At 51.6% G+C, this 57,671-nt stretch carries 45 protein-coding genes (2 of these 45 running past the window's edge); 14 read left to right on the top strand and 31 right to left on the bottom strand.

What is annotated here, in order from left to right; genetic code table 11:
- From BLX24_RS10405 to BLX24_RS10370, 8 genes are all read right to left on the bottom strand, one after another.
- Nucleotides 1–880, bottom strand: partial view of an alpha-amylase family glycosyl hydrolase gene (locus tag BLX24_RS10405; RefSeq protein ID WP_083421901.1) — the 5' portion only. 668 nt of this gene lie to the left of the window's left edge; the window shows 880 of its 1,548 coding nt (coding positions 1–880); the start codon lies at nt 878–880; its stop codon lies beyond the left edge, outside the window.
- A gap of 48 nt (nt 881–928) precedes the next feature.
- Nucleotides 929–5,185 carry a hypothetical protein gene (locus BLX24_RS10400; protein ID WP_143092640.1) on the bottom strand — a complete coding sequence of 1,419 codons (4,257 nt, stop codon included), beginning with the start codon at nt 5,183–5,185 and terminating at the stop codon, nt 929–931.
- A 178-nt stretch (nt 5,186–5,363) separates the two neighbouring features.
- Nucleotides 5,364–6,671, bottom strand: coding sequence for a SusE domain-containing protein (locus BLX24_RS10395; protein WP_071503056.1), 1,308 nt, complete (start codon nt 6,669–6,671; stop codon nt 5,364–5,366).
- A gap of 64 nt (nt 6,672–6,735) precedes the next feature.
- Nucleotides 6,736–8,328, bottom strand: coding sequence for a RagB/SusD family nutrient uptake outer membrane protein (locus BLX24_RS10390; RefSeq protein WP_071503055.1), 1,593 nt, complete (start codon nt 8,326–8,328; stop codon nt 6,736–6,738).
- A 130-nt stretch (nt 8,329–8,458) separates the two neighbouring features.
- Nucleotides 8,459–11,449, bottom strand: coding sequence for a SusC/RagA family TonB-linked outer membrane protein (locus BLX24_RS10385; protein WP_143092639.1), 2,991 nt, complete (start codon nt 11,447–11,449; stop codon nt 8,459–8,461).
- Between the two features lie 364 nt (nt 11,450–11,813).
- Entirely contained in the window at nt 11,814–14,642 is a 2,829-nt protein-coding gene (locus BLX24_RS10380) for an alpha-amylase family glycosyl hydrolase (RefSeq protein ID WP_071503054.1), read from the bottom strand.
- Nucleotides 14,643–14,944: 302 nt separating this feature from the next.
- Nucleotides 14,945–15,136 (bottom strand): cold-shock protein, encoded by a 192-nt coding sequence (locus BLX24_RS10375; protein WP_071503053.1) that lies wholly within the window; start codon nt 15,134–15,136, stop codon nt 14,945–14,947.
- 136 nt (nt 15,137–15,272) lie between these two features.
- A complete protein-coding gene (locus BLX24_RS10370; RefSeq protein WP_071503052.1) occupies nt 15,273–15,848 on the bottom strand; it encodes a Maf family protein in 576 nt (191 codons plus the stop codon).
- A gap of 240 nt (nt 15,849–16,088) precedes the next feature.
- Here BLX24_RS10370 and BLX24_RS10365 point away from each other — a divergent pair, with 240 nt between their 5' ends.
- Complete coding sequence (locus BLX24_RS10365; RefSeq protein ID WP_071503051.1) at nt 16,089–18,005, top strand: BamA/TamA family outer membrane protein; 1,917 nt, start codon at nt 16,089–16,091, stop codon at nt 18,003–18,005.
- A gap of 55 nt (nt 18,006–18,060) precedes the next feature.
- Here the strand turns inward: BLX24_RS10365 and BLX24_RS10360 are convergent, their stop codons facing one another.
- Nucleotides 18,061–19,272, bottom strand: a complete 1,212-nt coding sequence (locus BLX24_RS10360) for a hypothetical protein (RefSeq protein ID WP_143092638.1) — start codon at nt 19,270–19,272, stop codon at nt 18,061–18,063.
- 967 nt (nt 19,273–20,239) lie between these two features.
- Between BLX24_RS10360 and BLX24_RS10355 the strand changes: the two genes are divergently transcribed.
- Both BLX24_RS10355 and BLX24_RS10350 read left to right on the top strand, forming a co-directional pair.
- Nucleotides 20,240–20,704 carry a MarR family winged helix-turn-helix transcriptional regulator gene (locus tag BLX24_RS10355; protein WP_071503049.1) on the top strand — a complete coding sequence of 155 codons (465 nt, stop codon included), beginning with the start codon at nt 20,240–20,242 and terminating at the stop codon, nt 20,702–20,704.
- A 42-nt stretch (nt 20,705–20,746) separates the two neighbouring features.
- Nucleotides 20,747–21,364 carry a YceI family protein gene (locus tag BLX24_RS10350; protein WP_071503048.1) on the top strand — a complete coding sequence of 206 codons (618 nt, stop codon included), beginning with the start codon at nt 20,747–20,749 and terminating at the stop codon, nt 21,362–21,364.
- A 67-nt stretch (nt 21,365–21,431) separates the two neighbouring features.
- Here the strand turns inward: BLX24_RS10350 and BLX24_RS10345 are convergent, their stop codons facing one another.
- A complete protein-coding gene (locus BLX24_RS10345; protein WP_071503047.1) occupies nt 21,432–21,878 on the bottom strand; it encodes a type I restriction enzyme HsdR N-terminal domain-containing protein in 447 nt (148 codons plus the stop codon).
- A gap of 61 nt (nt 21,879–21,939) precedes the next feature.
- On the opposite strand from BLX24_RS10345, the gene BLX24_RS10340 reads away from it, so the two are divergent.
- Nucleotides 21,940–22,710: an AMP nucleosidase gene (locus BLX24_RS10340; protein ID WP_071503046.1), complete on the top strand. Its 771-nt coding sequence runs from the start codon at nt 21,940–21,942 to the stop codon at nt 22,708–22,710.
- A 48-nt stretch (nt 22,711–22,758) separates the two neighbouring features.
- On the opposite strand, the gene BLX24_RS10335 is transcribed toward BLX24_RS10340, so the two are convergent.
- On the bottom strand, nt 22,759–24,126 hold the full coding sequence (locus tag BLX24_RS10335; RefSeq protein ID WP_071503045.1) for a tetratricopeptide repeat protein: 1,368 nt from the start codon (nt 24,124–24,126) through the stop codon (nt 22,759–22,761).
- Nucleotides 24,127–24,501: 375 nt separating this feature from the next.
- Here BLX24_RS10335 and BLX24_RS10330 point away from each other — a divergent pair, with 375 nt between their 5' ends.
- Nucleotides 24,502–24,960 carry an Hsp20/alpha crystallin family protein gene (locus BLX24_RS10330; protein ID WP_071503044.1) on the top strand — a complete coding sequence of 153 codons (459 nt, stop codon included), beginning with the start codon at nt 24,502–24,504 and terminating at the stop codon, nt 24,958–24,960.
- 70 nt (nt 24,961–25,030) lie between these two features.
- Here BLX24_RS10330 and BLX24_RS10325 read toward each other — a convergent pair whose 3' ends face one another.
- The 9 genes from BLX24_RS10325 to BLX24_RS10285 form a co-directional block, all read right to left on the bottom strand.
- Complete coding sequence (locus BLX24_RS10325) at nt 25,031–25,747, bottom strand: SDR family oxidoreductase (protein ID WP_071503043.1); 717 nt, start codon at nt 25,745–25,747, stop codon at nt 25,031–25,033.
- A gap of 89 nt (nt 25,748–25,836) precedes the next feature.
- Entirely contained in the window at nt 25,837–26,349 is a 513-nt protein-coding gene (locus tag BLX24_RS10320; RefSeq protein ID WP_071503042.1) for a YdeI/OmpD-associated family protein, read from the bottom strand.
- Between the two features lie 215 nt (nt 26,350–26,564).
- Nucleotides 26,565–27,464, bottom strand: coding sequence for an EamA family transporter (locus tag BLX24_RS10315; protein WP_071503041.1), 900 nt, complete (start codon nt 27,462–27,464; stop codon nt 26,565–26,567).
- Nucleotides 27,465–27,704: 240 nt separating this feature from the next.
- Nucleotides 27,705–28,943, bottom strand: a complete 1,239-nt coding sequence (locus tag BLX24_RS10310) for a threonine synthase (RefSeq protein WP_229201754.1) — start codon at nt 28,941–28,943, stop codon at nt 27,705–27,707.
- A gap of 26 nt (nt 28,944–28,969) precedes the next feature.
- Nucleotides 28,970–29,875, bottom strand: a complete 906-nt coding sequence (locus BLX24_RS10305) for a LysR family transcriptional regulator (protein WP_071503040.1) — start codon at nt 29,873–29,875, stop codon at nt 28,970–28,972.
- Between the two features lie 91 nt (nt 29,876–29,966).
- The gene (gene dnaK / locus BLX24_RS10300) at nt 29,967–31,880 is read right to left on the bottom strand and encodes a molecular chaperone DnaK (RefSeq protein ID WP_071503039.1); all 1,914 of its coding nucleotides are present in this window, start codon (nt 31,878–31,880) and stop codon (nt 29,967–29,969) included.
- Nucleotides 31,881–32,094: 214 nt separating this feature from the next.
- Entirely contained in the window at nt 32,095–32,376 is a 282-nt protein-coding gene (locus BLX24_RS10295) for a hypothetical protein (protein ID WP_071503038.1), read from the bottom strand.
- Between the two features lie 25 nt (nt 32,377–32,401).
- Nucleotides 32,402–32,599 carry a cyclic nucleotide-binding domain-containing protein gene (locus tag BLX24_RS10290; protein WP_071503037.1) on the bottom strand — a complete coding sequence of 66 codons (198 nt, stop codon included), beginning with the start codon at nt 32,597–32,599 and terminating at the stop codon, nt 32,402–32,404.
- Nucleotides 32,600–32,678: 79 nt separating this feature from the next.
- Nucleotides 32,679–33,260 (bottom strand): hypothetical protein, encoded by a 582-nt coding sequence (locus BLX24_RS10285; RefSeq protein WP_071503036.1) that lies wholly within the window; start codon nt 33,258–33,260, stop codon nt 32,679–32,681.
- 124 nt (nt 33,261–33,384) lie between these two features.
- Between BLX24_RS10285 and BLX24_RS10280 the strand changes: the two genes are divergently transcribed.
- A complete protein-coding gene (locus BLX24_RS10280; RefSeq protein WP_071503035.1) occupies nt 33,385–33,825 on the top strand; it encodes a nuclease A inhibitor family protein in 441 nt (146 codons plus the stop codon).
- 424 nt (nt 33,826–34,249) lie between these two features.
- Here the strand turns inward: BLX24_RS10280 and rplT are convergent, their stop codons facing one another.
- The 8 genes from rplT to BLX24_RS10240 form a co-directional block, all read right to left on the bottom strand.
- On the bottom strand, nt 34,250–34,594 hold the full coding sequence (gene rplT / locus BLX24_RS10275; RefSeq protein ID WP_071503034.1) for a 50S ribosomal protein L20: 345 nt from the start codon (nt 34,592–34,594) through the stop codon (nt 34,250–34,252).
- Between the two features lie 151 nt (nt 34,595–34,745).
- Nucleotides 34,746–34,940 carry a 50S ribosomal protein L35 gene (gene rpmI / locus BLX24_RS10270; RefSeq protein ID WP_071503033.1) on the bottom strand — a complete coding sequence of 65 codons (195 nt, stop codon included), beginning with the start codon at nt 34,938–34,940 and terminating at the stop codon, nt 34,746–34,748.
- A gap of 141 nt (nt 34,941–35,081) precedes the next feature.
- Nucleotides 35,082–35,636, bottom strand: a complete 555-nt coding sequence (infC, locus tag BLX24_RS10265; protein WP_071503032.1) for a translation initiation factor IF-3 — start codon at nt 35,634–35,636, stop codon at nt 35,082–35,084.
- Between the two features lie 167 nt (nt 35,637–35,803).
- Entirely contained in the window at nt 35,804–37,747 is a 1,944-nt protein-coding gene (thrS, locus tag BLX24_RS10260) for a threonine--tRNA ligase (RefSeq protein ID WP_071503031.1), read from the bottom strand.
- Nucleotides 37,748–37,809: 62 nt separating this feature from the next.
- Entirely contained in the window at nt 37,810–39,021 is a 1,212-nt protein-coding gene (locus BLX24_RS10255) for a tetratricopeptide repeat protein (RefSeq protein WP_071503214.1), read from the bottom strand.
- A 128-nt stretch (nt 39,022–39,149) separates the two neighbouring features.
- Complete coding sequence (locus BLX24_RS10250; RefSeq protein WP_071503030.1) at nt 39,150–40,040, bottom strand: RsmD family RNA methyltransferase; 891 nt, start codon at nt 40,038–40,040, stop codon at nt 39,150–39,152.
- Nucleotides 40,041–40,055: 15 nt separating this feature from the next.
- A complete protein-coding gene (locus BLX24_RS10245) occupies nt 40,056–40,481 on the bottom strand; it encodes an EVE domain-containing protein (protein WP_071503213.1) in 426 nt (141 codons plus the stop codon).
- 59 nt (nt 40,482–40,540) lie between these two features.
- Nucleotides 40,541–41,107 carry a DinB family protein gene (locus BLX24_RS10240; protein WP_071503029.1) on the bottom strand — a complete coding sequence of 189 codons (567 nt, stop codon included), beginning with the start codon at nt 41,105–41,107 and terminating at the stop codon, nt 40,541–40,543.
- A gap of 228 nt (nt 41,108–41,335) precedes the next feature.
- Between BLX24_RS10240 and BLX24_RS33610 the strand changes: the two genes are divergently transcribed.
- The 5 genes from BLX24_RS33610 to BLX24_RS10215 all read left to right on the top strand — a co-directional run bounded on the left by BLX24_RS33610 (nt 41,336) and on the right by BLX24_RS10215 (nt 49,452).
- Nucleotides 41,336–42,760 carry a DUF6600 domain-containing protein gene (locus BLX24_RS33610; RefSeq protein WP_071503028.1) on the top strand — a complete coding sequence of 475 codons (1,425 nt, stop codon included), beginning with the start codon at nt 41,336–41,338 and terminating at the stop codon, nt 42,758–42,760.
- A gap of 225 nt (nt 42,761–42,985) precedes the next feature.
- A complete protein-coding gene (locus BLX24_RS10230) occupies nt 42,986–43,198 on the top strand; it encodes a hypothetical protein (RefSeq protein WP_071503027.1) in 213 nt (70 codons plus the stop codon).
- A 248-nt stretch (nt 43,199–43,446) separates the two neighbouring features.
- Nucleotides 43,447–43,980, top strand: a complete 534-nt coding sequence (locus BLX24_RS10225; protein ID WP_071503026.1) for a hypothetical protein — start codon at nt 43,447–43,449, stop codon at nt 43,978–43,980.
- A 528-nt stretch (nt 43,981–44,508) separates the two neighbouring features.
- Nucleotides 44,509–47,751: a SusC/RagA family TonB-linked outer membrane protein gene (locus BLX24_RS10220; RefSeq protein ID WP_071503025.1), complete on the top strand. Its 3,243-nt coding sequence runs from the start codon at nt 44,509–44,511 to the stop codon at nt 47,749–47,751.
- A gap of 18 nt (nt 47,752–47,769) precedes the next feature.
- Entirely contained in the window at nt 47,770–49,452 is a 1,683-nt protein-coding gene (locus tag BLX24_RS10215; RefSeq protein ID WP_071503024.1) for a RagB/SusD family nutrient uptake outer membrane protein, read from the top strand.
- An 85-nt stretch (nt 49,453–49,537) separates the two neighbouring features.
- Here the strand turns inward: BLX24_RS10215 and BLX24_RS10210 are convergent, their stop codons facing one another.
- A complete protein-coding gene (locus tag BLX24_RS10210) occupies nt 49,538–50,971 on the bottom strand; it encodes a CCA tRNA nucleotidyltransferase (RefSeq protein ID WP_071503023.1) in 1,434 nt (477 codons plus the stop codon).
- Nucleotides 50,972–51,044: 73 nt separating this feature from the next.
- The gene (locus BLX24_RS10205; protein ID WP_071503022.1) at nt 51,045–51,566 is read right to left on the bottom strand and encodes an L-threonylcarbamoyladenylate synthase; all 522 of its coding nucleotides are present in this window, start codon (nt 51,564–51,566) and stop codon (nt 51,045–51,047) included.
- Nucleotides 51,567–51,960: 394 nt separating this feature from the next.
- Between BLX24_RS10205 and BLX24_RS10200 the strand changes: the two genes are divergently transcribed.
- The 3 genes from BLX24_RS10200 (at nt 51,961) to BLX24_RS10190 (ending at nt 56,659) form a co-directional block, all read left to right on the top strand.
- Nucleotides 51,961–53,892 (top strand): tetratricopeptide repeat-containing sensor histidine kinase, encoded by a 1,932-nt coding sequence (locus BLX24_RS10200; RefSeq protein WP_071503021.1) that lies wholly within the window; start codon nt 51,961–51,963, stop codon nt 53,890–53,892.
- An 18-nt stretch (nt 53,893–53,910) separates the two neighbouring features.
- Nucleotides 53,911–55,953, top strand: coding sequence for an ATP-binding protein (locus BLX24_RS33605; RefSeq protein WP_071503020.1), 2,043 nt, complete (start codon nt 53,911–53,913; stop codon nt 55,951–55,953).
- 79 nt (nt 55,954–56,032) lie between these two features.
- Complete coding sequence (locus tag BLX24_RS10190) at nt 56,033–56,659, top strand: response regulator transcription factor (protein ID WP_071503019.1); 627 nt, start codon at nt 56,033–56,035, stop codon at nt 56,657–56,659.
- Between the two features lie 247 nt (nt 56,660–56,906).
- Here the strand turns inward: BLX24_RS10190 and BLX24_RS10185 are convergent, their stop codons facing one another.
- On the bottom strand, nt 56,907–57,671 hold the 3' end of the coding sequence (locus BLX24_RS10185) for a YCF48-related protein (protein WP_071503018.1). It continues 873 nt past the right edge of the window; 765 of the gene's 1,638 nt are visible here — the last part of the coding sequence; its start codon lies beyond the right edge, outside the window; it ends in the stop codon at nt 56,907–56,909.

The raw sequence follows: 57,671 nt of genomic DNA, 5'->3' as shown, positions 1-57,671 counted from the left end.
CGGTTTTCAGGATGTCGTGCAGTTTCAGGTGCGCGTCAATATTAAAATTGGCCGGTAATCCTTTGAAGTAAGGGGCTACTTTGTCGGGTGTTGTCCAGACCTCACCGATCAGGTACACTTCCGGTTTTACACTGGCCATTTCCTTGTAAAACTCCTGCCAGAACGCATGTGATTTCGGGGCCTCCCAATCCGGGTAAATATGCTTGGCCGCATCGAGCCGGAAGCCGTCGACGCCGATGTCGCGCAGCCACCACTTACCGATTTCGTAGATTTCTTTCCGGAGTTGCGGGTTGTCGTAATTCAGATCAGGCATCATTCCTGTGAAGAGGCCGTAATATTTTTCGTCGTCACCCTTGTTGGCAAAATGCCATGGGGTAAGCTCCCATGAACCACCGGCAGCTTCGCGCGTAGCGATCCCCAGCGAGTCAATGGTTTTAGGCGGCAGCCAGTTGTAGTAGTTGCGGTACGGACTTGTTTTTGCGCTTTTGGCCGACACAAACCACGGATGCTCACTGCTCGAATGGTTAATGACAAAGTCTTTGAATACCAGAATACCCCGTTTGTGGGCCTCCTGAATCAGCCGCTTGTAATCCTCCAGGGTACCATATTCCGGATCAATGGATTTGTAATCAACGACATCGTACTTGTGATACGAAGGCGATTTACTGATCGGAGTCAGCCAGAGGGCATCCACTCCCAGGTTTTTCAGATAATCCAGTTTGGCAGTGATGCCGTTAAGATCGCCCAGACCGTCACCGTTGGAGTCGGCAAAGGAGCGGACGAAAATCTCGTAGCAAACCTTAGGCGTTTTAGGTTGTGCGTAAGCCGCCTGACCAATGGCCAGGGCGCTGGTAAAGAGAGAGAGAATGAATCGTTTCATACAAAGTAAAAAAAAGCAGCCCGGTTAGGGAGCCGGACTGCCGGTTCGTTATGGACAAGCGGTTCCGGTAACCACAATGGAATTGGTAACCGAACAGCCGCCGAGGTAGGTGGTAAGCCAGTATGTGCCCGGCTTACGAACATTCAGTGCAAACGCTGTTGTGCTTACCGGCACGCGGTAAACATTGCTGAATACATAGTCATTCGGGCCCCTGAAAACGAAGTTGGTCCCGGTGGCTAAACCTGTGATTTTGACGGCGCAGGTATTACTGGTCAACGGACTGCTCAGCGTCAGGCTGGATACTACCGGAGACTGTGTTGTTGGTGCAACGGTGATGGTGCTGGTTTCCAGACAGCCGCCATTCAACGTCGCAATGGTATAGGTACCGGCCTGACTTACGGTAGCGATTCCGCCCGGCATCGGCTGCGTTCCGCCCGGGCCGGTCAGCGTGTAGCTTCCGGGTCCGGTAGCCGACAGTGAAACCAGTCCGCTGCCGTTACACATCCAGCCGCTTTGGCTTACCTGTAATGCGGCTGCCCGGTTGCAGGGCGGTGTGCCGGTATAGGAGACAGTAGCGGTAGCCGTGGCCGAACAACCGGACGATGTGCCTGTTACCGAATAGGTTGCTGAGCCGGCCGTGGCTGATGATACCGAAATCTGTGGTGTCATTGCCTGGGTTGACCACAGATAGCTGTTGGCAGTGGCGGCCGACAGGGTTACATTTTGTCCAGCGGCAACGGTTATAGTGGCCGGTGTAATGCTGACAACCGGCGGTGCCGTAACGCTGACGCTTTGGTTTGCTGTGGCTGTACATCCGTTTGTGCCGGTTAGCGTAACACTGTAAGTGGTGCCTGCCGATGGCGAAACCGTACGTGTCGGACTGGTAGAGTTGTCCTCCCAGCGGTACGTGCCGGAGCCGGTAGCGGTTAAGGTTATCGACTGACCGGTGCAGAGTGATGTACTGCCGGAAATACCTGCGACAGGAGGCGTTTTATCTTCAGCGACCTGAATGCTGGCGGTGTTGGTGCATCCGTTGGCGGCGGTCAGCGTAACCGAGTAGGTGCCCGACGTGCTGACGGTGCGGGTGATGTCCGTAGTGGCGTTGTCCCACCGAATGTTGCCCGTTCCGTTGACCGACAGCGAGGCCGTCGGGCTGGCGCAGGTCAGGGTGAGGGCAGACGGGCTGATGCTGACCGTTGGGGCGCCCTGATCGGCGGAAACCGTCAGGCTGGCGGTGTTGGTGCATCCATTAGCGGCGGTCAGCGTAACCGAGTAGGTGCCCGACGTGCTGACGGTGCGGGTGATGTCCGTAGAGGCGTTGTCCCACCGAATGTTGCCCGTTCCGTTGACCGACAGCGAGGCCGTCGGGCTGGCGCAGGTCAGGGTGAGGGCAGACGGGCTGATGCTGACCGTTGGGGCGCCCTGATCGGCGGAAACCGTCAGCGTTGCGCTGGTTAGGCAAGCTGCGGTATTCTGACCCGTCAACGTGTAAACGCCTGCCGAAGTAACAATGAAGTCCGTTGTGTTTTGCGCCAGACTGTAATTATCAGGGCCTGCAAGTGTATAACTGCTGGCTCCGGAAGCAACCAGGGTCGCCGGACCGGCACAGGTTATCAGGCCACTGCCAACGGCGCTCAGCGAGGTAACCGGAAGGGCGTTGACCGTGACAGAAGATGCATTACTGATGGCCGTACAACCATTGGCGTCCGTTGCTGTGACGGTATAGGCGTAAGTGCCTGCTGTCAGAGTCAGGGAAAGAACAGGGCTACTGTCACTGGTCGTCATGCTGTTACCGGAAAACGTGTAGCTGCTGAATCCGGTAGTGGCCGACAGGCTCACCGGTGTACCCGCACAGATTGGGGTGTTGTTGCTTACGACCAGAGACGATACGCTATATTGAGCAATAACCACCGAAGCAATGGTTGTTAAGCCGAGGGCATCCGTGACCGTAACGGAGTAGGTTCCGCTTGCCGTAGCCGATACCACACTGCTGCTGCCCGTGGCCGTAGCGTTCGATGAGAACGAGTAGCTGTAAGGAGCCGTTCCGCCAACGGCGTTAATGGTCAATGTAGCAGACTGGCCAGGGCAGATCGTACCGTTGGCCGGAGCGGATGCCAGCGTTGCTGATAGGGGAGTCGCATCCCTTACCCAAACCGAATAGCTTTTCGCCGGCAGTTCGATATACATCCGGTTTTGGCCGTCGACCACGCCAAACGGAAAGGCCGAGCGACCCAGCACATCCAGAAAACGGGTACCGTTCCCGATGCCGTTTTGTGTGGCAATGGCATGATCAACCTTTAACGGGTTCGAATCGAAGTTGATGGCCACAATAACGTCTTTACCACCGGCGGCGCCGGTTCCGTTCAGCTGATAAATCAGACACCGGTTGTAATCGCCGCTGATGAAGTTGGTTGGTGAAGCGGGTGCGTTGCCGGTTCCGCCATAGTGGTTGAGGTAACTTACACCCTGTGCGCCGGTGATGTATTTTTTTAACACCAGCATTAACTGATCAATCTCCTTCTTCATCGGACTTAACCCGGCCGGATGATAATCGAATGGATAGGTGTCGGAGCCAAAGGTTGTATTCCGGGCCGGATACCCGTAGTAATCAGGGTAGAAGACCGAAGGAACCCCAAGCTGGTTATTTGTCAGCAGGTAAGCATACCCGAGTATGGGGTTAGTGTGTACCAGGGCATCGCCGTAAGACTGGTTCGATGACCGGAAATCGTGGTTATTGAGGAAAGTTACGATGTTGAAACCCGACATGCCTTTACCATCCCGCAAGCCGGAGAAATAGACCTGCCGCGCATTGGCCCCGTTGTCAATCGCATCTTTCAGGGCGCGGCGCAGCGAAAAGTCAAACACCTTAACCGGAATAGCACTGGCCGCCGACGGGTTGAGCAGGTTCAGGTGGGTGGAGACGTTGTTGACCCAGCCTTGCAGTTCGTTCAGGTTTTCGCCGTACCATTCGCCAACAACCAGGTTGGGGACGCGGCCGCTGTTGTACATGCTGCTGAGCATATCGGCAACGAACTTAGGGTCAAAGTGCTTAACGGCATCCATCCGCAACCCTTTAGATCCCAGCTGATCGTAGGCCCACTTTGTCCAGGCAATCAAGGTATCGCGCCCGCTCGACTGCGAGTGATCGTAGTCGTTAAAATAGTCCATACTTTGCTGACTCCAGGCCGGGCCGAGACAGGTGCCGGTAGCGCCGCCAAAGCCATACCCGCCCTTGCTGGTGTCGTGGTAGCCGCTGCCGTTGGTAGCGGCTATGTTCTGGGCGTTCCAGTTGGGGCGGAACGCGTTCCAGTTGAGACCACCTCGTTTGCTGGGTAAGCCGGTAAAATCGGTATAGGTCTGGAACAGAAGTTTATAGTTGGTGCCGTTCTGAGCCCCCTGATCCGCAATGTCGTAGTTGCCGGCGCCATACCATATTTTCCAGATGCGGTGGTCGGTGTAGTTGCCGCACAGGTTGACTGCCTGGATAAACAAACTGTCGCCGTCGGCATTAAAATCAGCGGCTTGCAGGTTCAGATCAAACTCAGTTTTGTTGTTGTTCATTTCCACCCAGTAGCCCTGCCGCAGACTGGCTGGATAGGTGCCATTAGGGGCGTTGACAGACGTTGCAGAGGAAGAGGCGCTACAGCCATTGGCAAAATCCCAGGCCGAGCCGCCGCCTGCTTTGTTGGTCGTGATGTACAACAGATACCGCTGTCCTACATAACCGCCTGACCGTGAGTTGATGTTGATGTAATAGTGCCCTGCCCCAAGGCCGGTTGATCCGCCAACGGGCACAACCATTCTGACACGGTCGGAGGGAAACGGCTGCTTGTAGGTGGTTGTTTGCGTGGTGTTATTATCACCATAATTGCAGCTGCCATTATTGGCACCGGCGTAGTTCAGCATATACTCCTTAACGGCAGGGTTATTTTCGGGCCGTCCGCCGTCACGGTGGTTATATACCATGTCGGCCACGGGCGTAATGCCGTTGGTAGTAAACGAGTTAACCATTGCCGTAATTTGTGGAAGTGTGCCCAGTGAGGTCTGCGAGTTACCGATAAACAGATCTTTCGGATCGTATCCACCGCTTTTGTTGCCATTTCCGGCAAACGGTGGATACCATACGTGGGTAAAGCCAGCCTGTCCTAGTTTCTGCGCTTTCAGGCGCAAGGTATCTGACCAATTGAAGCCCTGACCTGTTTTAGGGTAATCCCAGTAAAACCCCTGTAGCATAACCTGTTGTGCATGAGCAGTCAGGCTGAGGGCGCATAGTAAGCAGCAAATCCAGAAATAAACCTTACGCATAATGAAATAAAGTTAGGGTACCATTCTGTTGCGGTGGATGCTCAAAAGGGTGTAGACGCCTGTCCGGAGCCCGTGCGGGCCGGCAGGTTTAAGCGGGCGAGAAGGTGAGAGAGAAGAAAAAGGAAAATAATAAAAACGAGTGGAGACCCGAAAGCCCCCACTCGCCCCGGGAAGCAGATTACTTCCTGGTTAGTTTATAGGTAGGTTTGCTTGCAATGGAAAAGTCGAGGGTGATGTCATACGTGCCGGCTTTTACCACAATGTTGTCACCACCGGCGTCCAGGATACCGTCTGCTTTGGTATCGCCGTAGTTTACATCCCATGCATCATTCTGACGGAATTTAATTTCGCCGTCAATCAGTTTGATGCCTGTCAGCGTCCAGATACCATCGTTGGCAAAATCCGGTTTAAATTTGGCATCAGGCCCGTTCCAGCCGGCCGGTGTTGCACTGCCGACCACACCCCACACTTTGTAGGCTTCGATGGTGTATTTCAGTGTTTTAAAATCAACCGTAATCAGGTACGTACCGGCTTTTACAACCATGTTGTCGCCACCGGCATCCAGCACGCCGTCAGCTTTTGTGTCGCCATAGTTAACGGCCCAGTCTTCGTTCTGACGGAACTTGATCTCGCCGTCTTTCAGCGTGGCAATCGCCCGCCACTGATCCGAGGATGGGTCGTAGAAGAACGGTACATCCGGCGCTGCCCAGCCGCTTGGTGTAGCACTGCCGACAATACCCCACGAATACTTCTCAATGGTGTATTTCAGCGCACCCTGATCGAACGTGATCTTGTAGTTACCGGCAGTTTTTACCGCGATGTTGGCGCCACCGGCCTCAAGTGTTCCGTTTGCTCCGTCGTCGCCGTAGTTAACGTCCCATTTGTTATCCTGCCGGATTTTGATTTCACCGACGGCCAGGTTTACATAGGCAACATATACGTTTGCCTTATCGGATTTGTAGAAAGGCATATCCGGCCCGTTCCAGCCGTTGGTAGTGGCACTGCCGACTACTCCCCAGTTCGAGCTTAGGTCCAGTTTGTCGAGGTAAGGCGTCGCTTTAATCGAGCTGACGGCCGACGAGAGCGTCGTTTTCGGCCCCAGCACCGATTGCACCCGGATGTCGATATCACCGGCGGTGGCGGCTTTCAGCCCCAGTTTCAGCAGGGCCGGGTTCAGTTCGGAGGCTTTGAAGACTTTCTGCAGGTTGCTGCCTACGGCAAAACTAACCGCATTGGCGAAGTCGCCGCCTTTTTTGTCGACTAATACGGTGTAGGCCGATGCTGCCTGGAAACCGTAATCGGGCTGGCTCCATTTTACCGTCAGTACATCCTGAGCGGCATTATCTTTCGTCAGAACGACGCTTTGCGACGATACTGAAATCACCGGCACAACGCCCGGGTTCAGCGTGGCTTTGATTTCGTCTTTTTCGCACGACCACAACACGGGCAATGCGGCCACCAATAAGAGTAATTTTTTGAACTTCATGGCGATCTATATTGGGTTGGGCTCTGCCTGCGGGGATTCAGGCCGTCAGGCAGAGCACGATGTCTTAATAACCGGGGTTTTGCTTCAGGTTTGGATTGGCGACGATGTCGGTTGCCGGAATCGGGAACAGATTCAGGTTGTCGGCGACTCCTTTCCCGTCTTTTACATTGCCTTTCCACGGCCATACGTAGCTGGCATCGGTAAACTTACCGAACCGGATAAGATCGGTACGGCGGTGGCCTTCCCAGTACAGTTCACGGGCACGTTCCTGCAGGATAAAGTCCAGTGTCAGGGCCGTTACGTTGCCGGTCGTGTTGCCATAGGCCCGCTGACGCAGTGCGTTCACGTACTGCAACGCCTGTGCGGTTGTACCACCTGAACCGCCGCGAACAACGGCTTCGGCATACATCAGGTACACATCGGCCAGCCGGAACAGCGGGAAGTCAGTGTCCACAAAGTCGCCGGTCAGGTCAGAGCCTTTAGCACCACCCGAGGTGATGTTTTTGTACTTCGTAATGGCGTAACCATCCGTAAAGGTTGAGATATCGGCGATTTCGAGGTTCTGGCCTGTTGTGTAGAACATAGCCCGCTTGTCGATTCTACCCGTCGGATCGCTGAACAAATTCACAATGTTTTTGGTCGTGCGGACACCACCCCAGCCGCCGTTGATACCGAAATCAGCCGGGTTCATCGACCCGCCAACCGGTGCATGTACCAGGAAGGTCATGCCCCCGTAGGTTTTCGTATTCTGGCCGTCGAACGTAACCGGGAAAATCATTTCCGGCGATTTGTTGTTGTCGGCCAGGAACAGCTTACGGTATTCCGGATCCAGAGTATAACCGGCCCCGATTACCTTGGCGGCATATGTGATCGCCTCCGTATATTTTGCCTGTCCGATATACACCTGCGCATTTAGATAGAGCTTCGTCAGCAATGTCCAGGCCGCCGCTTTATCGGCGCGGCCATATTCATTCTGACGGGCCGCTACCAGGTCGTTTTCGATGGCTTTCAGTTCTGACTCAACGTAGTTGAACAGTTCGGCGCGGGTTGTCTGCTTAGGCAGGAATGAACCAACGGCGTCGTTTTCGGTCACGAACGGTACATTGCCGAACATGTCGAGTGCGTGGTAGTAGCTCAGGGCGCGCAGGAAACGAACTTCGGCGCGGTACGCTTTGGCCTCGGTCGCGGTCGTTCCGGTAATGCCTCGGCTGCTGAGTTTATCGTCGGTTGTTTCGCGGATGAACTCGTTGCAGAGCGCAATCTGGTAGTACAGCCGGTTGTACATCGCCGCGATAAATTCGTTGCTCGATGTCCAGGTCATGCGGTGGTAGTCTGGTAAGCTACCGTCGTTCCAGCCGATAACGGCTTCGTCGGTTGGTAGTTCCTGCGCTTTCCAGTACTGGCGCAGGTAGGTCGAGAACCCTTCGTCGATACCGCTGATATCCGGCTGACCGGCAGGCCCCTGCTGACCGCTTACGGCCAGACCGGCATAGACTTTCGCCAGAATTTTCTTGTAATTGGCCGGGTCATTATAAACCGTTGCCGACGTAATGTCGTAGAACGGTTGCCGGTCAAGGTCTTGTACACAGGACGAAACGGTCAGCATTGCCGTCATAATGCCCAGTGCAGAAATATGTTTTAGTCCGAATACTTTCATCGTTTTCTAAAAAACAAAGTCAGAAGAGTTTGAGTCGTTTGCCGGAGCATACCCAATAAAAGTTGTTGCCTATTCACCTCTTGTTGCGCTTTCGGCAAACGTCAAACTCTTCCGGCAGATTAGTTTATGTCTAGAAGCTTACGTTTAACCCAAGCGTTAGTGTCCGTGGGCGCGGATAGAAGTTATTATCAATACCGCCAGGGATTTCAGGATCCAGACCTGAGTACTTCGTCAATACAAACAGGTTCTGCGCTGCTGCCGTAAGGCGTGCATTGGCCCGCTTTGACTGATAGACGTTGTAGCCGACGGTCAGGTTTTCCATGCGGAGAAACGACGCGTTTTCCAGATAGTAATCGCTGAAGTACTGGTTCGTCTGGAAGTTGGTCGACAACACACTTGACGATACATTCGACAGGTAGTTGTTGGTATTGAACACGTTCTGCAACGCACCGGCACCTGAGTTGATGTTGTTATACACGTAGTTGCCGATGTTGCCGCGCAGCGTGAACGCTACCGTAAACTTATCCATTGTAAAGTTCGAGCTGAAGCCCAGATACACCTTCGGGTTCGGTGATTTGTAGCGGTAGCGGTCGGCCAGGTTCAGGATGCCATTGGCGTCCTGATCTACGTACAGACCTTCGATTGGCTTGCCGTTGGCGTCATATACCTGCTTGTAGAGGTAATAGGCAAATGTCGGATAACCAACGGTGTGAATCTGTACGGTATTACCCACACCGCCAGAGATACCCCCAACCAGTACGCCCGGATCATTCGGCGTCGGTACTTTCGTCAGGTTCGTGATTTTGTTTTCGTTGTAGGTAATATTAAAGTTAGCATCCCACGTAAACTTGTCGGTCGAAACCGGCGTCGCGTTCAGCCCCAGCTCAATACCACGGTTTTCGAGGTTACCTACATTGGTCAGGATACGGTTGGTCAGGTTAGAACCGGCAGGTACCGGAATCACGCTCAACAGATCCTTTGTCTTTTTCTGGTACACGTCAATGGTACCGCTGAGTTTGCCTTTGAACAGGGAGAAATCAAGACCGGCGTTGTAGGTCGTCGTTGATTCCCAGCGCAGGTTGGCGTCGTAGCCTTCCGGACGTAATGTCTGGATAAAGCCATTGCCTAACTGGTACTGAGCGGTGCTCTGCCCGTATGTATAGCGGGCCAGATACGGGTAATCGCTACCCACGTCCTGCTGACCGGTAACCCCGTAGCCTAAGCGCAGTTTGAGGTCCTGAATAACGGTGGAATTGCGCAGGAAAGACTCTTCCTTAATTTTCCAGGCAAAAGCCGCCGATGGGAACAGCCCCCAGCGGGTGCTCGGGCTGAAGCGCGATGAACCGTCATCCCGCAGTGTGAATGTTACCAGATACCGGTCTTTCAGTGTGTAGTTGGCACGGCCGTAGAAAGACACCAGCGTATTCTGAGTCTTGAACGGAATACCGGCAGGGCTGATCACCACGTTTTCGGCGTTCACGTCCGGATAAGCCGGGCTTTCGCGGATAAAGTCCTGGTACGAATAACCACCCAGTACCTCGATCCGGCTGGCAATGCTGCGCAGATCTTTGGTGTAGTTCAGGTAGAATTCTAACAGTTTGTTGGTCTTCGTCTGCGAATACTGGTTGTTTGTGCCTTTACGCGCATACTGAAGCCCGGCAAACGTAGGAATATAGATCGTGCCTTCACTTGATGAAACGTCGTAACCGAGGTTCAGGTTAGCACGCAACTCCGGCAGGAAGTGGAATTTATAGTCAAACTGAGCATTACCGATGCTGCGTTTTACCGTGCTTTTGTCCTGTTTCAGGTCCAGTATCGCTACCGGGTTTTTGGTAGCCAGTGTATTCGGCAGTTTGGTTGACGGATCCAGCCATTCGAAATAACCGCCGAAATTATTGTTTCCGCTGTAGATTGGCTGTGTCGGGTCGAAGAAGGCGGCTGCACCGATTGCGCCCTGATCGGCGAAACGGCTATTGGCGATGGTACCTTTCAGGTTTACATCAATGCGCAGGTGGTTGTTGAACAACATCGGCGAGATACCCAGAGAGCCCGACGTACGGCCCAGATCCGAGGTTTTCAGAATGCCTTTCTGGCCCAGATACCCTACTGATGCCCGGAACGGCATGCCGGCCAGTGAACCGGTAGCACTCAGGTTGTTGTCGTGGGTGAAACCAGTCTGGAAAATAGCGTCCTGCCAGTTGGTGCTTTCCTTGCCCATCAGCGCCTTTTGAGCGGCCGTACCTTTGCTGTTGACCAGCGCGCGGAAATCGTCGGCCGACAGAACATTCAACTGCTTGTAGTTTTTCGACAGCGACTCCTGTGAGCTGAAGTTGAACCGGATACGGTCGCCTTTTACGCCTTTTTTCGTTGTGATCAGGATAACCCCGTTAGACGCCCGCGAACCGTAGATGGCCGTGGCCGACGCATCTTTCAGTACGGTCATCGTCTCAATGTCGTTCGGGTTGATCATACCCAACGGGTTTGGCGAGCCTGAGATACCGTTGTTATCCACCGGTACTCCGTCGATGACGATCAGGGGATCGTTGTTCGCGTTCAGCGATGAACCGCCACGGATACGGATCTGGCTGCCCGAGCCCGGTGCTCCACCGTTTGAGGTGATTTGCACACCGGCTACCTTACCGGCAACCAGTTGCTCCGGGTTAGTGATCTGTCCCTGTACGAAATCCTTTGATGAGATCGCGGCTACCGAACCGGTCAGGTCTTTTTTGCGCTGCGTACCGTAACCAATCACGACTACTTCGGTAAGCGACTTGGCATCGTCTTCCAGTGTTACATCAATCGACGTACGGTTACCGACCACCACTTCCTGTGGATTCTTGCCAACGAAGCTATAAATAAGCGTGGAGTTAGCCGGAGCGATGAGTTTGTACGTGCCGTTAACGTCTGATTGTGTACCGCGGGTAGTGCCTTTAACGACGATATTAGCACCCGGTAAAAGTGCGCCGTCTTTTTCGCGGATGATACCGGTGATGGTAACATCCTGCGCCATTGCTGCCATGCTGAGCAGTCCGAAAACAAACAGCATCATCAATGACGACAACCGCCGGAAACGACGGTTAACATCCACTTGCCGGAAAGGCTTGTAATGTTGTTTCATCATGAGTAGAGTGTACGAAACTAGTATGTTAAGAAAATGAGCCGAGGGTTCTTTTGTTCAAAAAAGGATGACAAAAGTCCTATTTCAGTGATGCAAAGGTAAAGTGCCGATACCGGCCAGTCGTTCCACTTTAGAAAGAATGGTATTTTATCGGTAAAAAATTTTAATCAATTGTTTTTCAGTAGTTTGTCTATCATGAGTAGGAGCTTTTTAGGAAAGTGGCACCTGAGTAATTAATGGCGAATGAGTGATTGGGCGAATGAGTGATTAAACACGGCATCCTTATAGATCAACAGGTCCAAGGCGGTGATTGAAGTCCGCATTTGCGTTAGCCGGTCACTCAATCACTCTTTCACTCAATCACAATTTATTGTTTAATAAAGCGCTTCGTCGCCTGTTGGTCGCCTTGTCTGACGCGGATAAGGTAGGTTGCTGTCGGCAGCGCTTTTGTCGGGATCAGCTGGCGGAGCTGAGGACTGTTTTTCTGCACCTGCTGTGTCATCACCTCCCGCCCCTGCATGTCAATGAGCGTGATGGCGACCGGACCACGGTATCCGTTTGTCAGGTTCAGCATGACTTCATCCGCCGTCGGGTTTGGATTCAGCTGCAGGTCGAGCCGGAGATCTTCCGGTACGGCCGTAATCAGGCTTGAGGTTAGCGTAAACGGCACGATGCCTGATTCCGGAGCGGGTAGTTTGGTTTGGGTAAACAAGTGGAAGGCGCCGGGTTCAAGCACCAGCGTCATGTTCGGGTCCTGAACGTTGATTTCCTGCCCCGTGAAGTAGTGATACCAGATGCCGCCCGACGGGAAACCGGCCTTCACTGTTTGACTCCGGGTTTCAAAGTTACCGATCAGAAAAGCACTGCCACTGACGTTCGGCAAGGTTAACCGTTTGACCGTCGTGCTGAAATCCATCGTAAAATCGGTGGAGGAGAAGGCCGGCAGGCTTTGCTTGAGCTTAATAAACTCGCTGTAGGTTTTGTAGAGCTTGAGCCGCCGGGCATCCTGCGCATAGTTCCAGCGGACAGGCTTGGCAGCGGTACGGCAGTCGTTCAGGATGGTTGTTCCGTCAGAGCAGGTATTGATCGACAGATCGTAACCGAGTTCACCAAACTGCCAGATCAGTTTCGGGCCCGGTACCGAGAGCAGAAACGCCGCAGCCAGCTTTGAACGATCCAGGGCAGTGGCTACAGTTTTAATATTGTAATTACCGTCGATAATGCCGTTTTGTGCCAGATCAAACATGATCCGCTCCTCATCATGGCTTTCGGCATAACCAATCAGATTCGGGGTCGAAAAGCCGCGCTTCTGGTAAGAAATGCCTTCGAAGTTGCCCCCCTGACCACGCGCTGCCCCGCGGAAATCATAGTTGTGATTGCCCCAGAGCATCATGCCATAATTGGCCAGTTCTTTTTCTTCCTGATTGTCCGCAAAATGTTCCAGCATGACATACGCAGTTTTGTCGTAGCTCCGGATCTGATCGTAAATCCGTTTCCAGATCGCTACGCGGCTGGCATCATACGTACCCCATGCATTGACGTCATTGCCGGTATTTTTCTGCGTAAACCCTTTCGAGAGGTCGAAACGATAGCCGTCAAATTTATATTCCTGAATCCAGTATTGGCAAACACGCTGCACCAGTGCCTGTGTGGCCGTGCTTTCGTGGTTAAAATCAAAGAAAACGCTGAACGGGTGCGTGGCCTGCTGGTTAAAAAACGGGTTGTTGGCCGCCGGGCGGTCGTTGTTCCAGTACATTTTTACGTACGGGAATTCATAGTCGGCCTGGTTGAGTACCATGTCGAGTACGACCGCAATGCCGTTGCTGTGGCAGGCGTCCACAAAGCGTTTCAGGTCGTCTTTTGTGCCGTAGGCTTTGTCGGGAGCGAAGTAAAAAATAGGGTTGTAACCCCATGAGTCATTTCCCGAAAACTCCATAACCGGCATCAGTTCAATAACGTTTACGCCCAGCCGTTTCAGATACGATAAGCTGTCGGTCAGGGTTTTATACGACCGGTTCGATGAGAAATCGCGGACGAGCAGCTCATAAACGACCATTTTTTTCGGGTCGGAACGCTGGAAACTAGCCGTTTTCCAGGCAAACGGCGTCTGGTTCGTTTGTAACACGGAGACAATACCCTGCGCACCCTGCGGATATGCCTTCAGATTCGGATAGGTTGTTGATGAAATGTATTTGTCGTTATTCGGGTCCAGAATCTTATCGGCATACGGGTCGGCAACGGCCAGGGTACCGTTTACCAGATACTGATACGCTACCTCCTGACCAGCGGGGAGGCTTCCCAGTTCGATCCAGTAACGGTTACCGTCCGGCGTACGGTTCATGAGGTAGGCGGGGCTATAGGTCCAGTTGTTAAATTCACCGATGACGTGAACAAACTGCTTTTCAGGCGCAAAAAACGACAGGATAACGCGGTCGGCAGCGAGATAAGTAATCCCGTCTTTCACACCGGCCGGTAATTCGGCGATTTTCGGCTGCGGCCGGATACTGTAATAGAACGTATCCGCTGCTGTTTCGGACGCGGTTTTGGCTTGCACAATGACGGGGAAAACCGTGTTTCCAAGGTTACCCGCAGAAAACGAGAAATTGACCGTATCGCGGTTGGAGGCAGTAAAAACCGTGGCTCCCTGACGGGTAATCGTAAAGTTTGCTTTTTGTGAAGCAATCGCCTGCACATCAATTGTGCTGTTTGCCTCAACAAAAAAGCGCTGCTCAGTGGGTTTTGTGAAAATGACCGACAATTTAGTGTCGAAGACCGAGACAAAAAGATCTTCGGTCTGGAACCGGCCGTCCCCGCTTTTAACAACGAGTCCCAGCCGTTTAATGGCTTTGGCCGCCGGTACGTTGAAATAGGTACGTGGCGTTAGCTTAATCTGCCACCGGTCATTGCCCAGTGCGGTCATACGCCCCGGCTCAAAGGGCTTGCTGAAATCCGTTTGCCCGGCCGGCTGGAACTCCCACGGGTTAGTGTCGGTACTGCCCGCCCCCGACCAGAGATAGACATCGTTGGTTTTGCCCAGCAGCCCTGCCGCACGGCTGTCTTTCGCCTGTCTGAGGTCAACGATGAGGGTTACTTCCTGATCGGTCGTCGGGAAGGCTGGTTGTGTGGTGACAATCTGTGCCGGTGCCTGCGCGAAAACAAACAGCCAGCTGAATAAAAAGAATAAAGATCGTTGCATTGAGTCTGATCAACAAAGAGCCGCTGGTCTTTGTCTGGTTAAGAAAACACGAAACTGAAGTATCGCTATAAATAATGGGATTATAGCCTGACAAAAGTAAGGTGATTCGCCATGGGAATCGTTCCACTTTCGTGTTATCTAAAGAAAGAGGCGGGGGCAGGTAATTGCTTAGCGGTAAGCCGATTACTGTTCCGGGTAGGAGCAGATTAGGAAAGTGGTACTACAAACTATGCAGCGGAAGACCGGTAAATGAAAAAAACACGCCGGAGGCGTGTTTTCATCGGAAGAGCTATATCGAAAGATTAAACGAGTTCAACGTTAACGGCATTAACGCCTTTTTTTCCACGCTCTACTTCGAACTTAACCTGATCGTTTTCACGGATTTGGTCGATCAAACCAGAAGCGTGAACAAAGATATCCTCACCGCCGTTTTCCGGCTTAATGAAACCATAACCTTTGGTTTCATTGAAAAATTTGACTGTGCCTTTTTGCATTATTTTATTGGTATTGGCCTGCAATATAGGATGCCAAACGTTACGAACCTTGCTTTGGGAAAATTAATTTTATGTTTTGTCAAATATTAACCTGCTTTCAGAAGTTAAATCCATTCGTTAGGATAATACGTATAGTTTATTGGACAAACTGTTTAAGGAGTTGGTAGACCCGATGGGTTGGTAAACCCATCACCGTATAAAAAGAGCCTTCCAGCCGCTCAATACCGACTAAACCAATGAAATCCTGTGCGCCATACGAACCGGCTTTGTCGAAGGGTTGGCACTCACGGATATAATAACCGATTTCTTCATCAGTCAAATGGGCGAAATGAACGATGGCTTCGTCCGTAAATGATTGCCGGCCTTGCGGACTGAGAAGGCAAACGCCCGTCCGGACGCGGTGGGAGTGGCCCGCCAAATCACGGAGCATACGGTAAGCCTCAGCGGCATCTGCCGGTTTATTCATGATCCGGTTTCCGAGAATGACCACTGTATCGGCACAAAGCACCAGCCGGTCGCCCAGGTCAGCCTTAAATTCGGCTGCTTTCTGGCAAGCCAGGTACTCGGCAACGTCGTCGACAGGCATGGTCGCCGGAAAGAGTTCATCGGTTGGGCGGGTTTCTATGGTAAAATCGAATCCGGCGTCGGTCATCAGTTGTTTACGGCGGGGAGAACCCGATGCTAAAACAAGTGGGTAACGAAGTTGCAGCATGTCTGGTAAATTTTGTAAGTTGTCAGAACTGTACAATAGGAACCCAAAAGTACAGATAAACTCATCATCCGGCCCGGAAAAACGACTTTGAACCGGATCGGTATACGTTGCCGGGCCTGTTACCGTTGAGTAGGTTTTGCCAGCTCAGGCCGTATGAACAGGCTGTTTGTATCCGGGTAGTGTCGTGACATTTGCCCTTTAAATGAGTTATAAGAGATAATGACCGCGTTGTGTATCCCAATGAAGAAACTTATCGGAATCGTTTCTGTAAGCCTGACAATCTGCTGGATTGTCACAGGCTCGTTGGCCTATGCACAAAAAGATACCCTGTTTGGCAAACAGACCGATTCGGTTCAGGTTCGCTTTAAAGTACCTGTGACTGACAGCATGCGTCGCCGGACGGATAGTATATTGTATACCCGTTTTAAGCAGCGGATGTATAAACGCCGGCTTACCCGCCAGGTGTATGATGCCCTGTTTCGTGACGTGTATAACAGCCAGTTAAGAACAGGTGAGGTCGATGCGCTGGATAACAATCCGTTCCGGGAATATGCCGATAAGATTATCGGGACAATTTACATCCGGCGGCTGGATGTGTTCGGGCCAAGTGTTTACGATACCCTCCGGCAATCGCACAACTGGTTTGAACGCTTTGGGAGCCGGTTGCACGCCAACACCCGCGAAAGTGTTATCCGGCGCCAGTATCTGCTTTTTCAGGAAGGTGACCGCGTCGATCCGGTAAAACTGCGGGACAATGAACGGGTGCTCCGGAACACTTCGTTTTTTCATGATGCCCGTATATTGGTGGTGAACCGGCCGGGAAGCCGGCAGTTTGTGGATGTATATGTGATTACGCAGGATGTCTGGTCATTACTGCCGGATGGAGGAGTAGGGGGGCTGGACCGGTTTACACTGGGTCTCGATGACCGGAATTTCCGGGGTTTAGGCCATGATTTTTATAACCGGATCGCTTATGACGGGAAAAATCCGCAGCAAAAACTGGAGTATCAGGGCCGGTATATCATTCCCTACATCAACGCCTTTAACGTCAAAACCTTTCTTACCGCGCAGGGCGATTTTTTCTATCAGCGGGATTTAAAGCAGATTTCGCTGAGACTGTTCCGGAATTTTATTACCCCGGATACCAAATATGCCGGCTCTGTTCAGCTAAGCCGGAATGTAGTACAAAACTATATTTTTGACCGGTTCGATAGTTTGCAGACCGTAAAACTGGACTATCTCTACAGTGATATCTGGTTAGGCCGGGCCTTTAAGCTTTACCGGCTCTCCAACGATTCGACGAGGGCAAGGCTGGTTATCGCCGCCCGCAGCAGCAGCTATAAATATTTTTTGCGACCGGAACTGAGAGCTGACACCAACCAGCTTTACCAGAACACACGGACCACGTTGTTTAGTATCGGGTATTCCCAGCGCCGGTACGTACGCGATGTACTGATTTATGGCTTTGGCCGCACCGAAGATGTGCCGGCAGGAAATTTACTGTCTGTCGTCGGCGGGATTGACAGAGCGGAGTTGGGCGAGCGGATATACGGAGGCGTTAATTTTTCGCGCGGACAATACCTGAAAAAGGCAGGGTATTTATATACGTTGGTTAGTATGGGGGGCTTTTTCCGGTCCAATAACATTGAGCAGGGGTTGTTTGGCTTTATCGGAAATTATTTCAGTCCGCTGCACAAAACCCATTGGGGGAATATGCGGCACTTCCTGAACGTAAGATATACACGTGGGATCGACCGTTTTACCAATGAATACATTACCCTGAGCGGGCGGGATGGATTAGGAATCAATAACGATAACCTGCGCGGAACGAAACGGTTGCTGCTCAGCTACGAGAACGTGTTGTTCTCACAGCTCAACCTGATTGGTTTCCGGGTGGCTATCGTTTCGTTCGTAACCTTAGGGCTAGCCACCTTTCCGGAGAAGTCACTGCTGGCCGGACCTTTATACCAGGGGTATGGTATCGGCTTCCGTTTCCGGAACGAAAACCTGACCTTCAACAGTTTTCAGGTCCGGGTGGCCTACTATCCCAACATTCCTAACAATGCGCAGGCGCTACGTTTTGCCTTCGAAGCCGTTCCGGTTCTGCGCTTGCGCGACTTTGATATCAATGCACCGGAGATTATTCCATACCGCTGAAACAGAAAGGCGGGGAGATACCTCCCCCCGCCCCGGATAAACATCTGTTATCTTATTATTCCTGACAGGCTGTACCCGTAACTTCAACCTGAGCTTTAGTCTGGCAACTGCCGTTATCAATGGTCAAGGTATACGTACCGGGTAGTTTTACATCAAGGGCTGAGACATCATACGTACCCGCCAGGCGATATACATTGGTGAATAAGTAGCCATTCGGGCCGGTAAAGGTGAATGTCGGACCTGTACCTGTTGCCGTCAGTTTTACTGAGCAGGTACCATTGCCAACCGGACTGCTGGCGAGGAAGTTGGCAATAGTTGGTAACTGATCGCCAAGGGTGATAGAAGCCGTTGCCGTATTGCTACAGCCATTGGTGGTAACAGTATACGTAATGGTTGCCGGGCCCGGAGCGCCGGCACCTGGCGGAACGTAACTATTCCCGCTGATTGAGCCTAAACCGGAAACGGAGAAACTACCACCAGCGGTTGCCGGTGTTAACAGTACAGGTGCTGCACCGAAACAATACGTAGCCGGTAAACCGGTAAAGGCAGGATTTGGCAATGGTGTAAAGGCGGCTGATGCCGAAGCCGTATTAGTGCAACCGTTTACATCCGTAAGGAAAACACTGTACGTATTGGCCGTTGACACCGTAATCTGGCTGGTGCTTTGACCGGCAGCTGGTGATGGTGACCAGCTATAGGTATAGCTGCCAACTGCTGAAGGGATTGCGGATAAGGTCAGCGTCTGGCCCTGGACCTGGCAAGCTGTTGAAGAGATTACACTAACGGTTGTTGCGGCTGTTGTCGAACCACTCAGACCAACCGTAACGGTAGCGACTTCACCGCCTGAAATAGTTAATTGGGCAGCTGACGTAACGGATCCCGGTGTCAGCCCACCAAGACGACGTACACAGATTGCCTGATTTATGGTTCCGCTGGTTGGGCTCACGGTTGTGGTTGAAGCATAACCGGTTGTCGGGCAGGAGCCGCCTGTCCGGGGGGCTAATTCAAAGCCGGTTGGCGCATTCACGCTAACGACCCCGGTTGCATTGGTCGCTGATAGGGTGAATGACTGAGCGGTTGAAGCGGTGCTGCACGTAGCGTTTAAGCCGTTGAGTGACGATGGCGTTGTGGCGATTAAAGTACCATTTACTTTTAAATTATCAAGATTTAAGAAAATGGTATTTTCGCCGAAGCTGCTACCACCTCTATAGCCATATAGCCTGAATGTAATCGTACCTGTTGTACTTAACGGACTTGCAAAGGTCATAGATATAGGCGTTAACACCGTTTGCGAAAAGCCTGTAATGACAGAACGATCAGTTGAAAAGTTGTCAGCACTTGATCTTATCGAAAGGTCAAGCGGACCCGTACCTTGATTATTTGATGCTTCAACGCTAATAGATCTGATACGGGCTGTCGTATTGGCTGTTGGTGTTATACTAAACTCAATGTAATCCGTTAAATCCGGATTGCTGTTTTTTGTCCATCCTTTAGACGTAAAATATGTAATTGATATAATCGTGCCGAAGTAGCTGTTACCAATAATATTTCCTACCGAGATTCCGGATCCGGTACTAATTGAGGAGGCAGTAATACCTGTTACGACTGAGGCGGCCGTCGGGGCAAACGTATTATTTAAATTCCATCCGGCCAGATTGCTCTGTGCATGACTCCTGCCAACAAAAAGAGACAGAATAAACACTGCATATAAAAACACATGAATGGCCTTCACTGAAGAAGGATCTGACGACTGGTAATCTGATTGGGGTACAAAAGTTGACATAACCTTGGATATTTGGAGTGTTTAACATGGTAATGCGAGGTTTGTTGAGGTACAACTACGGAGGGTGAGAGGAGATTAACGAGAAGAGTTAATGTTCATAAACGTTATATTGTATATCGCAATAAGATAATGATTACTTTAATATACTCAATATTTATTAAAAGCAACTATTAAGTAAGTAATATATTTTATATGAAGCTATAAAATGTAGTATAAATTATAAATGGTAACTTTTTGCCTCATTTCTTTATTCAGCCTCTCATCCCTTTTAGAAATTTTCTGGCTAGACGAACTTTTTTTTGATTAACTGTTGTTACATTTAATGTAATGACATTATATTTGCATCGTCATCAACTAATACTAAAGATTAGTACTGGCATTGATAGATGGGTGTGCTTATTTTGTAAGTTAAATAAGGTGACTTTACAACGAACCCCCGATCGAAAGAACCATGTCAATTGAAACGGATATAAAACAAACAGCATTCCGCAATCCCTATCACAGGCTTCTGGTCAATATTATGTTTACCAGCAACTGGATCGGCGACGGGCAGATGCAGATTCTGAAACCTCATGGCGTAACGCTGCAGCAATATAACGTGTTGCGTATCCTGCGGGGTCAGTATCCTAACCCGGTGAAAGTGAGTGATATTACGGAGCGGATGCTGGATAAAATGTCGAATGCCTCACGCCTGGTCGATAAGCTGTTGCTGAAACAGCTGGCCGAACGGACCGAGTGTCCGAGTGACCGGCGGGCTGTCGATGTAGTAATTACCCAAAAAGGGCTTGACCTGCTCAAAATGCTGGATGATTGCCAGTCAGGCTGGGAGGATGGCTTAAAAGAACGTTTGTCGGAAGAAGAAGCCGTAACGATCAGTCTGCTGCTGGATAAGCTCCGGAAGGGCTGTGATTTGTAATTAATAGTTTACTTTTTAATAAATACCTGGAAAACAATCCCTATGAAAACTCGTCAATTTATCGCCGGCCTTGCTGCCATTGTTTTAGTTGCTGGTAACTTAGCGTTTATCGGTCCTGACAAAACGGCTAAGAAAGCAGCTACTCTGAAAGTTGATACACAGAAAAGTGTATTGAACTGGAATGGTAAAAAAGTAACCGGAGAGCACTCAGGCGCGGTGAAAATCGAAAACGGTACAATCTCAGTAGATGGTACTAAGCTGGTTGGTGGTACGTTCCTGATCGACATGAACAGCATCACGTGTTCTGACCTGACTGATGCCGGTTACAATGCTAAATTCATCGGCCACATGAAGTCAGAAGATTTCTTCAACACAGCGAAATACCCGACTGCGAAGTTCGAAATCACCAAAGTTACACCTAAAGGCGGTACTAACTTCGATATCACAGGCAACATGACAATCAAAGGCATTACCAATGCCGTTACGTTCCCGTCTGTTGTAAAAGTGACACCGGCTGGTCTGGAAGCTACAGGCAAGGCAACCCTGGATCGTACCAAATACGATATCCGTTATGGTTCGAAGTCATTCTTCGAAAACATCGGCGACAAAGCGATCTACGACGACTTTACGGTTGACCTGAAACTGGTTGCTACAAAGTAAGCTGTTTCGGAACAGATAGAAATCCCGGCTTTGCACTGGCAGAGCCGGGATTTTTTGTGTCTGCTGCTCACACCGGAAACGCCGGAAAATCGTCCAGGTAGCTAACGGCGTCTGTGTCAAAATCGATGGCGCAGCAATAATGGGTATTACCGTTGGTAATGACCAGAAAAGGGGCTTTGTGAATAAGGTTGTACCGGCCGATCTGATCAAAAACAGACTGGGTAAGGGCGATATGGGGGGCTTTGCATTCGACAAGCAGGAAGGGCTTGCCCTGCCGGTCAAAAGTAACCAGATCAGTACGCTTCTGTAACTTGTTCAAGGTCAGGCCACCTTCGCACCGGATCAGGGTTTTGGGATACCGGTAATGATTGACTAACAGGTTAATAACGTGCTGACGTACCCACTCTTCGGGGGTTAACCGGATATGCTTTCGGCGAAGTTGGTCAAATATGTAAGGTTTCCCGTCAATCTGCTTAAGTTTGCAGTCAAAGGAAGGCAAATTAATGTCGTACATGTAACGAATATACGACGAAAAGCAGCAATTTCCTGCCTCATCACTAATTTCAGTTTAATCTATGAAGACAAAAGAGGAAATCGTAAACAATTGGTTACCAAGGTATACCGGTACGCCAATTGAGCAATTCGGCGAGTACATTCTGCTCGTCAACTTCATCAACTATGTCGAAATGTTTGCGAAAAAGTTTGATGTTGAAATCTACGGAATGGGCCGTGCCATGCAGACGGCAACGGCAAACAATATAACCATCATCAATTTCGGAATGGGTAGTCCGATGGCTGCCACCGTCATGGACTTGCTGACGGCCGTGGACCCGAAAGCCGTATTGTTTTTAGGCAAATGCGGCGGGCTGAAAAAAACGCAGATCGGTGATCTGGTGCTGCCGATTGCGGCCATTCGCGGAGACGGTACGAGCAATGATTACATGCGGCCTGAAATTCCGGCACTGCCTTCGTTCCGGTTACAGCGCGCTGTTTCGTCGATGATCAAAAAACACGAACTTGATTACTGGACAGGAACGGTTTATACGACAAACCGCCGGATCTGGGAGCACGATGAAGCGTTTAAGGAGTATCTCCGCGAAATCCGTACGATGGCCATTGATATGGAAACGGCAACAATCTTTACGGTAGGCTTTGCCAATTCGATTCCGCACGGCGCATTGTTGCTGGTATCGGATAACCCGATGGTGCCGGAAGGCGTAAAAACGGAAGAGAGCGACAAACGGGTAACCTCCAACTTTGTCGACAAACACCTCGAAATCGGTATCGACTCGCTGAAAGAGCTCGGCTCGTCGGGTGAATCAGTCAAACACCTTCGGTTTGAATAAAAAACTGAGGTTAGCGGGCTTCATGCCCCGCTAACCCCGTTGAGTCGTTTAGTTACAGTATTCGCTGATTACTTTATAGGCAGGCGTGTAGCCCAGTTCGCCCGCTTTCGACAAATCAAAACAGCCGCCGTTTTCGTCGCCGAGGGTGTGCCTGATAATGCCCCGGACATAAAACGCCTCACCATATCGCGGATTGAGCTTAATAGCGCTGTTGCAATCCAGAATAGCTCCTTTCTGATCACCTTGCTGTGACTTAATCAGTCCCCGCGTAAAATAGGCTTCGGCATACGTCGGATTCAGTTCAATGGCTTTATTCAGATCCAGAATCGCATTTTTGGGGTCTCCCTGTTTACTGCGGGTGATGCCCCGGCTGAAGTAGGCTTCCGAACGCTCCGGCGACAGATCGTTGATTTTATTCCGCTCCTGCACAATGTTCCGGAGGTTATCCAGAATTGGGCGCGTGATTTTTCCGGAATAATAGACCTTACTGTCGGCATTGGCATTGTTAAACTCAATTGCCTTGTTAAAATCAGTCAGTGCTGATTTCTGATCACCGAGTTTGCTGTGGCAGAAACCCCGCCCGTAATAGAATTTATAGTTAGAATTATCAATCGCAACGGCACGGTCGAAGTCGGCAATGGCGGTCTTGTAATCTTCCTGCTTGCTATGGGCAAAGCCACGGAAATAGAATGATTCGGCGTCGTTGCTATTTAGTTCGAGTGCTTTATTCAGGTCTTGAATGGCCCCGGTAAAATCATTTAGTTTTACCCGTGACATCCCGCGGGCAGCATAGGCTTGTGCGCGTTTGGGGTTCAGTTCGGCCACTTTAGTGAAATCGGCCAGACTACCCGGATAGTCGTCGAGCTTTTGTTTGGTAATGCCGCGGGCAAAGAGCGCATTGATATTGCTTGGGTCGAGTTCGATGGTTTTGCTGAAATCCTGGAGCGCCCCCCGGTACTGTTCGAGGTAGCTCCGGCTAATGCCCCGGTTGTAGTAGCCTTGCGGATCGTTGGGGTTGAGTTCGATGGCCCGGCTGTAGTCGAGTAACGCTGCGCGGTGGTCGTCCTGTTTGCTTTTACTAACCCCCCGGCTCAGAAACGCAAGTGCGTCTTTCGGGTTGAGGTCAATGGCTTTATCGTAATCCAGAATAGCGCCCCGGTGGTCTTTCAGGTTTGCTTTGGCCAGTCCGCGATTGTAGTAACTGGCTGCATTATCGGGATTCATCGTGATGGCCATGCTGAAGGCTTGCAGGGCACCGGTAAAGTCGTTGGCTTTGCTTTTGGTAATGCCGCTTTCAAAATAATCAGCAGCCGTTTGCTGGGCGTTAACTGTCTCGGGTAAGACCGACAGGCAGACTCCTGTGCAGAAAAGTAACCGGAAAGAGACCCTCGCCAGCGGTTGAAAAACGTGCTTCATTGAGCTTATAGATGGTTTTTGGTACCGCAGAGTCGTGAATGAAGCGCTAAAATTAGCCCTATTAGCTACGCTTACCAAGCTAAATTCCGTCAAAATTTAGGCAGTGGCAGCTAACTTTCACCCGCTCTGCAAAATAGAGTGTATCTATTTTCAACGTTGAAGACCCCTCATCTAATGTATAGATGCTCAGAAGATAGATGATTTTATAGTACATACTGCCAAAAAAGCCAGAAGCATTCAGGATTTATATGACAATAAGGCAGTGTTTTGCGCGATTTAAGTCTTTTTAGTGTCAAAATGGCGTATTATTCTGTTTGGTACATGATTTGTAAATCAGATAGCGAAACAGAAAAGAACTAAAAAACAAGAAATACAATGGCAACGCTAATTCGCTCAAACCAGGTCCCGACTATTTTTGATCAATTATTCAATCAGGAAATCAACCGGCTGGCCAAACATCCTGTTTTTGCTCAACCCGTCATTTCACGTTATCAGAAAGGCGGCTCAGTGCCGGCCGTCAATGTGAAGGAGTCAGCAGAAGCATTTACACTGGAAGTGGCTGCTCCCGGATTGGTTAAAGAGCAATTCTCTGTAAAAGTTGACAACAATATCCTGACATTGGCCTATGCTCCCGCAGAGACGGAAGCCGAAGGAAAACAGGAAAAATATACCCACAAGGAGTTCAGTACCGGCAGCTTCACCCGCTCGTTCCGGTTGCCTGAAAACGTGAATAAGGAGGCCATTCAGGCTGCATACACAAACGGTATTCTGACGGTGTCGGTACCCAAAGTGGCGGAACAAAAGCCTGAACCAAAACAAATTCAGATCGCCTGATGCTGACGGAATAGTATTCCGTTTTATATAAAAAAATCCCGTCAGCATCTGACGGGATTTTTTTGTGGTGTTATTTGCCGCCGGGCCGGGTTGGCCGGATTTCAATTTTTGACGGCAGTGTGCGGGCCGGCATATGAATCAGGTCCGACACAAGCTGACCGATGTCTTCCGGCTGAATTTTCCAGGCATCTTTATCATTCGGCTCGTGGTTGTTGAAATAGGTAGCCACGGAACCCGGCATGATGGTCGTTACCTTAATACCTTCGCTGCGCAGATCAAGCATGACCGCCTGCGTAAAGCCAACCAGCCCGAATTTGCTGGCATTATACGCCGAGCCTTTTTCGAAAAAGTTGGTGCCCGCCAGACTGGCAATTGTGATGAAATAGCCCTCTGACGATTTCAGGGCTCCGAGCGTCGTTTTGGCGGTATAGAACACACCGGTCAGGTTAATGTCGATGGTTTCGTGCCACAGTTCCGGCGTAAGCTCCTGAATGGAAGCGAAATGACCCACACCGGCATTGGCAATGACATAGTCAATACGTCCCCATTTTTCGAGAACCGTATCAACGGCTTTCTGCTGCGAAGCAAAATCACGGACATCGGCTTCAAGACCGAGGGCGAAATCCGGTTTAATGGCGTTAAGTGCTGCGGCCGCCGCGTCTGCACTTTCCTGCGAGCGGCTCGTGATGGCCACCTTGATCCCTTCTTTTATTAACACTTCGGCAATTCCGTAACCAATACCTTTGGAACCACCGGTGATGAATGCCGTTTTACTAACGTCTGCCATAATTTTTGTTGCTGAGAAACATAATGCGGACCAGGCAAGCATGCCGGTCAGAATCGTAACTCCCCGTCCGGCCGGAAAGTTTCGGCCATTCAGGAAGCATTTTTGTCTTTAAAATGCCGGCGTGTTTCGCCGAAATCCATTTTTTGGGTCATGCCCATAATGGCTTGTGTGATGCGTTTGGCTTTTGTACCAGGTGTTTTGGCCGATTCAATCCACCGGGTGTAGTACTTCTGATGACTGCCCGGCAGCTTGTCGAAATAGGCTTTGGCCTCCGGCGCATCGTCCAGACACGCCAGTAAATCGGCTGAAAGCTGCACGTCTGACTCATCAAGGGCCAGTGTAACCGTCACCCTGGCACCGGCTTCCTTCCGCAGGGCTTTTCGCATGGTGGTATTGACGGCCAGGATAAAATCACCCTCGCCCATCGGCACCAGGGCGACCTGCCTGAGGGCGTATTGATCAATCGACCCTTTGACGCGGAATGACGTACGGGTGCCGGGCTTTAGCTGCCCAGCCAGCGAAGCCGGAATCTCAATATACGTCCAGCCCGACTTTTCGCCTTTGGCTCCGAACTTAAGCAGTTCTGTCTGAAACGTTAGCATGCAGAAAGCACGTTTGTTTCCGGCAAGTTACTGACTTGCGCTGACATGTGCATGTCAGTAGTAGAGATACAGCAAATGAAATGTCCGCTTTATTGCGGCATGAACGGGCAATGCGAAAAGTGAGGCCATGCCGGTTGCAGATGCTTGTAGCAGACCCTAAACTTTTGTTTAATGGCTGCTACAAGCTTAGCGATAGGAGGGTGCTTTTGCCGTTATCAGTTAGCTGCTACCGGTTTTACCTTCCGGACGCGGTACCGGTTCATCGCGATGATCGCGCCGAGCATGATAACGATGCCAATGAGCTGGGTGGTAGTCAGCTGTTCGCCCAGCAGAAAATGGGCAGTAATGACGGCAACCGGCAGTTCGGCCGTCATCAGAATACCGCTGATTCCCGCCCCGACATGAGGAATACCTTTAGCAAACAGCACCGGTGGAATCACCGTCCCGAACAGGGCGAGAAACAACGCCCACTGACCGAGTGCGAATCCTAAATGGCTTTCGGTCGCCAGCGATGGCAGGTTGACTAACCCGATGGCCAGGGCCGACCCGGTCATGATCCATGCACTTTTCGTCAGATTCGGCATGTGTTTGCCTGCGCGGCTGTTGGCAACAATGTAGCCTGCATACAGAACGGATGCCAGCAATACGTAGAAAATACCGGTCCACGAGACATGAAAATCAGTATTTCCCCATAGATTACCGGCCAGGACTGTTCCGCCGATAATAACTGCCGAAATACCGGCTTCCATCAACGAAGGCCTTTTCCTGAAAAAGAGCCAGTCGAACAGGAGCCCCATCCACGTAAACTGCATCAGCAAGACAATGGCGAGCGATGCCGGTATATAGTGTACCGAAACGTAGTAGTAAAAGGTAGCCAGACCGATGGTCGCTCCGGTACCCAGAAGTGCTGCGATTTGCCGGCGGCCAACCGACCGCACCGAAAAGCCCGGCGACACGATCCGGGCCAGCAGCCAGAGCAGAAGAGCACCGGTAAAGGCTTGCGAAAACGAGATTTCGGCCGGGGAATACCCCTGCTGATAGGCAATTTTGACAAAAGAAGACAGGATACCGAAGCTGACCGCCCCGGCTAATACCATTAGAATATATTTAGTCATAAAAAGGATTGTCTAGCTGGAATGCATTTGGTTTGCGAATCGGCTAAACAACCTGACTGACTGGTTGAACGGCACAGGAAAATCTGCCTTCTGCGGGGAGAAGGCCTGCGCCCAGAATCACATCCGGTTGTTTAGCTTAGCAGCTGACCGGTGGCGGAAGAATGGTATACGTGACAGGTTGCATGCTTGTTCAGGTTTCCTGCAATCTAAGAAAAATACGCTATATGGCGCAACCAGTGGTTAGTCTGTCAGGAAAGGGCGGAGATTGTCGAGGTATTTCTGCCCATTGCCGGTGTTGAGCAGCAGGACCCTGTCCGTTGCCGAGAGCCAGCCCTGACGGAGCAGCTGCCGGGCGGCGGTCCATAACGCAGCGCCCTCAGGTGCCAGAAACACACCCTCAGTTTTGCCGATCTCACGCACACTGTCAACCATATCAGCCTCTGAAATGCCCAGTGTCAGGCCCCGTGATTCGTGTAGTACGTTCAGCATCAGCGGCTCGCCAATAGGGCGGGGGACAGCCAGCCCGTTGGCCAGGGTTGGTTTTCCGTTATACTGCTGTGCATTGGGCTGTTTGCCAAGCCAGGTGTCTACGAGGGGCTGGCAGTTTTCGGCCTGAACCGCCACCATACGCGGGAGCCGGATATCGGCCGGTAGCCAGCCCAGCTGCTGCATTTCGCGGAAGGCTTTCCAGATGCCGATCAGCCCCGTTCCGCCACCCGCGGGATACAGAATAACGTCCGGCAGCTGCCAGTTCATTTGTTCGGCAATTTCGTAACCCATCGTTTTTTTGCCTTCAATCCGGTAAGGTTCCTTGAGTGTTGACAGATCGAGCCATTGTCCGCTGCTGTTGAGTTGCCGGACTTTGGCGGCGCAATCGTTGATGAGTCCGTCGATGAGGTGCACGTCGGCACCGTACCAATAACATTCTTCCTGGAATGCTTTAGGCGTATGTCGGGGCATGACTACAACGGCCTGCATGGCGGCCCGGGCACAGTAAGCGGCCATTGCCACTCCGGCATTCCCGGCCGTTGGGATGATGCATCCTTCAACGCCGTATTCATGTGCTTTGGAAATGGCCATGCTCAGGCCACGGGCTTTAAACGATCCGGTCGGATTTTTACCTTCGTCCTTCAGCCACAGGTCGCTGAAGCCATTTGCCGCACCGAGCCGGTTGAGGCCGAGCATGGGCGTAAAGCCTTCGCCAAGGCTAATCTGATGCGCTGCCGAGAAGACCGGCAGCACTTCCCGATAGCGCCACATAGTGCCTTCGCGATGCAGGAGTATGCGTTTATCCGGTCCGCCGGTAAGCGTATACTGAGCCAGCAGCGGCATGTGGCAGCAGGGGGAAAGCGTATGCAGAACAGCCGGGGTATACGGCTGCCGGCAGGCCGAACAGATCAGGTGATCAAACAGGCTGTAGGTCGTTGGTGAAGCAGGCAAAGCGGACATCATGCCCCAAAAGACCGCACTATCGGGCACGAAAGCAATCTCGTTTTTGGAATGGGTTATGCCGGTTTGGCATAGAAGCGTTTCGTGAACCGGATAAAATCCTGCAAGGCATGCTGGTTTTCGGTACCACGGCGCTGTATAAAATGAAAGGTCCGGTTGATCTGTAAGTCCTTGATCGGGAGGTGTATCAGTTCACCTGACTCAAGCTCCTTTGCCACCGCCTGACGCGGCAGAAACGCCATCGCCGTATCGACGCGGACAAAATTCTTGAGGGCTTCGGTACCACCCAGCCGGACACGCACCGGTAGCTCAGAAAGATCGATCTGATGGGAAGCCAGGACCTGCTCCACAACGGCGAGGGTGCCCGAACCCGTCTCCCGCAGTGCAATGGGGGTATGGCGCAGATCGGCAATGGTCAGTTTCTGGTGCTTCAGCGGGCTGGTTGGCGAACAGACAGCAATCACCTCATCGGTCAGAAAAGGCGTGGAGGTAATGTTGTTGGCTTTGCTGGCCGCTTCCACAACCCCGAGGTCAATTTCGTGATCGAGCAGGGCCTTCAGAATATTTTCGCTGTTGCGGTTTTTCAGCGTAAGCTGAAGTGTCGGATGCTGTTGCAGGTAGGCCGAAAGCACTCTTGGCAACACATAGAGCGAAATGGTTGTGCTGGCACCCAATATCATGTGCAAAGGTGGAGCAAACGCCTGACTCAGTGCCTGCATATCCTGATAGAGCGTTTGCTGCAGCTGCCGCGCTTCGAGCAGCCGGTCGTACAGAAGCCGCCCCGCCGGGGTCAGATGAATGCTGTTGCCTTTCCGTTCAAACAAGCCGGTTTTGTAAAATGCCTCCAGCGCCTGTATCTGTTTGCTGATAGCCGACTGACTGATGAAAAGCGTCTGGCTGGCCTTTGTAAAACTCAGCTGACGGGCCACTTCAATAAATACTTCGTGCTTGTAGGAGATCATGTGTGTTCTGATGAAGGAATACAAAATAAAAGCCCTTTACTGAACCAGTAAAGGGCTTCGCTATTTGTGAGAGACCGCGCGGGTCTTCCGCTTATTTCACTTCTTCGTAAGGAACGTCAGACACGTTGTCTTCCGTTGCCTGGCCCTGAGTACCCTGAGCGCCGTTGAAGTCGGCACCAGGAGCGCCTTGTGCACCGCCACCTGCGTTATAGATGTCCTGCGAGGCCGCATTCCAGGCTTCCGTGATTTTCGTCATGGCAGCGTCGATAGCAGCGGCATCCCGTGAACTGTGAGCCGATTTCAGCTCCGCCAGTGCACTTTCAATCGCCGATTTATTGGCTGCCGACAGCTTATCACCATATTCTTTCAGCTGTTTCTCAGTCTGGAATAACATCGAGTCAGCCTGATTTACTTTTTCAATTTTTTCACGTTCCGCTTTGTCCGCCGCTTCGTTGGCTTTCGCTTCTTCACGCATTTTGTTGATTTCGGCGTCAGTCAGACCGCTTGATGCTTCAATCCGGATTTTCTGCTCTTTACCGGTGCCTTTGTCGCGGGCTGTTACGTTCAGGATACCATTGGCATCCACGTCGAAGGTAACTTCGATTTGTGGTACACCGCGTGGTGCCGGCGGGATGTCTGACAGGATAAACCGGCCTAACTGGCGGTTCTGTGTTGCCATCGGACGCTCACCCTGCAATACGTGGATTTCTACGCTTGGCTGGTTGTCTGAAGCGGTTGAGAACGTTTCTGACTTTTTGGTCGGAATTGTCGTGTTCGCTTCGATCATTTTGGTGAACACACCACCCATTGTTTCGATACCCAGCGAAAGCGGGATAACGTCAAGGAGCAGTACGTCTTTCACTTCACCGGTTAAGACGCCCCCCTGGATAGCGGCACCTACGGCAACGGCTTCATCAGGGTTAACGCTTTTCGATGGTTTCCGGCCAAACAGTTTCTCAACTTCGTCCTGAACGCGTGGAATACGGGTCGAACCACCGACCAGGATCACTTCGTCAATCTGGCTGGCCGCCATACCGGCGTTTTTCAGGGCGCGACGGCAAGGCTCAAGGCTGCGCTGGATCAGCGAATCAGCCAGTTGCTCAAACTTAGCGCGTGACAGCGAACGTACCAGGTGTTTCGGAATACCGTTTACCGGCATGATGTACGGCAGGTTGATCTCGGTCGACGTTGAACTCGACAATTCGATCTTGGCTTTCTCCGCTGCTTCTTTCAGACGCTGAAGGGCCATCGGATCCTGGCGCAGGTCAATGCCTTCGTCTTTCTTGAACTCGTCGGCCAGCCAGTCGATGATCACCTGGTCGAAGTCATCACCACCCAGGTGAGTATCACCGTCGGTCGATTTTACTTCGAATACACCGTCGCCCAGTTCAAGGATAGAAATATCAAATGTACCGCCCCCTAAGTCGAATACGGCAATCTTGCGGTCCTGATCTGTTTTATCCAGACCATAGGCAAGGGCGGCAGCGGTTGGTTCGTTGATAATCCGTTTAACCTCCAGACCAGCAATCTGACCGGCTTCTTTCGTTGCCTGACGTTCTGCATCGTTGAAGTAGGCAGGTACCGTAATAACGGCTTCTGTTACTGTCTGGCCGAGGTAATCTTCGGCCGTCTGCTTCATTTTCTGCAGAATCAGCGCCGAAATTTCCTGTGGTGTATATTGACGGTCACCGATGCGTACGCGCGGGGTATCGTTCGGACCACGCTCTACGTCGTAAGCTACCGTTTTAATCTCATTCTGAACTTCAGCGAAGCGCTTACCCATGAACCGCTTCACTGATTGAATCGTATGCTTAGGGTTGGTGATGGCCTGGCGTTTGGCCGGAGCACCTACTTTACGCTCACCGTTACCGTTGTCCATGAAAGCCACTACCGAAGGTGTGGTGCGGGCTCCTTCGCTATTTGGAATAACGACAGGCTCGTTACCTTCCATGACGGCTACACATGAGTTTGTAGTACCTAAGTCAATGCCAATAATCTTTCCCATGATGGTTTATTGCTATGTTTATGCTTTGTGTTCTAAATGTCAGTTATACCTATCCTATCAAGCAATATGCCAGCCCGTAAATTTGCGTAAAATCGTGACAGATTGGCAGGGGAATCCGAACGAACGAGACAAGTCGACGGGTTATCCTGACAAAGTCAGCCGTCCTGGCGGATTCGGGTGATAGCTGTTGCATGGCAAGTATGAATAAAGCTGGTCAATGCTTGCGGATCAAAATATAGAAATAGCCGGATAGGGTAAAGAGCAGACACGGGAGCCACACCAACAGTGATGTCTGGCTAAACGATAGGAAAGGGGTGGCCCGCAGGAAGGCTAAGCCAATGGGTAAGGCCAGCATGATAACCACTGATACCGTTAACTCGCTTTGCCTGAAACGGGAATACAGGGCGGCTGCCAGCAGATAGCCCCAGCAGGCGAGAATCAGCAGCGTAATCAGGTTAGCTACTGTAGGTACGAATAAGTAAAGGAATAGCCACATAAGCAGTGGCATAAAGATGGTTCCGTCACCGGTATGGATAAATGCGAACGAACCGGCGGGCAAGGCCGGTTTCCATGAAAAAGATCCGGTTTGAGGTTGTACCGGCGCGCAGAATCAGATCGTGTTTACGGAATTGTTGTGGTGTCAGAAGAGTACTTAGTTCCTGTTCAAAGTTATCGGGCATGGGTTTGATCTGTTGGATCAGCGCAAAAAGTGTCTGCATAGGCTGGCTGGATCGGAAAAAGTAAAGGCAAGCTTATGCTTGCCTCAACAAAAAAAGCCGGAAAGGAGAATGAACGCGACTATTTGCCGCCGAACAGACCGCCCAGCAAGCCACCAAGGCCACCTGCCTGCTGACCGCCGCCTGTGTTGCCGCCGCCCATTAAACCACCGGCCACGCGCATCACATCGCTCATATCCAGTTTTCCGTCGGCCATGGCGGTAGATGCCATGCCCATCCAGTCGATATTGCCGGCATTCTGATTGCCTGTAGCGGCGCCCATGATGCTGCCCACATCAACACTTGAATCGTTCGGGTCGGTTGCTTTGGTAAAAAGTTTGCTGAGTACCATCGGGACAACAGTTGCGGCAATGCCTTGCGCAACTGTCTCCGAAACACCAAGTTTGCCCATCAGATTGCCGACGATGTTGCTGACCATGCCGTTAACCATCGGATTGGAAGCAGACACACCGCCGCCCTGGCCTAAAATGGTGCTTAGCAAACCACCAATGTTGCCGCCTTGGGCTTGCTGCTGCAAACCGTTGGTAATACCGCTTAATACGGTTTCGATAGCGGCTTCATTATGCTGGTTAGGGATGGCTGGGTTGTTAACAATGGCGTCGCCGGATGATTCGCGCACCAGATTCAACAGGGTTTCTAACATGAGTGTAACTGTTTTTAGGGTTAAGCCCGGTTTATACGAATATTGAGAACAGGCCTAAAAATAAATGAAAAAAGACACAGCAATCAGCATATCTGTTTAATTTGCTGTAAAGCTTTTCGATCTTATGACGGACAATACCGAAAATAGTAACATATCCGAAGAAGGAAATAACCAATTAGAATCTCAGGTAACGCCTTTGCTTGAAAACGTCTTATATCCCAGTGAATCTGACGAGGCTGTTACCTACGTAACCTGCTACCTGAAGCAGGAAGAGCCCTTAACCGTCAGTCAGATTAAAGAATGGCTGATGCTGCCGCCTTCGGTTTACGTTGAAGAATCGACAACGGATTGGTTCTGGGAGCCGGTAACGACAGAACAGGACTGGTACGGCGATGAAGAAAAGGCACGTACCGCTACGTACCGCCGGATTCAGGAAGCACTTGCGTCGCTGACGGACTGTCAGGTATTCCGCGTGGGCGATACGGAGGTGGATGTATACCTGCTGGGTCGTTTGCCCGACGGGTCCGGCCGTGCCGGTCTGAAAACCCGCGTTATCGAAACCTAACACCAATGGGCTGGTCCATGCCTTCGTTCGGGCGACCCCACGTGGCCGCCCATGTTGTTATCATGTGGCCAATCCAAAAGATGTTGCGTCCCATGAGCATAGCATAACAAAAAAGGCGGGCCATGTCGGCTCGCCTTTTTTGCATCTGGAATGACCAGTGTTTGTGTCGGGCGCTCACGTGGACGTGATGAACTCAATTCGGGGAATCGGGCGCCCACGTGGACGTGATGAACTTAATTCGGGGAATCGGGCGCTCACGTGGACGTGATGAACTCAATTCGGGGAATCGGGTGCCCACGTGGACGTGATGAACTTAATTCGGGGAATCGGGCGCCCACGTGGACGTGATGAACTCAATTCGAATCGGGCGCCCACGTGGACGTGATGAACTCAATTCGAATCGGGCGCCCACGTGGGGGCGCCCCTACTTGACTTTGTCAACAATGGCTTTGAACGCCTCGGGATGGTTCATGGCCAGGTCAGCCAGAACTTTGCGGTTCAATTCAATTCCCGATTTGTTGAGGGCACCCATCAGGGCTGAGTATGACAGACCGTTGATGCGGGCACCAGCGTTGATACGCTGAATCCAGAGAGCACGGAAATCCCGTTTCTTGGCGCGACGGTCGCGGTATGCGTACTGTAAACCTTTTTCAATAGCGTTTTTCGCTACTGTCCAAACGTTTTTACGCCGGCCGAAATAACCTTTGGCCAGCTTCATGAATTTTTTCCGGCGTGCGCGTGACGCAACGTGATTGACGGAACGTGGCATTTTGTAATAGTTGTTTTTTGACTGCCGGTGGCATTAGACTGCACTTAAGACCGACCATCGGGTGAAACGTTAAACCAGGAGCGGTGCTCCTAATAATTTAGCAGGGTACAGACGCCGGCAGGCGGCGCTACCCAATCGGACAAACCGACAATTACACTTTCAACAGAGCCTTGATCCGGTCTTCGTTGCTGGTATGAACCAGTGACGTATGAACCAGATTGCGCTTCCGCTTTGTGCTTTTCTTAGTCAGAATGTGACTGTGGAAGGCATGCTTCCGCTTGATTTTCCCGGTGCCTGTCAGCTTGAAACGCTTTTTGGCTGCCGAGTTTGTTTTTAATTTAGGCATTAGATTGAACCGCTAAATGTAAAAAAGTAAACAGGCCGCAAAGATACGGAAAAATAAAGAAAGGGAGAAGCAATGCTTATCCGGAAAAATTAAAAACTTTCCCTGAAAGCGTCTGCTTCTCCCTGCTCCTGATCAAACAGGTTATTTTTTTATCACTTGCTTAGGCGCCACGAAAATGCTCATGCGCTTACCTTCAAGCTTTGCTTCTGATTCTAGTTTGCCATGCTCTTCGAGCCCTTTTGCAAAACGATCGAGTAACTGGAAGCCGCGTTCTTTAAAAACGATAGCCCGGCCAACAAACTGAACGTATGCTTTTACTTTCGCTCCTTCCTTCAGGAAGTTGATGGCGTGTTTTAGTTTGAATTCAAAGTCATGGTCATCGGTGTTCGGGCCGAAACGAATTTCTTTGATAACAACTTTCTGGGCGTTTGCCTTTATTTCCTTCTGCTTTTTCTTTTGTTCGTACTTGAACTTAGAATAATCAATGATGCGGCAGACAGGAGGGGTTGCGTTAGGCGAAATTTCTACCAGATCAAGGTTTTGTGCCTGTGCCATGGCTTTCGCCTGCTGGATATTGTAAATACCTTGCTCTACGTTTTCTCCGACAACCCGCACTTCACGGGCCTGGATACGATCGTTAATTCGGTAGGGTTCTTCAACCACGCGACGTGGTGGCCTGCGCTGGGGTAATGCCATATAAACTGGTTAGTGATACAAATATTTCCCTGATAACGTCAGGTCCCGTGAAAAGTTTCGGGAAAATACTGAATTTGTTAATTCAGCGCAAATTTTATCAAGGATTACAAATCAGGTATCAGTAGCTTGTCTGTCAGGAGCAAGCTGCTGATACCCTCTCTTATTTATTAAACTTTTACTTCCGCTTTGAAAACGTTGACGAACTCGTCGATGGTCATGCTGCCTAAGTCGCCCTGACCTTTCCGGCGTACAGAAACCTTGCCTTCGGCCTGTTCCTTCTCACCAACGATGAGCATGAACGGTACCTTGGTAACTTCCGCATCCCGGATTTTCCGGCCGATTTTTTCGTCGCGGTGATCCACAAAACCACGGATATCCTGCTCCTGAAGGATAAAGAACAGCTCGTTGGCATAGTCTTCAAACTTCTCGGAAATCGGCAGAATAACGATCTGTTCCGGCGACAGCCACAGCGGGAAATTACCGGCGGTGTTTTCGATCAGAATCGCGATAAAGCGCTCCAGTGAACCAAACGGCGCCCGGTGAATCATAACCGGACGATGCTTCTGGTTGTCGGCACCGGTATATTCCAGCTCAAAGCGGTTCGGCAGGTTATAGTCGACCTGAATCGTGCCTAACTGCCACTTCCGGCCCAGCGCATCGCGTACCATAAAGTCCAGTTTCGGACCGTAGAAGGCGGCTTCGCCAAGTTCGGTTACGGTATTGAGGCCTTTTTCGGCGGCAGCTTCGATGATGGCCGATTCGGCTTTTTCCCACAGATCGTCGGAGCCGATGTATTTGCCCGGCTCGTTCGGGTCGCGGAGCGAAATCTGCGCGCTGAAGTCGTCAAAGCCCAACGACCGGAAGACGTAAAGCACCAGATCAATTACCTTGATAAACTCTTCTTTTACCTGATCCGGGCGGCAGAAGATGTGGGCATCGTCCTGCGTAAAGCCCCGCACCCGGGTCAGGCCGTGCAGCTCGCCTGACTGCTCGTAGCGGTATACGGTCCCGAATTCGGCCAGTCGCAGCGGCAGGTCGCGGTAAGACCGTGGCTTCGACTTATAGATTTCGCAGTGATGCGGGCAGTTCATGGGCTTGAGCATGAACTCTTCGCCTTCTTCCGGCGTATGGATCGGCTGGAAGGAGTCTTTGCCGTACTTATCCCAGTGGCCGGAGGTTACATACAACTGCTTACCACCAATGTGCGGTGTTACAACGGGTGAGTAACCGGCCCGTACCTGTGCCCGGCGCAGGAAGTTTTCCAGACGTTCGCGCAGCAGGGCTCCTTTGGGCAGCCACAGCGGTAAGCCCTGACCAACCTTTTCGGAGAAGGTGAAGATTTCCAGCTCTTTACCCAGCTTACGGTGGTCCCGCTTTTTGGCTTCTTCCAGCCGGTGCAGGTACTCATCCAGTTCCTTCTGTTTGGGGAACGTGATGGCATACACCCGCGTCAGCATTTTATTTTTTTCATCACCGCGCCAGTATGCACCAGCCACGTTCATGATTTTGGATGCCTTGATAAAACCGGTGTTCGGGATGTGCGGACCGCGGCACAGGTCGGTGAAATTGCCCTGGGTATAGAACGTAATGTTGCCATCCTGAAGGTCCTGCAACAGCTCTACCTTATACGGATCGCCTTTTTCTTCGAAATAAGCGATGGCTTCGTCTTTCGGCACGGCTTTCCGGACGTAGGCATTTTTCTGACGGGCCAGTTCCAGCATTTTGTCTTCAACCTTCTTGAAGTCTTCCTGCGAAAAGTGCTGACCGTTCAGGTCGATGTCATAATAAAAGCCGTTTTCGATCGGCGGACCGATGGCGAATTTTACGTTCGGATAAAGCGATTCGAGTGCTTCGGCCAGTAAGTGGGCCGATGAGTGCCAGAACGTAGACTTACCTTCAGGGTCATTCCACGTCAACAATTGCACCGTAGCATCGGCATCGATCGGAAGCGTTGCATCCTGAACAATTCCATTAACCTTGGCGGCCAGCACATTGCGGGCAAGGCCTTCGCTGATACTGGTGGCAATGTCGAGGCTGGTACTTCCTTTGGGGTATTCCCGCACGCTTCCGTCGGGGAGCGTCACACGGATCATTACGTCCTGTGCAGTCATAGTTATAAATAGTTAATCATTCATACGGTACCACCGGCCATAAAGGACTGATGGTACCCTACTTAATTTTGTCCGATTGGTTTGATGGTTCGGTTAATTGAGTCACCACGGCTTGGTATCCGTGTCCGCGACGGCAGGGCCTGAATGCGTAACCGCGCCGTGTCGGCCGGATTAATGGCCGGCGTATTGTTATCGGTTCCTCCTGTCGTCTGCTGGCTGTTGTAATAATAGCCCATCTGCCGGCGTTGCGCCCGGTATAAGCCGGCTACGGCCAACTGATCACCCGGATCGAGCTGACTGGCTTTGGTATACGACGCAATGGCTGCGTCGAGCTGACCAACCTGTTCCTGGCACTGCCCGATGTAGGTATCAATCCGCGGGTAATCCGGTTTATACTGTTGTACTTTCTGGAAATTAGCCAGCGCCGGAAAGTAACTCTTCCATTTCTGGTAAATCAGACCCGACTGAAAATGAGCCTGATAGTAGTTGGTCTGTAATTTTACGGTTTGCCGGTAACAGCCCAGGGCTTCTTCCAGTTTCCCGCCGCTCTGCAGGGTGAGGCCACGGGTATACCAGAGTTCTGCATTATCAGGGAAATAGGTAGATGCCTTTTCGTTGTAGGCAAGTGCCTGCTCTATGTTACCCAGCGCGCGATAAATATTCGACAACTGATTATAGGTAGCCAGATAGCGGGGCTTCAGGCTGAGCGAATGTTCGTAAAGGCTGATTGCCTTGCCGGTATCCCCCTGATAGGCCGTAATAATCCCCTGGAAAAAATACGCTTCTCCGTCATAGGGGGCCATTTGCAGGGCACGGGCAATGTGCAGCCTTGCTTTACCGAATTGCTTTTGCTGCTGGTATAAATCGCCCAGAATCGTATAAAGCTCGGGGGTGTCGACGCCCAGAATCTCAGCCCGCTGTGCATTTTCAAGCGCCTTCGGGATTTGCTTCATGAGGCGGTACACCTGCGACCGGATCAGATAAAAACTACCGACGTTGGCATTACGGCTGATGGCTTCATCAATATCTTCGAGCGCTTCCTGTCTTTTCTCCATAGAAAGATACAGGGCAGCTCGTTTGGCGTAAGCGTAGGGAGAAGAGGATTGATTGATAGCCCGGGTCAACGCACGTAAGGTGGCTTCGCTGCGGCTGCTGTCGGCCCAGTCGGGCAGGGGAGGAATACGCGCCTGGCGGCGTTCGTTATCGCCACAGGCTACCAGTGACAGCACCAGCCCAATTAATACTATGTATTTAAAAGCGTCCCCAAGGCACATCCGGTTTAACTGACAAAAAAAATTGTAAGACAGGATTACAGGCTGAACAGGATTTTTAGTACCAGATACCGTCCTGTAATCGTGTCCGGTAATAAACGTGTTATTCACCTTCCGCAAAGATACGTCTTTTAAATGGAAGAAAACCGATAAAAGACACCAAGTGGCAGGCGTTTCTTGTGTGAATCGTTCAGAAACAGTTCGCCCCATTCTGCTTTGGGCTGGTTTCCGAAGTGTTGCTGAATCAGGTTGTCGAGGATAAGTGCCGAAAAACCAAGTGAATACAGGTTGATGATAAAAAAGAAGTTTGTTTTATCGAGCAATTCTGCACAAGACTGCAACAGCGTATTCAGATGTTCTTCGAGCACCCATTTTTCGCCTTCCGGACCGCGTCCATAGGCCGGCGGATCAAGGATGATGCCATGGTAGGTATTTCCACGGCGGGCTTCGCGGCGGGCAAATTTGAGCGCATCTTCGACAATCCAGCGGATGTTTTCGAGCTGGCTGTTTTCCATATTTTCACGCGACCAGCTGATCACCTGCTTCACCGCATCAACGTGGGTGACGTCTGAACCGGCCTGACGGGCGGCCAGGGAGGCGGCTCCCGTATAGGCAAACAGGTTGAGCACCTTCGGGCGTTCGACACCCTGCTGACGCAGCGCCTGAATCCGGTCATGGATAAAGGTCCAGTTGGTTGCCTGTTCCGGAAAAATCCCCACGTGCTTGAACGTCGTCAGGGCCAGCTTAAAGCGTAAATCAAGGCCTTGTTGTCTGAAATTAATCATCCACGGAACTTGCATGCCCGGGCTGATGGTCCAGTCACCGCGCTCAGGCGATTGTTTGTCGCGTCGGAAAGATGCGTCGGCCAGCCGTTTCCATTCCTGTTCGGAAAGTGATTTGTCCCAGATGGCCTGCGGTTCGGGCCGGGCGAGTGTATAGCGGCCGAACCGCTCTAATTTTTCGAAATTACCGCTGTCCAATAGTTCGTAATCCGGCCATGGAGCGGGTGTTAACAGTTGCATAGGCTTGAGATGAGGTTACTGAAGACCCATGGCCAGGATCAGTTCAAACTCGTCGGGTTTTACCGGCATAACCGATAAGCGCGACTGGCGGATCAGTGAGATGTTGCCGAGCAGCGGCTCTGCCTTGATTTGTGCCAAAGTAACGGGCCGGGCAAAGGCAATTTCAGGAATGAGCTCGACCACCACCCAGGGAGTAGGCTTGCCGTTTGCCGCCGGCGGATCGGTCGGATCGGGATAGGCTTCGCGGTCAACAAGGGCCAGACCCACAACGGCCATCCCCGTAACGCTGTGATAAAATAAAACCTGATCATCTTTCCTCATGGCGTTCAGGTTGTTGCGTGCCTGATAGTTCCGGACGCCGTCCCAGATCGCGCGCCCTTCCCTGACAAACCGATCCCACGAATAGGCATCGGGTTCTGATTTAACTAACCAGTAGTTCAATGGAACGTAAAATGAGTTAATAAAACGGGGCATCCGTCAACCGGTGCCCCGGGATTTAATCAATAATAATCGTCGTTGTCGTAAGCGCCGCCGAATTCATCATCATTGTAGTGGCTCGACATTCCGGCGCTTTTGAACGTCAGTGCTTTCCGCAGAATGGCAATCTGCCCGGTATGATAGACATCGTGGTTGATCATCCCATGCAGCAGGTCATAATAGGTATAGGGCCGGCCTGGTACAATGTCTTCCAGAAATTCGTCGTCGTCCCGCTTGTCAAGTTCGTTGATGAGTTCTTCCTGGCTCAGACTCAGTTCCATCTGAAGCGCTTCCCACTCAAAATCGTCGATTTTATCAGGCAGCGAACCGAAATTTTTCTCCGGTGTCAGGATATCAAACGCCGGGTCACCCTGCATTTTTTTTACTGTGAAAATGCGCCAGCTGGTCATGTGAAAAACCAGTTCGGCAATCGAGTGTGTATTCGGGGTAATGCGTCGGCCGGCCATATCCGGCGTTACGTCCCGCAGGACTTCCACCACCGAAGGGCCATGCCAGGTTTCTTCACTCTCGTAGGTTGTATTTAAAAGATCGATGATCCGTATGAGTTCGTCGTTTTGAGCAGTTTCCATGAAATAAAGAGGTTGCCAATGGGATTGTATAACATCCCGCCATCAAATAATGTGCAAAGTTAAGGCAATAATTAATGGTTTGTTTATCGGAAAATGTACAGAATTAGCCCATGATATGGAATTCTGACGGGAACGGCAGCTTTATGTTCAAAAAAAGTTATTGATCGTTAAACCTTTGATTGTGTGTTTCGTCTAACTATCAGACATTGATTTTGATCACATAAAGCCATGAATACGCAACGGAGTGCCCGCGTTATTTTCCGGATTTTACTAAGTGTACTAGGCCTGTCCGTTGCCTCCGGTGCAATGGCGCAGACCAGCTACGACCCGCTGTATGGCGGTCAGCCCCAGCCCGGCTATGGCTATGACCAGCCCGGCTACGATACCGGTTATGATCAATATGGCGACTATACAGTAGACCGGCCGGTTGACAGTTTTTATGATGAACTCAGCCCGTACGGACAGTGGGTCAACACACCGGAATACGGTCGTGTCTGGATGCCGCGTGTCGAACCCGGCTTTCAGCCTTATGCGACCAACGGCCACTGGGTCATGACAGAATACGGCAATACCTGGGTTTCTGACTATGCCTGGGGATGGGCACCGTTCCACTATGGCCGCTGGTATTCTGACGCCTACCGTGGCTGGGTATGGGTACCGGGCCGTGAGTGGGCCCCTGCCTGGGTTGCGTGGCGGTCGGGTGGCGGTTATTACGGATGGGCACCGCTGGGCCCTGGTCTTAACATCAGCCTGAACGTAAATATCCCTTACAACTACTGGGTGTTTGTGCCCCAGATGTACATTACCAGTCCACGGGTCTACAGCTACTGTCTGCCGCGGAACAACTATGGCGCGTTTTTCAATAATACGGTGATTATCAATAACTATCACCGGTATAATAACCGCACGTATTATTATGGACCAAACCGCCGTGATATCGAATATGTGACCCGTCGTAGCGTACCGGTTTACCGCAGCCACGAAGTATACCGTTCGGGAGGCTATTCACGGAATAATAACAGCTGGTACGAACGCCGTGGTGGCAGCTACAGCACAAACAACGGCTGGCGCAATAACGGCCCTGACAATTATCCGTCGCGGGGGCAGTCAAACCGGACCGGTACGTATCCGGGTCCTTCGCGTGATATGAACGACGGGGCACGTGCGTATCCCGGCAACGGTAATAACGGCCGTTATCAAAGCCCGAATGCTCCTTCGAACGGTGGGTATGACAATAACCGGGGCCGGTACCAAAGCCCGGACGCTCCCTCGAACGGTGGCGCCGACAATAACCGTGACCGCAGTCAGCGGCCTGAGTATCAGCCGCAGGACAATGGCCAGACCACCACGCCTGACCGTCGCAGCGAATCGGGCTGGGGCCGGCGTGATAACGGTGGGTTCCGTGGCCGGCCGGCCGATGCCGGATCGAACAATACCGGTGGCTATGGCGGCGACGCACAGCGGGGAGGACAGCCCTCACGCCGGTATGAGGCTCCGGGTCAGCCAACCATGCCTCAGGCAGGCGGGGGAGGTCGTCAGGAGTCCGGCGGCGGACAATATCAGCAGCGCGGTGGCGGACAGGAACAACGTTCGGCGCCCAACCCGGACCTGGGCGGCGGTCAGGGCGGAAACGGCCGCCGCGGACCAAGATAATTTTCATGAGAAAGTAGAAAGTAGCGTTGCGGAAACGCCGGACGGGTAACCTGTCCGGCGTTTTTTTGTGTCTGCGGGGCAAACACTTCACGGATTATTTCTGCCTGTTCGTCTGGTCTGATTGTCGTTTCCGCCAGATGAACGCTGGTTTCATGACGTTGTCGCCAGAGTTTTGTCCAGTCATCCGGTAAAAGGGTGCCGGATACAATTCAAACAACAATACTCATGAAAAAAGTACTCAGAATCATTGGCCTTAGCATCGGTGGATTCGCGCTGATTGTGGCCGCGTTTTGTGCGTATTTGTCGGTATGGCGGATGCGTACGTATGCTCCGCCGGTTACGCCCGAAATCCACGTCGACGTAACGGAAGCCCGGGTGGCGCTCGGATCGTTTTCCGGTACAGGCATCGAAGAAGGAAGCGCCTCTGGCTGCGTATAGCCTGGTCGCCAAACGGCTGCCATGGACCGTACTAAAACCCGGCAACTATCCTGAGCAGCTGATTCCGATGCCCGACACCACCAATCCGGTGCAATTTATGACTACCTGAAACCAGTACCGAAACTGAAGAATAACATCGCGCAGAAAAATACAGCCGCGCAGCTGGCTGCTAAATAGCCACTTTGTTAACGGACATCAGCAAAATCAATTTATAAACAACAAATCAAGGGGGATGCCCCGCACATAACATGAAACGTATACTTTTTTCAGTAGTAACAATGGCCATGCTCTGTATGAATTGCCAGACGAAAGACAATGTAATTCCCGGTGGCAGAATGGATACCGGGGCGGTCGGGAAATGGATGTATGGTTCCTTTGCCATGAGTGAGTTCTGGTCATACGACGGGGCCTATCAGGGGAATCCGTTTGAACTGGCTGTCGTGTTTGACTTTAAGGAAAACGGGACCTATGAAAAATATTTTGTGGCCGCGACCCGTGATTACAGCAACTGCCGGACAGAGGCGTTTTCGTACGAAAAGGGGAGTGTTGACTTCGATCAGGCTAACGGGTCGTTCACAACAAAGCCGGCCGAAGGCAAATACCGCGGCTTTTATTCCTGCATTCCGGGTAAAAACGTAAACCGGCCTATGGAACGCTCTGAACTAAAGGTTCAGACCTATTACTATACCATTCAAAAAGGGAGTAACGGGAAACAAAACTTTGTCGTGCGCTTTAATAAAAACGACACAAACGTAAGCACGTTTCTACCGACCTCCTGGTAATAAATGTCTTTACGGATGCTATCCAGACTAATGCCGTCCGTATCAGGCTTCTGAGCAGGAGCCTGATACAGACATTTCAGAGCGTGTTCCCGGCGTGTTTGCTACTTACCGGTGAAACTGATGCGGATCAGCAAAAGACATAGCGACATACCAGCCAACTGCTATCAGATTTAGTATCAACAGCTGGTTACTTGTTCATTTATAAGTCTATGTTGGGTTATTGTTAATATGCAAAAATATATTTTGTTAAACAATAAATAGTTAAAATAATATTATGCGTAATCAAGGTGTTGCCATGTTTTGTAAACAATGATACTCGTCAGGAATTAAAAAATATTAACTCTTTTTAATCTGAATACCTGCATTTTTTAATATAGTTTTAATATGAGTCTACTTGGAATATTATTCTGTATATTTGTGTAAAATCAAAATTTATGATTGTTAAAAACAGGTTAATGCGAATTTGTTGAATGGTTTTGAGGGAGTTAATTTGCCGGACAACACATTTTCTTAACTAACCAAACAATCATGATGAGATCTTTATTTGTGAGCATGCTGCTAGTGTGTTCACTCTTTGCCACGGCATGGGCGCAGGAAAGGAAAATTGTCGGCAAAGTGACCAGCTCAGAAGACGGTGCACCTTTGCCTGGTGTATCTATTTCGCTGAAAGGGAGCAGTAAAGGCACAACAACAGACGCTAATGGTACGTATACCTTTTCGGTACCGGAAAAAGGAGTAGTTGTTTTTAGTTTTGTAGGCTTTGCGCCAAAGGAGATTGCGGTCGGCGCTCAGTCAGAACTGAACGTGGCGCTGGTCTCCGATTCCCGGTTGCTGAATGAAGTCGTGGTAACCGGTAGTGGGGTGGCCACAAGTAAGGCCAACCTGGGGATTGCGGTAGAAAGTATCTCGGCCGCAAAACTGCCGCAGACACCAACCGCTTCAATTGACCAGGCGTTGATCGGGAAAATTCCCGGAGCGCAGATCTCGTCGGTCAGTGGTAACCCCGGCGACCCTGTCAACATCCTGCTGCGTGGTATTAACTCCGTGCAGGGAGGCACCAAACCGCTGATCATGGTCGATGGGGTACAGGTAGCCGCCACGGATATCAATTCACTTGATCTGAGCAACGTCGACCGGATTGAGGTGGCTCAGGGGGCTGCTTCAGCGTCTATTTACGGGGCACAGGGCGCCAACGGGGTTATTCAGATCTTCACAAAAAAAGGGAAAAAAGGCCGGACGGCCATTAACTTCTCGACAAGCTACTCGACAAACGAGTTCCTGAACACCGGCAACGTACACAAGGCCGATAAGCATCCGTACCTGACCGATGCCAGCAACAACATCGTGGATTCGAAGGGAACTATTCTGGACTATACCGAATATGGGGCTATCTCCGGCATTTCGTATCAGTATGGCGGGGCTACCCGGTATGCTATTCAGGATATCCGCAACGATGCCAGCAAGGCCTACAATGCCAATCTGAAGTATTATGATCACTTCAAGCAGGTGTTTCAGACCGGTCGCACCGCCAACAATACGCTGAGCATTTCCGGTGCGTCGGATAAGAGCGACTATAACATTTCGGTTGCCAACAACCACACAACATCGCCGATCCTGACAAAACAGAACGGATATGTTGATCGCAGCAACGTATCGGTAAACCTGGGTACGGAGCTGTTCAAAAACTTTACCATCCGTTCGTCGACGCAGCTGGTGTACACCAAGAATACACTCAAGCCCGGACTGGGGGCCGTTTTTGGTACAGGAACCGGTAATGTCGGCTCCGTCTACGGCTTTCTGAATACCTCCCCGTTCTTTGATCTGACCCGCACGCTGGCCGATGGTACCTATCCGGTTTATCCGACGGCCGACTTCCTTAGTGTGAACGCCGGTAACCCGTTCTATCAGGCGGCGTATACGGATGCCGTCAATAACAAGGTAAACGCGATTCAGAACTTCAACGCCAACTATAAGGTGAATAAGTTTGTGGAGCTGGATGCTAAATATGGTATCGACTACCGTACCGAAACACTGCGTCAGACGTATTACAACCAGTCGCAGAACGGGAGCTCGGAGTATTACGAATCATGGGCCAGCAACTTTGCGCCGGATAATAAGGGAGAGATCAACAACTATGTGTATACAAATACGTTCCAGAACTTCCTCGGTACGGCCTACATCCGGACCAACTTTAAGGACGATTTCAACATTGACCTGCCTATTCAGACCAGCACCCAGATTACGTTCGATTACCGCAAAAACAAGTCGTCTGAGTATAATACATACGGCATCGGCCTGAGTACGGCACCACCGTATAACATTGCCGCAACCAAGTCACAGGCAGTGGATAAAGATATAGTAACTCCCTTTATTACATACGGGTATCTGGTCAACCAAAAAATTGACTTCGGTGATTATGGCGGGCTGACGGCCGGGTTCCGGAGTGACTGGTCATCGGCTTTCGGGGGGGGCTCAACGCCATTTACGTTCCCGCACTTTGATGCGCACGTAAATCCGCTGTCGTTCCTGAAAAACAACCCGATCGGCAATTCAATCCCATACTTTAAGTTACGGGCCGCGTATGGCGAGGCGGGTATTCAGCCCAACGCTTTTGACCGGTATCCGGTGTTAAGCCAGCAAAACCTGGGCTCGTCGCTGGTTTATACTATCCCGACAACCACGAAGAATCCGAATCTACAGGTAGAGGTGTCCAAAGAACTTGAGATCGGTACCGATTTTACCGTCAATACCAATCCTGGCGGAGCCTGGCTGCGGCAGGTAAATGCCAGCCTCACGTACTGGAAACGCAAGAGCGGTAACGTCATTTACACCGTGAGCGTACCGCCGTCGCTGGGGTCTACCGGTCAGCTGACCAATGCCATTGACATGTCATCAACGGGGGTTCAGTTCTCACTCGATATACCGGTCTTTAACGCCCGTGGCTTTAAGTGGGATTTTACGACAAACTTCGGCCATCAGGTATCTAAGATCGACGCGATTTCGGGCGGAGCCGACATCATCCTGACTACATCAGCCGGCAGTACGGCCCTGGTACTGACACCGGGTCAGCCTATCGGTCAGATTTACGGCTATAAAGCACTGACCAGTCTGGATTATAAAAATCAGGAAGGACAGCGTTACATCGCTGCGAGCGACGAAGGTAAATACACCTTAGTGGATGGCCGTGTCGTTGACAAATCGACCTATCAGATTCAGTTTACTAACCAGACGTATGCCTTAGGTAACCCGAATCCGAAATTCAATGCTTCCTTTATCAATGGGTTTACTTACAAGGATTTTGTATCCCTGAATTTCCAGTTTGACTGGGTATATGGCAGCCACCTGTATAACCAGACCAAAGAATGGATGTATCGTGACGGTATCAGCGGCGACTTCACCAAACCAGTAACCATCGACGGCAAAACAGGCGCTTATACGGCTTACTGGTCAAGTGCATATTATGGTCTTTGGGGAAGCTTACGTGGTGCCGGTAACAACGCGACAAAGGATTTCTTCTTTGAAGATGCCTCATTTGTCCGGTTGCGGAACGTATCCCTGGCATTCGATCTGGCCAAAGTGATCCAGACACCGTATCTGAAGAAAGTACAGCTCGTGTTTACAGGGCGTAACCTGCTGACGTTTACGAAGTACACAGGGTATGATCCGGAAATCAGCTCGGGTGCGTCGAACTCTTCATTCGACCGGGGCGTCGACCACAGCACACTGCCCAACACGAAGTCGTACCAAATCGGCCTGAACATCGGGTTTTAATCATTAATTCTTCAGACTATGAAACTGTTTAATAAACATACATTTTATACTTCCGCTCTCTGTACTGCCCTGTTATTCAGTAGTGTGTCCTGTAAGGATCAGCTCGATGTCGGTAACCCGAATGCGCCGACACTGGCGGCTAACGTGAATACCGAAACCGGTCTGTACCAGTTTGCGCAGGGGGGCGTCTACATCAATGGTTTCCTGAACGGAGACGGCTGGCTGGGAAACAGCTATTTCTCCCTGCCATGGGGCTACAGTGAACTGATGGCCGATATGGTTGGCGCCGATGCATCTAACAACCAGGTAACGACCATCGGGCAGCCGGATTACATTATTCTGGACGATGGCACCAAACAAACCAACTCGGCACCGCAGGTGGGCATTATCCGGGCCTATAACAGCCGGGCGGCCACAGGCGCAGGTAACAACGCCATCTATTACCAGTGGCTGAACATGTATTCGCTCAACAACGCCTGTAACCAGGTGCTGGCTCTGGTAGACGGCATTCCGTTTACCGGCGATAAAGCTTCGAAAGCCAACACGGTAAAAGCCTGGGCCTACTGGTGGAAAGGGTATGCCTATGCCTCAATCGGCTCCATGTACTATGCCGGCCTGATTCAGGATGAAGCCGGTAAGACCAACAGCAATTACGTGTCGCACGATGCCATCATTGATGCCTCGAACAAATATTTCAATCTGGCGGCGACAACGCTGGGGGCTGTCACCAGTGCTACGGATTATACAGAAGCCTTGTCAGCCATGATTCCGGAAGCCAATCAGGTTGGTCTGGGAGCAGTACCGGGTATTGCCGAATGGAAACGCAGCATCAATACCATGCTGGCCCGTAATATTCTGGTAAACAAGCTGGCTCCGTTTGTAAAAAGCAGCCTGGGTGCTACGATCTCAAAATCGTCGATGTCGGCGATGACTGCAGCCGACTGGAATAACGTGTTTACGCTGACTACCAACGGGATCCAGAAAGGGGATAACGTATTTACCGGCCGCAGTACCTCGTCGAACTCGTTTTTCTCCCCGTCGGGCGGAACGGTGGCGTCGCTTACATCAGGGGTCAATACCTCAACGACCTTTAAGATCAGCGAGCGCTTTATGCAGAACTACAATACGGGTGATCAGCGGGTGGCCAACAACTTTAACACCGCCACGACCTATAAAAACAACTACATCTATACAACCCGCTATAGCATGATTGCCGACGGTAAAGGGTTGTCAGGGGTGTATGTGTATGGTAGTAAATCGGCTGGTGCGATTGAGGTTTACATTGCCGGCAGCTACGAAGAAAACGCACTGATGCTGGCCGAAGCCAATATCCGCCTGGGTAAAACGGAAGACGGGCTGAAACTGATTGATGCGGTACGTACGGCACAGGGAGCGGGTGTTGCTGCCGTTGCCGGTAAAGGGCTGACCGCCGCCGCCGCCATGAGCGAGCTGACCAAAGAGCGCCGTGTGTCGCTTTTCAGCCGTGGCCTGGCCTACTACGATAGCCGCCGCTGGGGCTGGACATACGATATCTCCGTCGGTGGTGGTAGCTACGGAAACACCGTGGTGACAACGGCCGGTGTGGTGAACAAGAACGTTACGATCAGCTATAACTTCATGGACTACTGGGATGTACCGGCCGACGAGGCTGAACTGAATCCGACGACGTCGAGTGTAGCAACCCGCAACCCGAACTACTAGCGGGTAAGGTTAACACACAGCCTGTAGCTGACCCGTGGAGCCGGTTTAATCAAACCGGTTTCCACGGGTTTTTCGTTTGGGAATGCTACCGGGCTACCGGCGTAAAGCCGTGTTGCCGCCCGATTTCGAGCATAAACGGAAAGGCCTCTTCCATCGTATTGGCCACTTTACCATCCAGAATAGCTTCCCGGATAATGACTTTGATGTTGCCGACTTCGCGCGACGGTTGTAGTCCGAAGGTCTCCATAATCAGCTCACCGGTAATGACCGGCTGGAAACTCCGGAGTTTATCCCGTTCTTCAAGGTCATACAGTTTCTGTTCGACCCGTTCGAAGTTCCGGAGGTGTTTCTGCACCTTTTCGTAGTTTTTCGACGTAATGTCGGCGCGGCAGAGTGTCATGAGCGCTTCCAGATCCTCCCCCGCATCGAACAGCAACCGGCGCAGGGCCGAATCGGTAATCTGCTCTTTGACGAGGGCAATCGGCCGGAGGTGGAGCTTTACCAGTTTCTGCACAAACCGCATTTTTTCGTTCAGCGGGAGCTTCAGGCTCCGGAAAATGCCGGGCGTCATGCGCGCGCCGAGGTCTTCATGGCCGTGAAACGTCCAGCCCACCCGCTTGTCGAAACGTTTGGTAGCAGGCTTGGCAATGTCGTGCAGCACTGCCGCCCAGCGCAGCCAGAGATCGTTGGATTGGGCGGCCACGTTGTCGAGTACCTGCAGGGTATGGAAAAAATTGTCCTTGTGTCCTTTGCCTTCCACGAATTCGGCCCCTTTCAGCGCCACAAAGTCGGGGAAGAAGCGTTGTAGCAGGCCGGCCGCATCCAGCAGCCGGAAGCCATACGACGGTTTGGCCGACAGGATGATCTTGTTCAGCTCATCCGTAATCCGTTCCTTCGAGACAATATCGATCCGCTCGTTCATCCGGATAATGGCGTCGAACGTATCCGGATCGATGTCGAAATTCAGCTGGGTAGCAAACCGGATGGCGCGCATCATCCGCAGCGGATCGTCGGAAAACGTAATATCGGGATCCAGCGGGGTTTTAATCAGCTTGCGGCGGAGATCAGCCAACCCGTCAAAGGGGTCGATCAGCTCACCGAAGTCGGCCTGATTCAGGCTGATGCCCATGGCGTTGATCGTGAAATCGCGCCGGTTCTGATCGTCTTCCAGCGAACCGTCTTCCACAATCGGCTTCCGCGATTCGGCGCGGTAAGATTCTTTGCGGGCGCCTACAAACTCCACCTCCCAGACGTCATTTTCGTCGGTAAGGCTGGTTTTGAGCATGGCCGTGCCAAAATTTTTAAATACCGAAACGGGTACGCCCGCTTCCCGTCCGACGGCTTCGGCAAGATCGATGCCGCTGCCGAGACAGACAATATCTATATCCTTAGAAGGCCGCTTCAGCAGCAAATCCCGTACGAATCCGCCGATCACGTAAGCCCGCACATTCAACTGATGCGCTTTCCGGGCAACGAGACCGAAGATAGGATTTGTCTGTAAGGTTTCTGAAAAATTCATACGTACTGTGGGTCTGTAGCCAGCTGTTTTCGGGACAGCCGTACGGAACCGGCCTGCGGTTCCGGATTGACCGCTATTTTCTGATAAACTCAATTTCGCCCGTTGCTCCCAGTTTCAGGATACGGGGCAGGTGAACTTTGTTGGGCAGTACCCCGAAATGGCCGCTAACAGCCGATTCGGCTACTTTCGGGAGCTGCGTTTTGCCGAATGAGAGTGTGAGCAACCCACGGCCGAAGCCACCAATCAGGCGCTGAATTTCGGGGTTCAGCGCTTTCCGGATAGCAATCGGCGCTTCCGGACCGGCTTTTTGGGAGATGTTTTTCCCTTTCTCAAAAATGACGATAAGTGGTTTCTCCGAAAAATCAACCAGTTCCCAGGCGATGTCGGGGAGTTTGGCAACATACATCACCAGCTGGTCGGCGTGCTGAATCACCAGTGAAAGGTCGGTACCGGTTTCCTGCTGAATGGCGAGCAATTGCTCAACGGCGTTATCATTAATCGGGTCGGCCGCAACGGACCATCCGGTTTCGTCGGCGATGGCTACTAACTGGCCCTGGCGCAGGGCATAGCTTATATCACGTGCAGTTTGTGTCATATCCTTGTTTAAACCCACAAAGGTACGGGAAGTTCAGACATTCGGGGCAGGATCGGAAAGAATAGATGGCCAGGACGGTCGCCTGTGTAACCTGTAGCCGGTTCGCAAACACTAATTGAGTAAAGATCCGTACACTCTATAAATACCTTATTGCTGATTTAACGTATGTATTGTAACTTCCACCACCCTGCTTCATAACTTATCTATATGTCTGTTAGCTTTTTAGAAAGGGTTAGGCCGGTTTCGTCGGTTTGGTAGCCTGATGCCCCTGATGCGTGAACCTGTTTGTTAACGCCTGATGGAGATTGTGTATACATAGTCACTCATCAGTGGTTTTTCGGAGTATAATGCCATATGTATTGTGTAATTTAGGACTAACATCTGTAATGAATTTATGCGCGCTCTTTTCTTCGGATGTATCGGGTCTTTTGTCGTAGCCTTTTCGCTGAGCCTTTCGACTGCAATGGGGCAGGCAGCCCAACAGCTTGATTCATTAGCCAACCGGCTTAGCGGCAGAGTCTATGATTCGGCCTATGTCGATACGCAGAATCGGTACAGCTGGCAACTCCTCCAGCATTCCGGATTTAAGCGGGCCGATTCCGTCTTCAGGGAAACCGAACGCTTAGCCAACCGGATTGATTACCCTGCCGGCCTGCATCAGATGTATTATAACCGGGCGCTTAGCCTATACTATCAGGATCAGTCGGCCAAAGCGCTGGCCCATGTGCAAAAGGCCCGTGCGCTGGAGCAGGCTTATCCGAACCGGATTCCGGTTCAGCACCGGCCAATGCTCCTTAGTCTGACGGGCGTACTCTATTTTGCCAATCATGCGTATGCGCAGTCGCTTCATTATTACCTGGCTGCCATAAAACTTGCCGAACAACGGCATATTACCTACCGGATTACGCCCGCCTACCTGGGTGTTGGCAACGTACTGAAGGTAATGAATAAGCCGGATCAGGCCCTGAGTTACTATCAAAAAGCCCTGGATGTTTCCCGCCTGGAGCCGGAGCCGCGCATGCGGGTATTAGCGGAAAATCACATGGGAGATGCCCTGAGCGAATCGGCCAGGCCCGACTTTCCCAAGGCGCTGATTCACTACCTGAACGCGCTACCTGTGGCCGAACGCTATGGGGTGCGGGGGCCTTTGTCAGACGTACTGACCAATATTGGCCGCGTGCATCTGGTCCTGGGGCATTACCAGCAGGCCCTTCGCTTTCTGAAACGTTCCGAAGTTATCTGCCGGAAAGACTCACTGAGCGATCAGTTAGGCGCTGTTTACTGGATTGCCGGACAGGCCTATCAGGCCCTCCGGCACTATCCCCTTGCTGAAAAAAATCTGCTGAATGCCCTGCAAATTGCCCGTCAGATTGGTGATGCCGACGAAACCCGGAAGCGAATGCAGACACTTGCCGGTTTTTATCAGAAAAGTGGCCGATACGAATTGGCCTACCGGTATGAACACCAGACTGCGCTCCTGAATGATTCTCTGTTTAATGTGCAGGCCGCCCGACATACGCAGGAACTGACAACAAAGTATGAAACCGCTCAGAAAGAAAGCCAGCTTAAACTTTTACGGGCCGAATCGGCTCAGGCCCGGCTGCGTACCAGTGCTATCCTGATTGGTGCCATCTTGCTGATGCTGCTGGCCGGTGCTGTAACAGCATATCTGCTGAACAGGGCCCGGCTTCGGCGGCTCGAAGAAGCCCAGCGGCTGCGGCAGCAGATTGCCCGGGATCTGCACGATGAAGTGGGCAGTACGCTGAGCAGTATTTCCCTTCTGAGCGGCCATACCGATAAGTTGCTGAGCGAAAACCGGCCGGAAATGGCGCAGCGCATGGTTCAGAAAATATATACCGATGCCCGGCAGATTCTCGAATCCATCGACGAAATCATCTGGACCATCAACCCCGGTAATGACTCATTGCAACGGATCATGCAGCGGTTGCGGGAGTATGCGCAGCCCTTGATGGAATCGAAGAATATTCGCTTTACGTTTGATACCGATCAGTTGCCGGAATCGCTGCCGATACCAATGGATGTACGGAGAAATCTGTATATGATTGGTAAGGAGGCGATTAATAACCTGGTAAAATATGCCGATGCCACAGAAGCAACTGTCCGGTTTGAAAAGCAGACAAACCAGCTGGTTGTCCGGATTGAAGACAACGGAAAAGGCTTTGATACCGAAGCCGTGAGCATACGAAACGGCCAGCAAAGCATGAAACGACGTGCGGAAGAGATGGACGGGCAGTTGATCATTACCTCGCGTGCCGGGCATGGGACGGCATTGCAGCTGACCGTAGGCTTAGCCTCTACGCTATAATCGATTACTTAACTATTTATGAAAAAAGCAGTACTGTTTTGTCTGTTTGCGGGCCTGAGCCATATCGTTTCTGCGCAGCAAGCAACCATCGACAGCCTTCGGCGGGTGCTCCGAAGCCATCCGCAGGCGGATACGTTCCGCGTCAACCGGCTGAATGACCTGACCAATATCTGGGGGCTGCCGTTTAGTCAGTATGATTCACTGGCTGCTGAGGCCCTGACCCTTTCCCGTAAACTGGGGTATACCGAAGGCCAGGCCAAAGCCTTATTTACGCGCGGCATGCTGCTGTATTCGATGAACCGAAATAATCCGGCGGCTACCGATAAGGCGAAACAGGGGTTTGCCTGGCTGGAGGAGGCCGTCCGGCTGTCGGAATCGACCGGGAATAAGCCGCAGACGGTTCCGCTGCTGACTGGCCTGGCTGCTGCGGTACGGATGAGTAATACCGAAAAAAAACAGGCGTTTGCCTATGATCGCCGGGCGCTGGCACTCGCTACGGCACTGCATGATCAGCGGATGATGGCGGATTGTGAACGACTGCTGGCCATGGATTATGAAATGGTCGACGGAAACTATCCGGCAGCGCTGGCATGGAACATGCAGGCGCTCCGGCGTGCGCAGGCGATTCCGTGTCCGGAATGCCAGCTGTTTCCGTTACGGGCGATGGGGCATTTGTATACTGTGCTGAATGATCACAGGCAGGCGGTATCGGTGCTGAACCAGGCGCTCCGGGTGTGCCGGCAGCAGGGTGGTGAAGCGGGCCGCCATATGGAATTTTATGTCCTGTCATCGCTGGGGACGGCCTACGAAGCACTCAGCCAATACCCGAAGGCATTACGGGCGTTTGACGAGGCCGTGGCTGTCCGGAAAAAAGAGTATCCCGAAATAACCAATACGATATTCGATACGCGGTTAACGGCAATTTATGCAGCTATGGGTCAGAACCGGGAGGCTATTGCACATGGTACGCGTGGCCTCGTAAAGGCGAGGCAGGACGAAAACGACTGGTGGACCGCCGAAATTTCATCGACACTCAGCGAGGTCTATCGTCGGTTGAACCGGCCCGACAGTGCCCTTTTTTACGGGAAGCAGGGGTTTGCCGTTGCCATGCGGACGCATAAAAAAGACCTGATCCGGGATGCCAGTGAAGCCCTGGCTGTTTTGTATGCCAGCCAGAAAAAGTTCGGTCTGGCCTATCAGTACCAGACCTTGTTTTACACCTATCGCGATAGCCTGGTCAATGAGGAAGTAACCCGAAAGGCGGCAGCCGCGCAGTATGCCGGTCAGCTCAAGGATCAGAAGGCCAGAGTGGCAGTACTTACCCGTGAAAACGAGCTGGCTGCCTGGCAGCGGAATGGTATTCTGGCGGGAGCAGCCTTGCTGCTGTTGCTGGCGGGAGCGGTGGCGGCCTGGCTGCTGAACCGTTCGCGGTTGCGGCGCCTCCGGGAAGCCCAGCGGCTGCGGCAGCAGATTGCCCGGGACCTGCACGACGAAGTAGGCAGTACGCTGAGCAGTATCTCTTTGCTGAGCGGGCATACCGACCGGTTACTGAGCGAGAACCGCCCCGAAACGGCGCAGCGCATGGTTCAGAAAATATATGCCGATGCCCGCGATATTCTGGAATCCATCGACGAAATCATCTGGACCATTAACCCCGGCAATGACTCAACCCAACGAATCATTCAGCGCTTGCGCGATTATGCCCAGCCCCTGATGGAGTCGAAAAATATCCGCTTTACGCTGACGGCTGAGCCGGAAATCGAGCTGCTGCCGATTACGATGGAGGTACGCCGGAATCTGTACCTGATTGGTAAAGAGGCGATTAATAACCTGGTGAAATATGCCGACGCTACTCAGGCGACCGTCCGGTTTGAGCGTCGGAAAGACCAGCTGGTGGTGATTATCGAAGACAACGGGCGTGGGTTCGATACCGGTCAGGCGAGTATCCGGAACGGGCAGCAAAGCATGCAGCAACGGGCGCGGGCCATGGACGGCGACTTCTCGGTTAGGTCGAAACCCGAGCAGGGAACAACGCTTACCTTATCTGTTCCGATCATATAATTATCCGATAGACGGTTAACGGGGCTTGGTTTACCTTTGTTAACAAAACTGTAATGTTCCACTGCTGACTGCTGCCAATATGATACGGGTTTCCATCTACGACGATAACCATTCCCTGCGTGATACGCTGGCGTTACTTATTGACGCTACCGACGATATGCTGTCGAAAGGGCTGTACGACAATGCCATGCGGGTTGTTGACAATGTACGGGAAGACATGCCGGACGTAATACTGATGGATATCGACATGCCGGGACGGACGGGTATCGAGGCCGTAAAATTGCTGCGTCAGACCAGTTACCAGCCTAAAATACTGATGCTGACGGTATTCGAAGAGCCCGACCGGATTTTTGCGGCTATTTCAAACGGAGCCGTCGGGTATTTACTGAAAAAAACACCGGCCGACGAGATCATTGATGCCATCCGGACGGTCATGAACGGTGGAGCAGCCATGACCCCGACAGTAGCCCTCAAGGTGTTAGCCTCCTTTCAGCAGCCAAAACCCGTAAAACTGGAACTGACCGACAAGGAACAGGCCGTGCTGCGTCGCCTCGTTGAGGGCGACAGTTACAAGCTCATCGCCTACCACTGTGACATCAGCATGGGAACCGTCCGGACCCATATCTGCAATATTTACGAAAAACTGCACGTCAATTCAAAATCGGAGGCTGTGGCCAAAGCGTTGAAAACGGGCTTGTTCGGATAAGCAGAAACGCGTTTTTTGGGGCGATTGTTGCTTAAATTTGAAGGGCATAAACCCCCAACTAATCGAATACATGCATGCTCTCATCAGATCAATACCACATGCGGAAGCAATACGGTGAGATGTTCGGCAAGTGTCCGCTGCTGCATGGCAAACTGGTAAACCGGATGGTGACCGGCAACACGAGCATTGATCACGAGCAAGAAACGTGTAGAGACAAGGCATGCCTTGTCTCTACACGTTTCTTGTATTACGGGCACCGGTTTCCGCTGACCACCACGGTTTGGGACACCGTATTGGTTCCGCAGCTGTTCGAATACAGGGCGGTCAGGGTGTAGGTACCAGGCTCCTTAATGCCGGTTGCCGAAACCGGCTGCGAAGCGCCGCCGTCCCGGTATACATTGCTGAACACATACCCGTTGGGCCCCGAAAAAACAAACCCGTTGCCGGTTGCCTGCCCGCTGAGCGAATAGGGGCAGCCGCCGGTGCTGGCCTGCAGGCTGGCAATAGCCGCCGGTGGTGGAAAAACATTGCTGCTGAAAGTGGCCGTCCCGTTTGCGGTTGCGGTGCAGCTGTTAACCGTACAGGTAGCCGAAACACTGCCGGCCGTGGCCTTAACAAACCGATCAGCGATAGACCCATCTTCCCAACGCACTGTTCCGCCGGCCGGACAGCCACTGGCTACCAGCGTAGCGGCTTGACCCTGACAAACGGTTACGCTGGCAACCGTAAAACCGGTAGGCACCGGATTAATCGTAACCGTTGTGCTGGCCAGCTCGGTGATGGTGCCGTCGGTCGCTCTGACGGTATAAGTAGCGGTGGTTGGGACCGAAACCGTACCTGCTGTAGCCGTGAGTGACGAAGTTGTGAAGGTAGCAGAAGAAGAGCCCGGTAGTGAGCTGCTTAGGGTAAAGCTGGTTGGGCTGAAACCACCTCCTGTGGCCGTAAACGAGAGTGGGCTATTCGCACAGGTTGACGTGATCGATGCGGCTACCGTCAGGTCTGAGCTGGTTAA

The organism is Arsenicibacter rosenii (assembly GCF_001870735.1).
In the GTDB taxonomy this organism is placed as follows: Bacteria; Bacteroidota; Bacteroidia; order Cytophagales; family Spirosomataceae; genus Arsenicibacter; species Arsenicibacter rosenii.
Note: the sequence above shows the minus strand (reverse complement) of the source record. Positions and strands in the feature narration are given on the sequence as shown.

What these genes read in the sequence shown, in the direction of transcription:
- BLX24_RS10400 (WP_143092640.1), bottom strand. Translation starts at nt 5,185, where the DNA reads ATGCGTAAGGTTTATTTCTGGATTTGCTGCTTACTATGCGCCCTCAGC.
- BLX24_RS10395 (WP_071503056.1), bottom strand. Translation starts at nt 6,671, where the DNA reads ATGAAGTTCAAAAAATTACTCTTATTGGTGGCCGCATTGCCCGTGTTG.
- BLX24_RS10390 (WP_071503055.1), bottom strand. Translation starts at nt 8,328, where the DNA reads ATGAAAGTATTCGGACTAAAACATATTTCTGCACTGGGCATTATGACG.
- BLX24_RS10385 (WP_143092639.1), bottom strand. Translation starts at nt 11,449, where the DNA reads ATGATGAAACAACATTACAAGCCTTTCCGGCAAGTGGATGTTAACCGT.
- BLX24_RS10380 (WP_071503054.1), bottom strand. Translation starts at nt 14,642, where the DNA reads ATGCAACGATCTTTATTCTTTTTATTCAGCTGGCTGTTTGTTTTCGCG.
- BLX24_RS10375 (WP_071503053.1), bottom strand. Translation starts at nt 15,136, where the DNA reads ATGCAAAAAGGCACAGTCAAATTTTTCAATGAAACCAAAGGTTATGGT.
- BLX24_RS10370 (WP_071503052.1), bottom strand. Translation starts at nt 15,848, where the DNA reads ATGCTGCAACTTCGTTACCCACTTGTTTTAGCATCGGGTTCTCCCCGC.
- BLX24_RS10365 (WP_071503051.1), top strand. Translation starts at nt 16,089, where the DNA reads ATGAAGAAACTTATCGGAATCGTTTCTGTAAGCCTGACAATCTGCTGG.
- BLX24_RS10360 (WP_143092638.1), bottom strand. Translation starts at nt 19,272, where the DNA reads ATGACCTTTGCAAGTCCGTTAAGTACAACAGGTACGATTACATTCAGG.
- BLX24_RS10355 (WP_071503049.1), top strand. Translation starts at nt 20,240, where the DNA reads ATGTCAATTGAAACGGATATAAAACAAACAGCATTCCGCAATCCCTAT.
- BLX24_RS10350 (WP_071503048.1), top strand. Translation starts at nt 20,747, where the DNA reads ATGAAAACTCGTCAATTTATCGCCGGCCTTGCTGCCATTGTTTTAGTT.
- BLX24_RS10345 (WP_071503047.1), bottom strand. Translation starts at nt 21,878, where the DNA reads ATGTACGACATTAATTTGCCTTCCTTTGACTGCAAACTTAAGCAGATT.
- BLX24_RS10340 (WP_071503046.1), top strand. Translation starts at nt 21,940, where the DNA reads ATGAAGACAAAAGAGGAAATCGTAAACAATTGGTTACCAAGGTATACC.
- BLX24_RS10335 (WP_071503045.1), bottom strand. Translation starts at nt 24,126, where the DNA reads ATGAAGCACGTTTTTCAACCGCTGGCGAGGGTCTCTTTCCGGTTACTT.
- BLX24_RS10330 (WP_071503044.1), top strand. Translation starts at nt 24,502, where the DNA reads ATGGCAACGCTAATTCGCTCAAACCAGGTCCCGACTATTTTTGATCAA.
- BLX24_RS10325 (WP_071503043.1), bottom strand. Translation starts at nt 25,747, where the DNA reads ATGGCAGACGTTAGTAAAACGGCATTCATCACCGGTGGTTCCAAAGGT.
- BLX24_RS10320 (WP_071503042.1), bottom strand. Translation starts at nt 26,349, where the DNA reads ATGCTAACGTTTCAGACAGAACTGCTTAAGTTCGGAGCCAAAGGCGAA.
- BLX24_RS10315 (WP_071503041.1), bottom strand. Translation starts at nt 27,464, where the DNA reads ATGACTAAATATATTCTAATGGTATTAGCCGGGGCGGTCAGCTTCGGT.
- BLX24_RS10305 (WP_071503040.1), bottom strand. Translation starts at nt 29,875, where the DNA reads ATGATCTCCTACAAGCACGAAGTATTTATTGAAGTGGCCCGTCAGCTG.
- dnaK (WP_071503039.1), bottom strand. Translation starts at nt 31,880, where the DNA reads ATGGGAAAGATTATTGGCATTGACTTAGGTACTACAAACTCATGTGTA.
- BLX24_RS10295 (WP_071503038.1), bottom strand. Translation starts at nt 32,376, where the DNA reads ATGTGGCTATTCCTTTACTTATTCGTACCTACAGTAGCTAACCTGATT.
- BLX24_RS10290 (WP_071503037.1), bottom strand. Translation starts at nt 32,599, where the DNA reads ATGCAGACACTTTTTGCGCTGATCCAACAGATCAAACCCATGCCCGAT.
- BLX24_RS10285 (WP_071503036.1), bottom strand. Translation starts at nt 33,260, where the DNA reads ATGTTAGAAACCCTGTTGAATCTGGTGCGCGAATCATCCGGCGACGCC.
- BLX24_RS10280 (WP_071503035.1), top strand. Translation starts at nt 33,385, where the DNA reads ATGACGGACAATACCGAAAATAGTAACATATCCGAAGAAGGAAATAAC.
- rplT (WP_071503034.1), bottom strand. Translation starts at nt 34,594, where the DNA reads ATGCCACGTTCCGTCAATCACGTTGCGTCACGCGCACGCCGGAAAAAA.
- rpmI (WP_071503033.1), bottom strand. Translation starts at nt 34,940, where the DNA reads ATGCCTAAATTAAAAACAAACTCGGCAGCCAAAAAGCGTTTCAAGCTG.
- infC (WP_071503032.1), bottom strand. Translation starts at nt 35,636, where the DNA reads ATGGCATTACCCCAGCGCAGGCCACCACGTCGCGTGGTTGAAGAACCC.
- thrS (WP_071503031.1), bottom strand. Translation starts at nt 37,747, where the DNA reads ATGACTGCACAGGACGTAATGATCCGTGTGACGCTCCCCGACGGAAGC.
- BLX24_RS10255 (WP_071503214.1), bottom strand. Translation starts at nt 39,021, where the DNA reads ATGTGCCTTGGGGACGCTTTTAAATACATAGTATTAATTGGGCTGGTG.
- BLX24_RS10250 (WP_071503030.1), bottom strand. Translation starts at nt 40,040, where the DNA reads ATGCAACTGTTAACACCCGCTCCATGGCCGGATTACGAACTATTGGAC.
- BLX24_RS10240 (WP_071503029.1), bottom strand. Translation starts at nt 41,107, where the DNA reads ATGGAAACTGCTCAAAACGACGAACTCATACGGATCATCGATCTTTTA.
- BLX24_RS33610 (WP_071503028.1), top strand. Translation starts at nt 41,336, where the DNA reads ATGAATACGCAACGGAGTGCCCGCGTTATTTTCCGGATTTTACTAAGT.
- BLX24_RS10230 (WP_071503027.1), top strand. Translation starts at nt 42,986, where the DNA reads ATGAAAAAAGTACTCAGAATCATTGGCCTTAGCATCGGTGGATTCGCG.
- BLX24_RS10225 (WP_071503026.1), top strand. Translation starts at nt 43,447, where the DNA reads ATGAAACGTATACTTTTTTCAGTAGTAACAATGGCCATGCTCTGTATG.
- BLX24_RS10220 (WP_071503025.1), top strand. Translation starts at nt 44,509, where the DNA reads ATGATGAGATCTTTATTTGTGAGCATGCTGCTAGTGTGTTCACTCTTT.
- BLX24_RS10215 (WP_071503024.1), top strand. Translation starts at nt 47,770, where the DNA reads ATGAAACTGTTTAATAAACATACATTTTATACTTCCGCTCTCTGTACT.
- BLX24_RS10210 (WP_071503023.1), bottom strand. Translation starts at nt 50,971, where the DNA reads ATGAATTTTTCAGAAACCTTACAGACAAATCCTATCTTCGGTCTCGTT.
- BLX24_RS10205 (WP_071503022.1), bottom strand. Translation starts at nt 51,566, where the DNA reads ATGACACAAACTGCACGTGATATAAGCTATGCCCTGCGCCAGGGCCAG.
- BLX24_RS10200 (WP_071503021.1), top strand. Translation starts at nt 51,961, where the DNA reads ATGCGCGCTCTTTTCTTCGGATGTATCGGGTCTTTTGTCGTAGCCTTT.
- BLX24_RS33605 (WP_071503020.1), top strand. Translation starts at nt 53,911, where the DNA reads ATGAAAAAAGCAGTACTGTTTTGTCTGTTTGCGGGCCTGAGCCATATC.
- BLX24_RS10190 (WP_071503019.1), top strand. Translation starts at nt 56,033, where the DNA reads ATGATACGGGTTTCCATCTACGACGATAACCATTCCCTGCGTGATACG.